51 protein-coding genes, 2 rRNA genes and 2 riboswitches (2 of these 55 cut by a window edge) are annotated in these 57671 nt (G+C 44.7%); of the genes, 7 read left to right on the top strand and 46 right to left on the bottom strand.

Features of this window, described 5'->3' with window-relative positions:
• Window positions 1-785, bottom strand: the 5' portion of a protein-coding gene (locus tag ACF3OH_RS04005; RefSeq protein ID WP_392455908.1) for an NAD(P)/FAD-dependent oxidoreductase. 262 nt of this gene lie to the left of the window's left edge; only the first 785 of its 1047 coding nucleotides appear in the window; it begins with the start codon at window positions 783-785; the stop codon falls past the left edge of the window.
• A gap of 124 nt (window positions 786-909) precedes the next feature.
• Between ACF3OH_RS04005 and ACF3OH_RS04000 the strand changes: the two genes are divergently transcribed.
• The 3 genes from ACF3OH_RS04000 to ACF3OH_RS03990 all read left to right on the top strand — a co-directional run bounded on the left by ACF3OH_RS04000 (window position 910) and on the right by ACF3OH_RS03990 (window position 3363).
• Window positions 910-1746, top strand: coding sequence for a neutral zinc metallopeptidase (locus ACF3OH_RS04000; RefSeq protein ID WP_392455907.1), 837 nt, complete (start codon window positions 910-912; stop codon window positions 1744-1746).
• A 102-nt stretch (window positions 1747-1848) separates the two neighbouring features.
• Window positions 1849-2700: a diaminopimelate epimerase gene (dapF, locus tag ACF3OH_RS03995; RefSeq protein WP_392455906.1), complete on the top strand. Its 852-nt coding sequence runs from the start codon at window positions 1849-1851 to the stop codon at window positions 2698-2700.
• Between the two features lie 117 nt (window positions 2701-2817).
• The gene (locus ACF3OH_RS03990; protein ID WP_204591240.1) at window positions 2818-3363 is read left to right on the top strand and encodes a 3D domain-containing protein; all 546 of its coding nucleotides are present in this window, start codon (window positions 2818-2820) and stop codon (window positions 3361-3363) included.
• A 33-nt stretch (window positions 3364-3396) separates the two neighbouring features.
• Here the strand turns inward: ACF3OH_RS03990 and ACF3OH_RS03985 are convergent, their stop codons facing one another.
• The 5 genes from ACF3OH_RS03985 to ACF3OH_RS03965 form a co-directional block, all read right to left on the bottom strand.
• Entirely contained in the window at window positions 3397-4383 is a 987-nt protein-coding gene (locus ACF3OH_RS03985) for an LLM class flavin-dependent oxidoreductase (protein ID WP_338032478.1), read from the bottom strand.
• A gap of 70 nt (window positions 4384-4453) precedes the next feature.
• Window positions 4454-4807 (bottom strand): rhodanese-like domain-containing protein, encoded by a 354-nt coding sequence (locus tag ACF3OH_RS03980; RefSeq protein WP_204591788.1) that lies wholly within the window; start codon window positions 4805-4807, stop codon window positions 4454-4456.
• Window positions 4808-4819: 12 nt separating this feature from the next.
• The gene (locus tag ACF3OH_RS03975; RefSeq protein WP_392455905.1) at window positions 4820-5083 is read right to left on the bottom strand and encodes a metal-sensitive transcriptional regulator; all 264 of its coding nucleotides are present in this window, start codon (window positions 5081-5083) and stop codon (window positions 4820-4822) included.
• A 12-nt stretch (window positions 5084-5095) separates the two neighbouring features.
• A complete protein-coding gene (locus ACF3OH_RS03970) occupies window positions 5096-5329 on the bottom strand; it encodes a glutaredoxin family protein (RefSeq protein ID WP_392455903.1) in 234 nt (77 codons plus the stop codon).
• 15 nt (window positions 5330-5344) lie between these two features.
• A complete protein-coding gene (locus ACF3OH_RS03965) occupies window positions 5345-6742 on the bottom strand; it encodes a rhodanese-like domain-containing protein (RefSeq protein WP_392456690.1) in 1398 nt (465 codons plus the stop codon).
• Between the two features lie 161 nt (window positions 6743-6903).
• Window positions 6904-6948: riboswitch (PreQ1 riboswitch) on the top strand.
• Window positions 6949-6955: 7 nt separating this feature from the next.
• Here ACF3OH_RS03965 and ACF3OH_RS03960 point away from each other — a divergent pair.
• Together ACF3OH_RS03960 and ACF3OH_RS03955 are read left to right on the top strand one after the other, a co-directional pair.
• Entirely contained in the window at window positions 6956-7441 is a 486-nt protein-coding gene (locus ACF3OH_RS03960) for a QueT transporter family protein (protein ID WP_392455902.1), read from the top strand.
• 96 nt (window positions 7442-7537) lie between these two features.
• Window positions 7538-8986 carry a phospholipase D family protein gene (locus ACF3OH_RS03955; protein WP_392455900.1) on the top strand — a complete coding sequence of 483 codons (1449 nt, stop codon included), beginning with the start codon at window positions 7538-7540 and terminating at the stop codon, window positions 8984-8986.
• A gap of 462 nt (window positions 8987-9448) precedes the next feature.
• Here the strand turns inward: ACF3OH_RS03955 and ACF3OH_RS03950 are convergent, their stop codons facing one another.
• From ACF3OH_RS03950 to ACF3OH_RS03935, 4 genes are all read right to left on the bottom strand, one after another.
• The gene (locus tag ACF3OH_RS03950) at window positions 9449-10501 is read right to left on the bottom strand and encodes a nitric oxide synthase oxygenase (RefSeq protein ID WP_392455898.1); all 1053 of its coding nucleotides are present in this window, start codon (window positions 10499-10501) and stop codon (window positions 9449-9451) included.
• Window positions 10502-10615: 114 nt separating this feature from the next.
• Window positions 10616-12211, bottom strand: a complete 1596-nt coding sequence (locus tag ACF3OH_RS03945) for a diguanylate cyclase domain-containing protein (RefSeq protein ID WP_392455897.1) — start codon at window positions 12209-12211, stop codon at window positions 10616-10618.
• Between the two features lie 99 nt (window positions 12212-12310).
• The gene (locus ACF3OH_RS03940; RefSeq protein ID WP_392455895.1) at window positions 12311-13051 is read right to left on the bottom strand and encodes an SDR family NAD(P)-dependent oxidoreductase; all 741 of its coding nucleotides are present in this window, start codon (window positions 13049-13051) and stop codon (window positions 12311-12313) included.
• A 20-nt stretch (window positions 13052-13071) separates the two neighbouring features.
• On the bottom strand, window positions 13072-14481 hold the full coding sequence (locus ACF3OH_RS03935; RefSeq protein WP_392455894.1) for a YdiU family protein: 1410 nt from the start codon (window positions 14479-14481) through the stop codon (window positions 13072-13074).
• A gap of 193 nt (window positions 14482-14674) precedes the next feature.
• Between ACF3OH_RS03935 and ACF3OH_RS03930 the strand changes: the two genes are divergently transcribed.
• Window positions 14675-15115, top strand: a complete 441-nt coding sequence (locus ACF3OH_RS03930) for a YtoQ family protein (protein WP_392455892.1) — start codon at window positions 14675-14677, stop codon at window positions 15113-15115.
• Between the two features lie 213 nt (window positions 15116-15328).
• Here the strand turns inward: ACF3OH_RS03930 and ACF3OH_RS03925 are convergent, their stop codons facing one another.
• The 34 genes from ACF3OH_RS03925 to nikC all read right to left on the bottom strand — a co-directional run bounded on the left by ACF3OH_RS03925 (window position 15329) and on the right by nikC (window position 52354).
• Window positions 15329-16291, bottom strand: a complete 963-nt coding sequence (locus ACF3OH_RS03925; protein ID WP_392456689.1) for a tRNA dihydrouridine synthase — start codon at window positions 16289-16291, stop codon at window positions 15329-15331.
• A 37-nt stretch (window positions 16292-16328) separates the two neighbouring features.
• Window positions 16329-17681 (bottom strand): 23S rRNA (uracil(1939)-C(5))-methyltransferase RlmD, encoded by a 1353-nt coding sequence (gene rlmD / locus ACF3OH_RS03920; protein ID WP_392455891.1) that lies wholly within the window; start codon window positions 17679-17681, stop codon window positions 16329-16331.
• A gap of 76 nt (window positions 17682-17757) precedes the next feature.
• Window positions 17758-17865: a hypothetical protein gene (locus ACF3OH_RS03915; RefSeq protein ID WP_392455889.1), complete on the bottom strand. Its 108-nt coding sequence runs from the start codon at window positions 17863-17865 to the stop codon at window positions 17758-17760.
• A 12-nt stretch (window positions 17866-17877) separates the two neighbouring features.
• A complete protein-coding gene (locus ACF3OH_RS03910) occupies window positions 17878-18906 on the bottom strand; it encodes a cytochrome d ubiquinol oxidase subunit II (RefSeq protein WP_392455888.1) in 1029 nt (342 codons plus the stop codon).
• Complete coding sequence (locus ACF3OH_RS03905; RefSeq protein ID WP_392455886.1) at window positions 18903-20252, bottom strand: cytochrome ubiquinol oxidase subunit I; 1350 nt, start codon at window positions 20250-20252, stop codon at window positions 18903-18905. The genes ACF3OH_RS03910 and ACF3OH_RS03905 overlap by 4 nt, the downstream gene beginning before the upstream one ends.
• A gap of 224 nt (window positions 20253-20476) precedes the next feature.
• Window positions 20477-21397, bottom strand: a complete 921-nt coding sequence (locus ACF3OH_RS03900; protein ID WP_392455885.1) for a diacylglycerol kinase — start codon at window positions 21395-21397, stop codon at window positions 20477-20479.
• A gap of 64 nt (window positions 21398-21461) precedes the next feature.
• Complete coding sequence (locus ACF3OH_RS03895) at window positions 21462-22025, bottom strand: thioredoxin family protein (protein ID WP_204591698.1); 564 nt, start codon at window positions 22023-22025, stop codon at window positions 21462-21464.
• Window positions 22026-22103: 78 nt separating this feature from the next.
• On the bottom strand, window positions 22104-23534 hold the full coding sequence (gene gatB / locus ACF3OH_RS03890) for an Asp-tRNA(Asn)/Glu-tRNA(Gln) amidotransferase subunit GatB (protein ID WP_392455884.1): 1431 nt from the start codon (window positions 23532-23534) through the stop codon (window positions 22104-22106).
• Window positions 23534-25003: an Asp-tRNA(Asn)/Glu-tRNA(Gln) amidotransferase subunit GatA gene (gene gatA / locus ACF3OH_RS03885; RefSeq protein WP_392455883.1), complete on the bottom strand. Its 1470-nt coding sequence runs from the start codon at window positions 25001-25003 to the stop codon at window positions 23534-23536. The genes gatB and gatA overlap by 1 nt, the downstream gene beginning before the upstream one ends.
• Before the next feature lie 15 nt (window positions 25004-25018).
• Window positions 25019-25309, bottom strand: coding sequence for an Asp-tRNA(Asn)/Glu-tRNA(Gln) amidotransferase subunit GatC (gene gatC / locus ACF3OH_RS03880; RefSeq protein ID WP_204591704.1), 291 nt, complete (start codon window positions 25307-25309; stop codon window positions 25019-25021).
• A 72-nt stretch (window positions 25310-25381) separates the two neighbouring features.
• Complete coding sequence (locus ACF3OH_RS03875) at window positions 25382-26503, bottom strand: CamS family sex pheromone protein (protein WP_392455882.1); 1122 nt, start codon at window positions 26501-26503, stop codon at window positions 25382-25384.
• 16 nt (window positions 26504-26519) lie between these two features.
• Window positions 26520-28520, bottom strand: coding sequence for an NAD-dependent DNA ligase LigA (gene ligA / locus ACF3OH_RS03870; RefSeq protein ID WP_204591708.1), 2001 nt, complete (start codon window positions 28518-28520; stop codon window positions 26520-26522).
• Window positions 28521-28531: 11 nt separating this feature from the next.
• A complete protein-coding gene (gene pcrA / locus ACF3OH_RS03865; protein WP_392455881.1) occupies window positions 28532-30763 on the bottom strand; it encodes a DNA helicase PcrA in 2232 nt (743 codons plus the stop codon).
• Window positions 30760-31455, bottom strand: coding sequence for a heptaprenylglyceryl phosphate synthase (locus tag ACF3OH_RS03860; RefSeq protein WP_392455880.1), 696 nt, complete (start codon window positions 31453-31455; stop codon window positions 30760-30762). Before ACF3OH_RS03860 ends, pcrA begins: the two co-directional genes overlap by 4 nt.
• A 119-nt stretch (window positions 31456-31574) precedes the next feature.
• Entirely contained in the window at window positions 31575-31904 is a 330-nt protein-coding gene (locus ACF3OH_RS03855) for a YerC/YecD family TrpR-related protein (protein WP_204591713.1), read from the bottom strand.
• 13 nt (window positions 31905-31917) lie between these two features.
• Entirely contained in the window at window positions 31918-32955 is a 1038-nt protein-coding gene (locus tag ACF3OH_RS03850; RefSeq protein WP_392455879.1) for a DUF3048 domain-containing protein, read from the bottom strand.
• Between the two features lie 12 nt (window positions 32956-32967).
• Window positions 32968-34698, bottom strand: a complete 1731-nt coding sequence (locus tag ACF3OH_RS03845; RefSeq protein WP_204591717.1) for an adenine deaminase C-terminal domain-containing protein — start codon at window positions 34696-34698, stop codon at window positions 32968-32970.
• 351 nt (window positions 34699-35049) lie between these two features.
• Window positions 35050-36303, bottom strand: coding sequence for a phosphoribosylamine--glycine ligase (gene purD / locus ACF3OH_RS03840; RefSeq protein WP_392455878.1), 1254 nt, complete (start codon window positions 36301-36303; stop codon window positions 35050-35052).
• A gap of 11 nt (window positions 36304-36314) precedes the next feature.
• A complete protein-coding gene (gene purH, locus ACF3OH_RS03835) occupies window positions 36315-37847 on the bottom strand; it encodes a bifunctional phosphoribosylaminoimidazolecarboxamide formyltransferase/IMP cyclohydrolase (protein ID WP_392455877.1) in 1533 nt (510 codons plus the stop codon).
• Window positions 37844-38419: a phosphoribosylglycinamide formyltransferase gene (gene purN, locus ACF3OH_RS03830; RefSeq protein WP_392455875.1), complete on the bottom strand. Its 576-nt coding sequence runs from the start codon at window positions 38417-38419 to the stop codon at window positions 37844-37846. The genes purH and purN overlap by 4 nt, the downstream gene beginning before the upstream one ends.
• Before the next feature lies 1 nt (window position 38420).
• The gene (gene purM, locus ACF3OH_RS03825; RefSeq protein ID WP_392455874.1) at window positions 38421-39467 is read right to left on the bottom strand and encodes a phosphoribosylformylglycinamidine cyclo-ligase; all 1047 of its coding nucleotides are present in this window, start codon (window positions 39465-39467) and stop codon (window positions 38421-38423) included.
• 11 nt (window positions 39468-39478) lie between these two features.
• Entirely contained in the window at window positions 39479-40900 is a 1422-nt protein-coding gene (gene purF / locus ACF3OH_RS03820; RefSeq protein WP_204591727.1) for an amidophosphoribosyltransferase, read from the bottom strand.
• A complete protein-coding gene (purL, locus tag ACF3OH_RS03815; protein WP_392455873.1) occupies window positions 40876-43104 on the bottom strand; it encodes a phosphoribosylformylglycinamidine synthase subunit PurL in 2229 nt (742 codons plus the stop codon). The genes purF and purL overlap by 25 nt, the downstream gene beginning before the upstream one ends.
• On the bottom strand, window positions 43088-43774 hold the full coding sequence (gene purQ / locus ACF3OH_RS03810; RefSeq protein WP_204591731.1) for a phosphoribosylformylglycinamidine synthase subunit PurQ: 687 nt from the start codon (window positions 43772-43774) through the stop codon (window positions 43088-43090). The genes purL and purQ overlap by 17 nt, the downstream gene beginning before the upstream one ends.
• Window positions 43771-44025, bottom strand: coding sequence for a phosphoribosylformylglycinamidine synthase subunit PurS (gene purS, locus ACF3OH_RS03805; protein ID WP_204591733.1), 255 nt, complete (start codon window positions 44023-44025; stop codon window positions 43771-43773). The genes purQ and purS overlap by 4 nt, the downstream gene beginning before the upstream one ends.
• Window positions 44022-44738: a phosphoribosylaminoimidazolesuccinocarboxamide synthase gene (gene purC / locus ACF3OH_RS03800; RefSeq protein WP_392455870.1), complete on the bottom strand. Its 717-nt coding sequence runs from the start codon at window positions 44736-44738 to the stop codon at window positions 44022-44024. The genes purS and purC overlap by 4 nt, the downstream gene beginning before the upstream one ends.
• A gap of 12 nt (window positions 44739-44750) precedes the next feature.
• Window positions 44751-46049, bottom strand: coding sequence for an adenylosuccinate lyase (gene purB / locus ACF3OH_RS03795; protein ID WP_204591737.1), 1299 nt, complete (start codon window positions 46047-46049; stop codon window positions 44751-44753).
• 12 nt (window positions 46050-46061) lie between these two features.
• Entirely contained in the window at window positions 46062-47180 is a 1119-nt protein-coding gene (gene purK / locus ACF3OH_RS03790) for a 5-(carboxyamino)imidazole ribonucleotide synthase (RefSeq protein ID WP_392455869.1), read from the bottom strand.
• Window positions 47177-47665 carry a 5-(carboxyamino)imidazole ribonucleotide mutase gene (purE, locus tag ACF3OH_RS03785; RefSeq protein ID WP_204591741.1) on the bottom strand — a complete coding sequence of 163 codons (489 nt, stop codon included), beginning with the start codon at window positions 47663-47665 and terminating at the stop codon, window positions 47177-47179. The genes purK and purE overlap by 4 nt, the downstream gene beginning before the upstream one ends.
• A gap of 145 nt (window positions 47666-47810) precedes the next feature.
• Window positions 47811-47911: riboswitch (purine riboswitch) on the bottom strand.
• A 68-nt stretch (window positions 47912-47979) separates the two neighbouring features.
• Window positions 47980-48168 (bottom strand): NETI motif-containing protein, encoded by a 189-nt coding sequence (locus ACF3OH_RS03780; RefSeq protein ID WP_204591743.1) that lies wholly within the window; start codon window positions 48166-48168, stop codon window positions 47980-47982.
• Window positions 48169-48455: 287 nt separating this feature from the next.
• Window positions 48456-49469 (bottom strand): ABC transporter ATP-binding protein, encoded by a 1014-nt coding sequence (locus ACF3OH_RS03775; RefSeq protein WP_392455868.1) that lies wholly within the window; start codon window positions 49467-49469, stop codon window positions 48456-48458.
• Window positions 49441-50469, bottom strand: a complete 1029-nt coding sequence (locus ACF3OH_RS03770; protein WP_392456686.1) for an ABC transporter ATP-binding protein — start codon at window positions 50467-50469, stop codon at window positions 49441-49443. The genes ACF3OH_RS03775 and ACF3OH_RS03770 overlap by 29 nt, the downstream gene beginning before the upstream one ends.
• Before the next feature lie 19 nt (window positions 50470-50488).
• On the bottom strand, window positions 50489-51436 hold the full coding sequence (locus ACF3OH_RS03765; protein WP_204592006.1) for an ABC transporter permease: 948 nt from the start codon (window positions 51434-51436) through the stop codon (window positions 50489-50491).
• Window positions 51437-51448: 12 nt separating this feature from the next.
• On the bottom strand, window positions 51449-52354 hold the full coding sequence (gene nikC, locus ACF3OH_RS03760) for a nickel transporter permease (protein WP_204592008.1): 906 nt from the start codon (window positions 52352-52354) through the stop codon (window positions 51449-51451).
• A gap of 421 nt (window positions 52355-52775) precedes the next feature.
• Between nikC and ACF3OH_RS03755 the strand changes: the two genes are divergently transcribed.
• Entirely contained in the window at window positions 52776-54407 is a 1632-nt protein-coding gene (locus tag ACF3OH_RS03755) for a glutathione ABC transporter substrate-binding protein (RefSeq protein ID WP_392455867.1), read from the top strand.
• Between the two features lie 1035 nt (window positions 54408-55442).
• Here ACF3OH_RS03755 and rrf read toward each other — a convergent pair.
• Window positions 55443-55558, bottom strand: a 5S ribosomal RNA gene (gene rrf, locus ACF3OH_RS03750).
• A gap of 303 nt (window positions 55559-55861) precedes the next feature.
• Window positions 55862-57671, bottom strand: a 23S ribosomal RNA gene (locus tag ACF3OH_RS03745) (it continues 1116 nt past the right edge of the window).

Raw genomic sequence — 57671 nt, 5'->3', positions numbered from 1 at the left:
AATTCTTCCTGTGCTTCTTTAGTAGGCGATACATCAAATGAAGTCGTATCTTCATGTGTAGTGCCAAGTGCAAATCGACCATTTCCAAACGATACGATGTAATGCGTTTTGAGTCCCATCACTACAGGAAACGTGTCATCTGATTCAATTGTAAAGTGAAGAAGTTGCGCTTTTTGATGGGACACGGGTATGTTTTGTTGGTACTCGTTCCCCCATGCGCCTGCACAATAAATCGTCAGATCAGCAGAAGGTTCAGGAGGAGATGAAACTTGATTCCACTCCCCACCAAGCTTTTCTACCGCAACTTGTAAAACGTCTCGCAGTTGCTTTCCGTTTACCATAGAGGCCCCGCTTAGATAGAGCGACGGGAATTCAGTCGTCAGCATTGGAAATTTTGCTTGTTGCTGGTCCTTCGTCAAATATGTGAGCTCCCCCATTTCCGGAGCTTCTGCTTGTTTATCAGTGATACGCTTGAATGCTTTTGGTAAAACTTCCTCGTCTTTAAAAAATAAAATAGCTCCTGATTTACGGTGACCCGTACGTTCACCCGTCAATGATTCGAGCTCTTGAATAAACTCTGGGTAATAGGCTGCCCCTAACCTAACAAGTTGATACCATACCTTGTTTCGGCGCTGAGAGACCCAAGGAGAAATAATGCCCGCAGATACGCACGTTGCCTGCCCCTGATCTTCTCGGTCATAAACCGTTACTTCATGACCTTCTTTTAATAGATGATAGGCAATTGAAGCTCCGGCGATTCCGCCTCCAATAACTTGTATTCGCATGAAATCCCTCCTGTTGTCAGTATAAAGCAAAATCCCCTTCAAAAAAACTTTGCCGTCTTTGTCTAAAGTTGCTGTCACGGGGGAATAGTAAAGTACAATTTGATAGTAGAAATGAGGGACACCTATGAAATGGCAAGGGCGTACGAGAAGTACAAATGTTGAAGACAGACGAGGAATGGGCGGAAAAGGTATCGCTGGGATTGGTGGAGGATTAGGATTGATTATTGCCTTAATCTTCGCCTTTGTAAGTGGAGACCCTGGAGTCATTCTTGATCAAGTAAGTAGCAATCAAGCATCTGTTCCAGCACAGACGACAGCCATGGAGGACGAAGCGAAAGAATTTGTATCGGTTGTATTAGCAGATACAGAGCGGATTTGGTCGCAAATTTTTGAAGAAAACGGCATGGAATACGTAGAACCAACACTCGTACTTTATTCGGGAAGCGTGCAATCTGCATGTGGGGCTGCAGGAGCATCTGTTGGGCCCTTCTATTGTCCAGCAGATTACAAACTGTACATCGATTTAAGTTTTTACGAAGAATTGTCTACAAAATATAATGCACCTGGAGACTTTGCGATGGCTTATGTAGTCGCCCATGAAGTTGGTCACCACGTTCAAACGCTCTTAGGCACTACCGATAAAGTGATGCCTCTTCGCCAACGATTATCAGAGGAAGAATTTAATAAATATCTGGTCCGTTTTGAACTTCAAGCCGATTACTTCTCAGGAGTATGGGCGCACCATGCAGATGGGCTAGGATATCTAGAAGATGGCGATATTGAAGAAGCTCTAGCTGCTGCAAGTGCTGTAGGGGATGACACTTTACAAAAACGGGCACAAGGCTATGTAGTAGAAGAAAGCTTCACACATGGAACTTCAGAGCAGCGTATGACTTGGTTTAGAAAAGGCTACGAAACAGGAACGATTCAAGGTGGGGACACATTCAATAGTCGTCCTTAAGGAAATAAAATCCAATCCATACGGGTTGGATTTTTTGGTTTCCTAACCGTATCATTTCGTCTACAATGAGGAAACAGAATGTGGGAATAAGGGGGATCTAAAATGAAACTTGAGTTTACAAAAATGCAGGGTGCAGGCAATGACTACATTTATATTAATGGATTTGAAACTACACTTTCACAAGATACTGCAACACGTCTTGCCCATCAACTTTCCAATCGGAATTTTGGAATTGGTGCAGACGGCTTGGTCATTATCGACCCGGTGGATGGCGCAGACGCTAAAATGCGCATGTACAATGCGGATGGCAGTGAAGGAAAAATGTGTGGAAACGCGATTCGGTGCGTAGCAAAATACATGTATGATCATGGTATTGTGACGAAAGAAAAAGTTGTTATTGATACATTAAGCGGAAAAAAAGCAATTGATTTGGTGATTGAAAATAATTTTGTGTCAGAAGCAACTGTAGACATGGGAGCTGCCAATTTTGTACTTTCGGAAATTCCAGTGAAAAGTGCTGAGGCAGAATGGATTGATTATACTTTCACAACATCGATTGGAGACTATCAAGTAACGGCAGTGAGCATGGGGAATCCTCATCTTGTAACCTTCCTTGATGAAATTCATGATTTGAATCTAACGGTCATTGGACCCGTATTTGAACATCATCCCGCTTTCCCAGAGCGAATCAATACTGAATTTGTAGTGGTCCACTCCCCTACTGAATTATCTATGCGCGTTTGGGAACGCGGATCCGGTGAAACGATGGCATGCGGAACTGGTGCATGTGCTGTAGTGGCAGCTGCTGTTCGAAACGGACATAGCCCCGCTGGAGAATGGATAACAGTCCATCTACTAGGTGGAGATTTAGCGATTTTATACAATGATGAAACAGTTTTGATGAGAGGTCCAGCTGTAGAGGTGTATAAAGGTTCCATTGAATTAGTCGTTTAGAACTACAAATGTCATAAAATGATTTATTTTTGTAAACAAAAAACGTATAAATTGTAATGTGAATGTAATGTTCAATTGCTATGATACTTCTATCTTAATCAGATAGGGGTAGAGAACTTGAAAAAGATTCTTAGCACACTGGTCCTGGTTTTTGTACTATTCATTTCAACTACAGCAGCATCAGCTTCGACTGGCACATATACAGTAAAAAAAGGGGATACGCTTTATCGTATCGCTGTGAATCATAAGACAACAGTTTCTAATTTGAAGTCTTGGAACAATTTAAAATCAGACACAATCAAAATTAATCAAAAGTTACATGTTAAGAAACCAGCAACAAAAAAAGTTTCACGCTCCACTAGCAATGAAGTGGTTAAAGAGTTTTATGTAACATCTACTGCTTACACTGCTTATTGCAAAGGCTGTTCAGGCATAACAAAGACTGGAATCAATCTTCGCAAAAACCCACATTTAAAAGTAATTGCAGTAGATCCTAAAGTAATTCCACTCGGAACTAAAGTTCACGTAGAGGGTTATGGGTATGCAATCGCTGGCGATACAGGAAGTGCAATCAAAGGAAATAAAATTGATGTATTTATGCCTTCTACTTCCCAAGCACTCAACTGGGGACGCAAAACAGTTAAAATTAAAATCATCAAATAAAAATGCATTGGCCGAGTTGGCCAATGCATTTTTTTAATGTGAAGCGCGCATGGTCAGTTCCATAGACCGCAATCGCTTTTCTAGATCATAAATGGGAGTACTGATCATCAGTTCTTTTACTTGTGTTTTTTGTATAAACGCCTGTAGTTGCTCACGAACCGTATTTTCTGACCCGACAATTCGTGCGCTCACTGTGCGCTCTACCATCATCTGTTCCGAACTCGACCAGTCAAGCTCTTCTACTGCAATCGGTGGACGCATTTTATGTTTATGGCCACGCACGATACTCAAAAACTGTTGGATTAAAGTTGTACTCAGTTTTTCCGCTTCCTCATCTGTCTCTGCAGCGACAACATTGACAGCTGCCATCGCATAGGGCTCTTTCAAATACTTCGACGGTTGGAAGTTTTGATGATAAAGCTGCAATGCATGCATCAATTGATCTGGAGCAAAATGACTAGCAAAAGCAAAAGGAAGTCCAAGTTGAGCCGCTAAGCGTGCACTATATGTGCTTGATCCTAATAGCCAGACTGGAACATTTGCTCCTGCGCCGGGTACTGCCATGACGGCAGGAATTCTAGCTTCATCAACTGGCTCTAAATAATGCAACAATTCACTGACTAGTTCCGGGAAATCATCCGCGCCTTGATGGTCACGGCGAAGTGCTCGAGCCGTCATCATATCTGTTCCCGGAGCGCGTCCGAGTCCAAGATCAATCCGACCAGGATACATGGCATCTAAAGTACCGAATTGTTCAGCTATGATATACGGAGCGTGATTTGGCAACATAATGCCTCCTGCTCCAATACGAATGGTAGAGGAATGGCCGGCCAAATAGCCGATTAAAACGGAGGTTGCTGAACTCGCAACTCCTTGCATGTTATGATGTTCTGCTACCCAGTACCGGGTATAGCCTAATTTTTCAGCTTGCTGGACAAGCTGTTTACTTTGTAAAAAGCTCTCTGCTGGCGTTTCGCCTTGTCGAACCGAGGCTAAGTCTAGGAATGATAATTTTGTCACTGCTTTCACGACCTTTCCTTATCTAGTCTAGCCCCATTTTTAACAACTTCAAAATAAAATGCTTACACTATTATCCGTTCCACTGGCTCATACCGCCACGCACATTCGTAACGTTTGTGAATCCAGCTTGTTTTAATACTTGGCAAGCACGAGAACTGCGCATGCCAGATTGACAGATGACTACAGTTTCTTTTTCTTTATCTAACTTTGCCAATTGGTTTGGCAATGTATTTAGTGGCATATTTTTAAACTGTGGGATATGACGTCCCTTATATTCTGCTGGTGTTCGAACATCTATGAACTGTTTCGAGTTATCATTCAAGGCCGCTTTTAAATCGGTCGTATTGATGGATGCCGTTCCTTTCGCACCCATCATTCGCCATGCGATAAAACCAACTACACCAGCAATCACTATCCATTCCATCTTCTAATTCCCCTATCTACTTTTAATTACTAAATTCATTGCATCGTGAACGAGTTTTTCTGCATCAGCTAAACCTGATATAGCACTTTCACGCACACAACGCTCAAGATTAGCGCTTACGACTAGCCCGATTGCTTTATCAACAGCTGCACGAACTGCAGTTAGTTGTGTCACGATATCCGTGCACTCTTTCTGTTCATCCATCATGCGCAGTACACCTGCCAATTGACCATCTGCACGCTTGATACGATTTTTAATTTCGTTTGGATAATCCATATGATCGCCTGCTTATTTTAAAAGTTCCATGACGCGGTTTGGATCAAAACCGAGAACCCATTGACCATTCACATTCGTTTGAGGTACGCCCATTTGTCCTGTTGTTTCAACGAGCCGATTGGCTGCAGCTGGGTCTTTTTGTACATCGACGTTTGTATATGGAATGTTTTGCTGGTCTAAAAAGTTTTTCATCATATCGCAGTAAGGGCAAGTTGTAGTTGAGTAAACTGTTACTGTGTTTGTCATTTTTATCATCCTCTTTTACTTATTTTTTTGTTCACGTAGGTAAGCCCCGTAGCCACCCGCCATATGTTTCACATCTTCATAACCAAGTGATTTCAATACACTGGATGCAATCGCTGAGCGCGCGCCTCCTTGGCAATACACAAGGACTGTCTTGTCTTTTGGAATGTCCGTGTCACGAATTTTCCCGAGGAAATGATGGTTGGCTTGATTTAAATGTCCATCTCCCCACTCCACATCGTTGCGAACATCTACTACATACGTTGACTCTTTTTCCGCTTCCTCTAAAAATTCTTCAACGGACAGCGTCTCATAGGCATCATGTTGATTCCATTCTGCTACAACATCTACCGGAGCATAACCAATGATACGGTCAAAATGAATAGAATGCATCGATTCAATAATCGCTTCCTTATCATAAGGTTCACCAATGATTACTAAATCTTCATCATAGTTCGCTAGCCATCCTGTCCAGTTTGTAAACGATTTATTATACGGAATAGTAATTGAGCCTGGAATAAGTGTTTTTTCAGCTAATGTCGCCGGGCGCGTGTCAATGACTAGTGTGTTGTTATTCTTAAGTGCCTGCTTCACGTCTTCTGCCGAAAGATCAGGCACACGGTCTGTATGTTTTAATACTGTCGGACCTACTTTATTTACCTTTTTCATTTCTGCAAAATAAACAGGCGCCTCTGGTTGATCTTTTAATAGTTCATCTACGAAAGCTTGTTCATCGTCAATTTGCATTGCCCAGTTGAATTGTTTTTCATACCCAACTGTAGAGGATGGAACGGCCCCAAGAGATTTTCCACAAGCAGAACCTGCTCCATGTGCTGGCCAAACCATTAAATAGTCGGGTAGCTCTTTAAATCGTTGTATAGAACGAAACATGTCGCGTGCTCCACTATCTGCAGTGCCTTCTGCGCCAGCTGCTTTTTCTAATAGATCTGGTCGACCAACGTCTCCAACGAATACGAAGTCACCTGAAAAAATTCCCATAGGTTTCGTAGCTCCGCCACCACGGTCAGTAAGGATAAATGAAATGCTCTCTGGGGTATGACCTGGCGTGTGCATCACTTCAAAGTCGATATTTCCAATGGAGAACCTGCTTCCATCTCTCACGAATTCCACATCAAGACCTTCTGTGTACCCGTACTTCCAGTTTTCATCACCTTCGTCCGAAAGATAGAGTTTCACTCCATGGTCTACTGCTAGTTGTCTCGACCCAGAAACAAAGTCTGCGTGAATATGTGTTTCAGTAGCTGCTGTAAGTGTAAGCCCTTCTTTTTTTGCAACTTGAACGATTTCATCAATAGAACGAGATGGATCAATTACGATCGCTTCACCCGTGCGTTGGCAACCAACTAGATACGTGTATTGTGCGAGCTTATCATCAAAGAAAGAACGAAATAGCATAATCATTTCCCTCCGCTTAATTAGTTTTTTGTTTGTACGGAAAATATACCATAGGGGGTATAAATGTTCAAGTAGTTTGTTTATAATTAGTTTTTCACTAAATCTCTCCCTTTAAACTTCAGTTGACGCTTTTCTGTCTTTGTTGTAAAATCAACTCTTGTGACTTCGTGGTTCGAGATCCTCCCACGCAAAAAAACTAAGGAGTTTTGACAAATGAAAATGAAAACACTTGCGGTCAATGCAATTATTGCTGCACTATATGTAGCTGTATCATTGGCGGTCCCTGTACTTGCTTATGGGGCAATTCAATTCCGTTTGGCGGAGATGTTCAATCATTTGATTATCTTTGACAAGCGCTATTTCTTTGGTATTGTAGCTGGTGTATTTATCACGAACATCTTTTCACCTAATGGGATTTATGATGTTTTGTTCGGAGTAGGACATTCCGTGATTTCTCTACTAATCGTTTTAGCTGTAATTCCGTTAGTAAAAAAAGATTCGCATAAAATGATAATTAATACACTCGTTTTTACATTTACAATGTTTATAATTGCTTATCAGCTTGTGTTAGTTCTTGGACTGCCATTCTTCTTGACTTGGTTAACTGTTGCTGGCGGCGAATTAGCAGTACTTTTACTTGGTATTCCAATTTTCATTGCACTGAACAAACGTTTAAACTTTTCACGACTTCTCGACTAACGTGTACACACTGTGTGCACGTTTTTTTTTATACTTGTTTGGGTATCTTTGATAAGAAAGAACTATACATAGAGACTAGGAAAGAGGACTGAAAAAATGGGGAGATTTAAAAGGTGGTCGAAACGAAAAAAAGTTCTATTTATTGTAGTGATAGCTTTGATTGTAATCTATGCAGGAATGATTTTATGGCACACATTCAAGCCATTGCCTGAAGGTATTTCGTATGCAGGTGACTTACAGCCTATTTCTTCAATAGATATGCTCACGGATTTAACATACGCAGTGAATGAAAATAGTGAAGAGCGACAAACAGAAAATGAAATTTTCTCGAGCATTTATCAAATGATTGAAGAAGCTGAAGAATTCGTTGTCGTAGATTTCTTTTTAGTCGATGGTTTTTATGAAGAAGACGAGGGGTTTCCCCCTATTGCAGATGAATTATCCGAAACTCTTGCAACGAAGAAATTAGAAAATCCAGAGATGCCAGTGATTTTTATAACGGATCCTTTAAATCAAGGATACGGTTCATATGAAAACAAGTGGTTCAAAAAAATGCGCGATGCTGGAGTTGAAATCGTCTATACCGATTTAGACCCTTTACGAGATTCAACACCGATTTATTCAGGAATTTATCGAACGTTTTTCCAGTGGTTTGATTTTGGAGGAGAAGGTTGGATTCCAAATGCCATGGCGAGTGAAGCACCAAAAATGACGGTTGCTTCGTACTTAACATTATTAAATGTCAAAGCTAATCACAGGAAATTAGTCATTACTGAAAAAGAGGGCTTAGTTTCTTCAGCAAACCCGCACGATGCGAGTGGACTGCACGGCAATATTGCACTAAAGTTCACCAGTTCTCCTCTTCTCAACGACATGCTTGAAGCAGAAGAAGCGGTTTCTTTGATGTCCGGTGGTCCGAAGCTTCCCCGCGTCCAAGAAGTTGAGGAGGAAGCTGAGTACGAAGGTCAATTATTGACAGAGAAGACGATTTTAGATGCGCTCCTAACAGATATCGCCGCTACAGAAGAAGGTGATTCTATTGATTTGATGATGTTTTTCATCGCAAAAAGAGATATCGTCAATGCACTAATCGATGCAGCCAATCGTGGGGTTGAAGTGCGCATGATTTTAGATCCGAATGAAAATTCTTTTGGGCGTCAAAAATCCGGTCTCCCTAATCGACCTGTTGTTCAGGAAATGGTAGAAGATACCGAGGGTAAGATAGAAGTACGCTGGTACAATACGGTGGTCGGTCAATATCATACAAAAGCCATTCATATTCAAACAGACCGTTCGGTGATTTCAAGTGGTGCAGCCAATTATACGGAGCGGACTTTGGATAATTATAATTTGGAGGCGAACTTACGAGTGGTTGCTGACAGTGATAGTGAGTTGGCAGAAGAATTCTCTAGTTATTTTGAGCGTCTGTGGACGAATGAAGATGCTGCATTTACCGTGGATGTGGAAGAGTACCAGGATAGCTTTACATGGTGGCAGCGTTGGATTTATAGTTTTCAGAAGCTGATTAAAGTGACTACGTATTAGTTTTAGATGTGGAGCCGACTGGTCAGAAATTGTGCGAGAAGACAGCGTGGACTGTGATGCGCTCTTGGCTTCATAGGCCGCGATGGCTTCTTGCGGGATTTCTAGGAGGCGTAACTCGATTTCATTTAGATTAATAGAACGTCTCCCCAGGAACTCACTGCCTTCTCTTGTCGATTGAAAAAAGTAACAACAACTATTTACAGCACTCCCGCAGCAAAATAGGTGACAGGCACCTTATTACTGTCTAAAGCTACTGCACTAAATACTCGACACAAAATCTTTTTATGAAACTGAAGTTGAGTGCAGAGGAGGGGCTGACTCCGGAGGGATTAAAAGCGGAACGTGAGACCCCGGAGGCGTGAACTTGCGCTGAGGAGGCTCACGACGCGCCCTCGGAAAGCAGCCCCGCAACGGAACTCAACGTTTAAACAGCAAGCCTCATTCAGATGGCTTGCTGCTTTTTCAATAGGGATTCTTTTGATAATAAAAATTTGGAGATTTCGTAGTATTGTCGTAAGGTTTATGGAATACATGGGTAGCCGCAGGTGACATCGGCGGAATTAACCAACTCCACATACCCGTTACATCTCGTCCATTTTTCATTTCTTGCTGTTCAAACTGCTTAAACTGCACAGCTGCCGTGTGATGATCCACGATACTCACACCTTGCTGTTTAAAAGAATGGAGAACCGCCAAATTCAACTCCACTAATGCACGGTCTTTCCATAGACTAGAAGCTGACTTTTGGTTCAAATCGAATAACTCTGCGACACGTGGCAACTCATTGTAACGATCTTCATCCGCTAGATTGCGTGCGCCGATTTCCGTTCCCATATACCATCCATTAAACGGTGCAGCCGGGAAGGTAATCCCTCCAATTTCAAGCTTCATCGAGGAAATGATGGGTACAGCATACCACTTTAATTTTAAGGAAGAAAATTCTGGATGTTCCGGGTGAGTAATGGGTACCTCTAGTACAACATCAGACGGAATTTCAAAAAGTTGTGGAGATTTATTACCTACTTGTACGATGAGAGGCAATAAATCAAAGCTCGTTCCCGCACCTTGCCAACCCAGCTGCTCACAGACTTTGGTGTACTCTAGAGAATCTGGATCTCCAATTATTTCTCCTTCTCGCTCGTAACCGGCATAGCGAAGCAATTGATGATTCCAGATGCGAACATTTGGATGGAAAATAGAAATCGTCGGTTTAATTTTCCCATCATTTGTAGCAAACGCAATGTGGTATATAAGAGCGTCGAAGATTTCTTGTTCTGACTCAAGGGTGCGGTGATCATGAACGTGCATCGTCTGCCAAAACAAGCGACCTATGCATTTATTGCTATTACGCCATGCCAACTTCGACCCATATTCTAGCTCTTCGCGTGTCAACGTATACGTTCCAGTAGTGTATATCTCTGTTTCTATTTCATTTCTGCGCGCTTCAAAAAAGTCCGGTGACTTTTCAAGCTCTTGGCAGTATATTTGTAAAAACTCTAATGCTTTGTCTAGCATACGGGCGTCCCTCCACTCTTTTTTAATAGTAAACGTAGAGAGAATAGAAATGCAAAAAATCGACTTGTTGGACTTATGAAAGTATGACAAGTTTATGGCGTAAAAAAAGAAGCTCTAGGTGAGCTCCTCTGAATAAAAATAAATCTGATTTCGTCCCTTTTGTTTCGCTTCATATAAGATGCGATCAATTGTGGCGTACGTTGTCTCAAAATGAGTTTTTACTTGCTCGGTTGTCTCTATACCGCCACCACTTATTGTAAGAACCTGTTGTTTCCCGTTATATTCATACATGATTCCAAGTCGCTTTATCTCCTGTTGAATGGACACGATCAACTTATTTGGGAATTGCTCATCTCCACATGACGCAACAATCAAAAATTCTTCCCCACCCATTCTCGTAACAATTCCATCATTAGTTAACTGAACAACAACAGTCTCAAGGGCAGAAGCTACTTGTTGTAACACATGGTCACCCGCAACATGTCCTTGGCTATCATTGTAGTGCTTAAAATAATCAATATCTAAAAGCAAGAAGACATATGAACCTGGTCGCATTGTGGCTAAATACTGGATCAAGCCCCGACGATTATACACTTTTGTCAGCTCATCTTTATATGTCGTTTCTTTCAATTGAGAATTTGATTGTTTTAATTGCTCAGCAATTTGTCGTTGATGATCAATTTCATACGTCAATTGCTCATTGAGTGTGGCCATCTGCGAGAGATCTGTTGAGTGTTTTACTTCAATGCGGAGTAATTCAAGTTTATTACGAACACTTGTCGATTCGATTGCCTGCTCTGTCTGATGAAAAAGTTTGTAATAGGCAAGTGCGGATTCAAAATCTTCATTCTTCTCATGAAACGAAGATAACTTTTCATAAATCTTTCTTAGTAAGTGGTGCGCATCTAATGATAGTGCTAATTCTTTGGCCTCTATTAAAAGCTCCGTATAACTAAATGAAAAGTCTTGCACAAGCTCTGCCAAATTTAACAAAATCTCAGTTTTATAGAGACGGTTGCCACCAGATTGAATATAAGAATAAGCCATACGCAAATGATTTTCAGCTTGTGTGAAATCACGTTTCCGTATATAGAGGGCACCTAATTTATTTTCTATATCTGCTAATGCGGATATGTCTGTTTGTTGCAGCAACAACTCTTTGCTCTGTTGATAGTAGGAGAACGCAACATCAAGAAGCTCCGATTGAAATGCCAACTGCCCAAGGTTTTCATAAATAATAGCTTGGAAATACAGTTCATCAGATTGGATGGCGAGTTCTAGCGCTTCTTTGTAATGTTTTTCGGATAGTTCAAACTCTCCTGTCTCTCGATACACTTCACCGATGTTGTTATTTGCTCGGCATGCTACTTGAATCGCATTCACCTGATCTGCACTCGTTTTAGCTTGGTAAAAATAGCGCACCGCTTTTTCATAAAACCCATTGTAAAAATAAACAACGCCAATTAAATTCAAGGCTTTAGCAAGTCCCTCGTCGTCATGCAATGTTCTGAAGTGCCTTTCAGATTTATAGGCATGGTCCAGACATTTATCCATAACTGTCAAATACCGATTCCCGAGAGCAATCCAGAAATGGAGAGTCGCACGTTGGTCTACTCGTTCGCAAGATTCAAGCAACTGAAGCGCTTCATTTATTATCCGTTCTGGATGCTTAGTTATGTCTTGTTGCCATTGTTTAACGTATTCTTCCAACTTTGCTCCCCCCTTGCTCTTTATTTGATTGTATGGAATAGCCATCAAAAGGTAAATCATTTTTCAAAAAAAACAAAATAAACCGCAGGTGTCTGCGGTTTATTTGAGGGAGTATCCTCCGTCAACGATAAGGTCTGTTCCATTGATATAACTGGCTTCATCTGAAGCTAAAAATAGTACTGGAGCTGCAATTTCATGGGGTTGGCCGTACTTGCCTCTTGGGTGATGAGAGGAATTTTCATCAAATGCACGCTGGCTGCCATATGCTTTAACAGCTAGCTCGGTTTCAGTGGGGCCTGGTGAAATACTATTTATACGAATACCTTCCCCAGCATGACGAAGTGCAGCACTCTTAGTCATCGCAATGACTGCGGCCTTTGTTCCGCTATAAGCAGGTAACATTGGGTTGATTTTAGCACCACCTAAAATTGCCGCATTGTTAATGATGACACCTGACTTTTGTTTAGACATGACTTGCAACGCGTGTTGCATGTAGAGGAAGATAGCGGTTTGATTGACTGCAATCAACTCATGCCACTTATCTAGTTTCACGCGAGACAGCGGACCGGTCGCAACGGAAAGCACTCCTGCGTTGTTAAATAAAATATCGATGCGGTCTTCATGCTCCAGCACTTTTTTGAAGAACGCTTCGATTTGATCTGGCTCATGATTGTCTACTGCGATGAAATGCGCATGATCTGATTCGATTTGTACAGCTTTTTCTTCACTCCGACCGCTAAAATAGACGACTGCTCCTTCTTTCACAAACTGTTTTACTACTTCTCCACCAATACCCGATGTACCGCCATTTACTACAACTACTTTGTCTGAAAATCTCATTGTCTTCTCTCCTCTCAAAATTAAGTACCGCAATAGGTTACAAAATCTTGTCCTGTTTCAGGTGGACGTTGATCAAAAGCAAGTTGTTCTTGTGAATACATATAGGGTTTTTCTAGGTGTTTTAACAAGGTCATCACGTTCTCCATCGAGCCAGTCTCCGCTTCATCGAGTGCTTGTTGGACTAAATGATTTCGCGGAATGAGGACGGGGTTGGAAGCTTCCATCAATTGTTGTTGTTCAGGTGTTCGTTCCCCTTGTTGCTGTTCGTACTGCTTTAGCCACGCTTGAACATCCGCATGTTTAAAGAATTCATCGGAATAGTTCTGTAGTGTGAGTGCTACGAATGTTCTTGTGAAATCGGCTTTATGTTGCTGCATTAATTGCAAAAATTGGGATGCAAGTTTCAATGTTTGCTCTGTATTAGGAAGACCAATTTTTTTGGATAGGCCCTCGTTATATGCCTGTTGGAAAAGTTCAGGATAGCTATCTAATACTGCCTGTGCCACTTCGATTGCTTTCTCTTGTGTGTCCCCTAGCAGAGGCAGCAAACTTTCTGCGAATCGTGCAAGATTCCAGCCCGCAATGCCAGGTTGATTTCCATATGCATAACGCCCTTGTTGATCAATCGAGCTAAAGACGGTCGCCGGGTCATACGTATCGAGAAATGCGCATGGCCCATAATCAATCGTTTCACCACTTAGTGTCATATTGTCTGTATTCATCACGCCGTGCACAAAACCAACGAGCTGCCACTGTGCAATGAGGGTTGCCTGTCTTTTTATGACTTCTTGTAATAGAGATTTGTATGGATGTTCATTTACCGGAATGGCAAGGTGTTCGATTGTGTAATCCGCTAAACTGCGCAAATCTTCTACACTTCCAAACTGGGCAGCATACTGAAACGTACCTACACGAATATGGCTTTTCGCGACTCGAGTCAATACAGCACCCGGTTTTACTGTTTCTCGCTGGATGCCTTCCCCTGAGTAGACGACGGCAAGACTGCGCGTTGTGGGAATCCCTAAGTGATGCATGGCTTCACTAATTATATACTCCCTTAGCATCGGTCCGAGGGCTGCACGGCCGTCTCCTCCGCGTGAAAACGGTGTTCTGCCTGAACCTTTCAGCTGAAGGTCATAGGTTATGTGATCTTTACCTTGTAGCTCACCTAGTAAAATCGCGCGCCCATCTCCTAACATCGTAAAGTTAGCAAATTGATGGCCGGCATAGGCCTGTGCGATTGGCTGGCTGTTCTCAAACGTCTCGTTGCCGGCTAGGAACTTTGTGTAGTCAGCCGGATTACCAGCAAAGCCTAGTTGCTCCGCGACCGTTTCGTTCCAGATGATGAGTTGCGGATCTGCAACAGGTGTAGGAAGGATTTCTTTATAGAATGTTGCTGGAAGTGTTAGATAGCTTTGCGTGAACTGCATAAATGGTCTTCCTTTCGTGTTGAAACGTTGTACAAACAGTATACAGTTTAGGCACAAGAAATACGAATTATAAGTATGGTCATTCACCAGGCTAGTGACACTCTCCATAAATACGTGAATAGCGTGTTTCTGGCGTTCGCAACTCGATTTCGATACACTTGATAAATCAAGAGCTAAAGGAGGAGTTAATACTATGGAACTTGTAGTGTATTTAGCAGGACAGATTCATGACGATTGGCGTGATGAGGTAAAAGCAAAAGCACAAGAGAAGAACCCCGCGATTACGTTTGTTTCTCCTCAGACTAATCATGATCGATCGGATGCAGTAGGGGAAGATATTTTAGGGAAGCAACCTAGCGCGTATTATAAAGATGATGCCGCTTCAGGTATTAATAATTTACGGACACAAGTTCTCCTAAATAAGGCTGATGTTTGTATTGCGTTGTTTGGGGAGTCCTATAAACAGTGGAATACAGCCATGGACGCGACGGCAGCAATCACACTTGGAAAACCAACTATCATAGTGCGTCCCGAATCTTTGATCCATCCTTTGAAAGAGTTATCGAATAAAGCAAATGTGACTGTGGAAACAGTCGACCAAGCTGTCGACGTTCTTGCGTACATCTTTGAATAGAAAGGGGTTGGGCAGCTAGGGGTTTACGACTTGGTTGCCCGTTTTTGTGACCTGCGGACCGTGTTTTGTGACCCGAGCGAGCGTTTCTGTGCCCTCAAAACTCATTTGTGTGCCCTGAGTCATGTTATGAAAACTAAACACCTGGCTCCACTAAAAAATCAGCACCCTGTCTCAATCTAAGCTTGAGAAAAGATACTGATTTATGCGTGCTAGTTATTCCGGAAGCTCGAAGTTTTCAAGGATTTGTCGCACTTCAGCCGTCGATTTTGTATGCATCAACTGGTTGCGCAACTCTCCTGCACCTCGGAAGCCTTTTACATAAATTTTGAAGAAGCGATGCAATCCCGAAATCGAACGTGGCACTTCCTCTGCGTACTTGTCTTGCAAGTCCAACTGATAACGAAGCAAGTCGAGATACTCTTGACTTGTATGTTCCCGTGGCTCTTTTTCGAACGCAAATGGATTTTTGAAAATCCCGCGCCCGATCATGACACCATCAATCCCATACTTCTCCGCAAGCTCAAGACCTTTTGCACGGTCCGGAATGTCTCCATTGATTGTTAACATCGTATTCGGAGCAATCTCATCGCGTAAAGCTTTGATTTCCGGAATGAGCTCCCAGTGCGCATCGACTTGACTCATCTCTTTCCGCGTACGTAAATGGATCGACAAGTTGGCAATGTCTTGTTTCAAAATATGCGCGAGCCACTCTTTCCACTCCTCAATCTCCGAATACCCAAGACGCGTCTTCACGCTGACTGGAAGACCTCCAGCTTTTGCAGCTTCAATTAGCTCAGCTGCGGTATCTGGACGAAGAATCAAACCGCTTCCTTTTCCACGTGTTGCGACGTTTGGTACCGGGCACCCCATATTAATATCAATCCCTTTGAAGCCCATCTCGGCCATTCCGATGCTCATCTGGCGGAAATAATCCGGATTGTCTCCCCAAATGTGAGCGACCATCGGCTGTTCATCTTCTGTGAACGTCAGACGGCCACGGACACTTTGGATACCATCAGGGTGGCAATAACTATCGGAGTTCGTAAACTCTGTAAAAAACACATCTGGACGGCCTGCTTTCGCGACGACATGGCGAAACACAACATCGGTCACATCTTCCATCGGCGCTAATACAAAAAATGGACGCGGCAACTCCTGCCAAAAATTTTCTTTCAACATGTTGTAAATCCTCCTACAAAATTAAACCAATGTTCTAAATCGTTAAATATGTCACGCACTCGACATGCGTTGTATGTGGGAACATATCCACCGGCTGTACTTCGTGCACTTTGTAACCACCATCTTCTAACAGGCGCAAGTCCCGAGCGAGCGTTGCTGGGTTACACGATACATAGACAATGCGGCGTGGTTTATGCTCTATCAGCGTATCAATCAACTTGCCATCCAACCCTTTTCGAGGTGGATCGACAACGACGACATCTGGAAGTCTTCCGTCTTCATACCACTGTGTAATCACATCTTCTGCTGCTCCGACTTCAAACTCAGCGTTTGTAAAGCCATTCAGTTCTGCATTGCGGCGGGCATCTTCCACTGCTTGTGGTACGATCTCAACACCCAGAACTTGTTTTGCTTGTTGTGCGAGGAACAACGAGATCGTGCCAATTCCGCAATACGCGTCCATCACCGTTTCGTTCCCTGTCAGACCTGCTGCTTCAAGTGCTTTTTGGTAGAGCACGTTTGTCTGAAGCGGATTGATTTGATAGAACGAGCGAGCAGATATTTCAAATTGAATATCTCCGATGGAATCGACGATATGCGATTTTCCCCAGTGAACAAATGTCTCTTCTCCAAAAATCACATTTGTACGCGTTGGATTGATGTTTTGAACGATCGACACTGTTGTCGGCTCCACTTCAAGAATGAAGTGAATCAAACGTTCAGGTTGTGAAATCTTTTTCGTTTTCGTCACGAGCACGACCATCGTCTCGCCACTTGTGCGACCTTTACGAACGACTAGGTGACGGAGTTGGCCGCGACCTGTCTTCTCATCATAAGGCTCTAAACCAAATTCTACTGCCTGTTCTTTTAAAGCGAGCATCAAGCGGTCGGCTTCTTCACTTTGAATCAAACACGTCGGTGTGTTGGCGATATCATGAGAGCCAGATTTATAAAATCCTGCCACTACGCGACCTTCTTCTACGCCAAACGGAATCTGAGACTTGTTGCGGTACCGCCACGGGTTGTCCATGCCAAGAACAGGAAGAACGGTCGTATGCACTTTGCCGATTCTCTCCATTGCACTTCGCACCTGTTTCTCTTTCATCATCAGTTGTCCCTCGTAGCTAAGGTGTTGCAACTGACAACCACCGCACGAGTCAAACACCGGACAAGGAGCAGCTACTCGGAACGGAGACGACTCGACAATCTCAACAAGCTTTGCGAAACCATATTTTTTCAATGCTTTCACCACATGAACTTCAACTTTTTCATCCGGTAATGCGCCTTTAATAAATATAGGGTAGCCATCGACTTTTGCGACGCCCTGGCCATCATGTGTTAAATCTTCTACAAAAACCGTCAAACGGTCATTTTTCTTTACAGTCATTCTTTAAACCCCGTTCTTTTTTGCATGATTTCTTCATTATAGCATGAAAAAACTCCTGCCGCGGCAGGAGCTGATTCTACTTTTCTTTTCGAATGATTCCGTCTTTAGGCGCCCACCAGAAGACCGCTGCGATGGCACCAAACAGTACAATGAACGGAGCGTAAAAGATAAAAAAGTTTGTCATGATGATATCCTCCTAAGCGTGATTGTCTTCTTTTTTGCCAGCGACATAATCTTTGTTGAATAAGAATAGGCGCAGGAGCAAGTACAGTGACGGCAACAATAAACACAGGCCTGCAATGAACGCAATGATCAGTGCAATCGCCATCGTTTCATTTGTGAACCCATCATAAATCGTTAAATACGGATACAACAAGTACGGTCTGTGCGACCAGCCGTATGCGAAAAAGGCGATAAAGAATTGCCCGACGAGCAACAAGAAAGCCCATCCGTAATTTCGTTTTGTCCACAATAGATACACCGTTCCGAAGAACATCAAACCTGAAATCAAGAACGCCCACCAGACATCCAAGATATTCGCGTAATGCTCTGGGTTATGTGCACGAAGTTCTACAATGATTCCTGTTGCTGTAATCATCGTCGGCAATGCCCAGATCAATGCGTATTTACGTAGTAACTTCGTAGCACCAGCGTCCTCTGCTTTACTTGCGTACCATGTTAAAAACACAGCCGAAATATAAAGTGTGGCGGCAATGGCTAATACAACGATACTCCATGTTAACGGACTCAAGAACAGGCGGCTATAATCAAGTACCGGTTGGCCATCCACCATATCGATGAATCCACCTTCAGAAATCGTTAATACAACGGAAAGCGACGCAGGGATTAAAATCCCCGCTGCCCCGTACATAAACGAGTAGCCTTTGTGCCCGCGTGAACCGTATGTCTCAAACGCATAGTACGATCCCCGTATCGCGAGCAAGATGATAGCAATACTCGCTGGAACAAGAAGTGTTGTTCCGTAATAAAAGGCGGTCTTCGGGAAGAACCCGATGATTCCTACGAAGAAAAATACGAGGAATACGTTCGTAACTTCCCAAACGGGCGACAAATACCTTTGAATAATATTCGTTAAAATATGTTGGCGATTGGTCAGCAAACTATAGGCGTTGAAGAACCCCGCGCCAAAGTCGATAGACCCAACGATGACATATCCAAATAGGAAGAACCAAAGGACCGTGATCCCTATGATTTCTAATGTCATTTCGTATCACCTTCCAATCGCTCTTGATCTAGTTTGTCTAGCTCTTTTTCAACTGGATTGTTACGGAACATTCTGCGCAAGACGACGACAGAACCAATTCCTAAAATCAAGTACAAGATTGCAAATGCGACGACCATGATATCCACACTTCCACTGGATGTTGCACCTTGTTCAACAGTCATGATTTGATACAAAATCCACGGTTGTCGGCCGACTTCGGTCATCCACCAACCTGCTTGAATCGCAATCATGGAAAGTGGTCCACCTGCCACGATCAACCAGAGAATAAAGCGCGAGTTCGCAAATTTCCATTTACGCCATTTCGCGACAACATAAAAGGCTGATAACATCACCATGAACATTCCGATTGTAATCATGATGTTAAAGAAGTAGTGGATATAGAGCGGTGGTATCTCATCCTCTGGGAATTGATCTAGTCCAATCACTTCTGCATTGGGATCATTGTGTGCAAGAATACTTAATGCGAATGGAATCTTAATCGCATATTTCACTTCTTCTCCGTCTAAAATACCGTAAAGAATAAGTGGCGCAGCTTCAGATGTTTCAAAATGCCATTCAGCAGCCGCTAATTTTTCCGGCTGGTACTCAGCAAGGTATTTACCTGAGAAGTCTCCAATGATTGCAGTGGCTATGGAGAACACAAGTCCAACTTTGACCATTAAGTACACAGCTTTTTTATGATAAATATGGTTCGAGCCTTTTAACAATCGGAAAGCCCCGATTGATGCTAGTACGAAAGCGCTCGTCATCAAGGCGGTCGAGACAACGTGCGCCACTTTCGTCGGCATGGCCGGATTAAACATTGCAAGGAGTGGACTGATGTTGACCAGTTCACCGTCGACCATGTCAAAACCTTGTGGTGCGTTCATAAAAGCGTTCACCATTGTGATGAATACTGCAGACATCGCGGCACCAAACGCAACTGGAACAAGTAACAATAGGTGTTTCTTTTGGTTTTCAAAACGGTCCCACGTATACAAATAGATTCCTAAGAAAATTGCTTCAAAGAAGAAAGCAAATGTTTCTAAAAACAGTGGCAGGGCAATCACTTGGCCGGCAAGCTCCATAAAGTTTGGCCAAAGTAGTGACAACTGGAGTCCGATGGCGGTCCCCGTTACAACTCCGACAGCTACTGTGATTACGAACCCTCGTGCCCAGCGACGGGCAAGTAAAATATAGTGTTCGTCGTTTTTCTTGATTCCCACGTATTGTGCCAGCATGATCATCAGTGGCACCCCTACACCGATTGTGGCGTAGATAATATGGAACGAGAGTGTCATTTCTGTAAGTAGCCGACTAAAAAATACAGCTTCTTCATTTCCCATTTCGTTCACCTCATATAGAGTATTGGCTAACGGTCATTCAACGAGCTTCATGCCTTTATTCTACCCTAGTTGAAGGGGTTTAATCTAATCAGCCGAACTTGTTTTCAGGCAAGTTGTTACAAGGTTATGACGGGTTGTGAAAAGTTCGAAAATTGAGAACAACAGAGGAGAATGGAAACAAAAAAACTAGCCCCTCTAAAAAGCTAGAGTAGCTAGTTTAGTTATTAGTCTCTTTCAACGAGATCTTGCTCCGGTAATAAATCTACTGGTGCCATGATTTCAATATGGCGTGCCCAGTTCTCAAAAACTGCAGGCAATGTTCCACCGTATTCTCCGTCGAGATTTAAGGAGACAGTCTCTTCCGACAGGACACGAATCTTTGAAGCTTTGCGGTAAATGACGTGTGGATCATTCAAATGCTCCCCACGAATTGCAAGCGTGGCAAGTCGAATAAACTCTGCCATGTTCACTTTTTTCAAGATGAGCAGAGTAAATTGACCATCGTTGATAATAGCGTCTGGAGCAAGCTTCTCGAAGCCACCGACTGAATTCGTCAAGCCAATTAAGAACATCATGGCTTCTTCTTCAAATACTTCATCATCAAATTCGATGCGTAGTTTCGTTGCGCGAATAGACGGTAACATCTCAATTCCCTTTAAATAATACGCAAGTTGGCCAAGCACCGTCTTTAAACGACTTGGGACTTCATATGTAAGTTCCGTGATGCGTCCCCCACCAGCAATATTGATAAAAAATGTATCGTTCACGTGCCCTACGTCTACCGGTACATACTTACCATCTGTAATAATCTTTACAGCTTGTTGAATGTCACGCGGAATGTGCAAGGCACGTGCAAAGTCATTGGTTGTTCCCATTGGAATCAAACCAAGTTTCGGACGCTCATCAAATAGACTGACGCCTGCTACGACTTCGTTTAGTGTACCATCGCCCCCTGCTGCCACAATCAAATCAAAGCCGTTTTCAACAGCTCGCTTTGCAGCTTCTGTTGCATCACCAGCACCTGTTGTCGCGTGACACGATGTTTCGTAGCCTGCTAGTTCCATTGCTTCTAAAACTTCCGGTAAGTGACGCTTAAACAATTCTCGCCCGGAAGTTGGATTATATATAATTCGTGCACGTTGCATGTACAGAACCTTCTTTCTTCACAACTCTCTCTGCTATAGACAGTATAATACTTTAGCAGGTTCCTTATGAAGGCAATTTTGTGAACCATGCTTCGCGGATGCTGCTATATGTTGCCAAATGAAAGTCTTTGTTTGTCTCTAATTGTGTAGTCAATTCTTCAAAAATGGCACGCTGCGCCTCTTCAAAGCCTTCGCTACCGGCTTCTGGAAGTTTTGCTTTTTCACCCATCACGTACTCTTGCACTAAATCTGCACGAGGCCCCCATGTGGCGATCACTTGTCCTTGTGCATCTAGTAAAAGATATTTTGGAATCGAGCGGCCCCCATTTGTGAGATAGCGATCAATTAATTCTGTATCCGCATCACGTAGCACGACACGTACCTCGACTCCTGCTGCTTCAGTAATTTTACGCAAAATAGCATTGTTCATCATCGCATCTCCGCACCAGTCCTCGGTGATTCCTAAAATGTGGACATTGGATTCAGACAAACGTGTGATAAACTCATCGTCCGCAGGAACTGTGAAGCTTTCGTAGACGTGAAAGGATTGCTCTTTTTTTGTTGTCATTTCGTCCATATAGACTGCAAGTGGACGGCCTTCTTCAAAATACTGTTGTTCTGTTTTCATCAAAAAACCCCTCCTTGACACTAGCATAGCATGAATTCCCAAAAGAAGGCTCGCCCCAAGTCAGGGCGAGCCAGTTTGTTAGCGTTTTTGAATTTCTTCGTTTAGTAATTTGTTGACCATCGGCGGGTTTGCTTGACCTTTTGTTGCTTTCATAATTTGACCGACTAAGAACCCAATTGCACGGTCTTTCCCGTTCTTGAAGTCTTCAATCGACTGTGGATTTGCATCCAATGTTTGAGTCACGATGTCACGCAGTGCATCTTCATCTGAAATCTGTACTAAGCCTTTTGCTTTGACGATTTCATCTGCAGTTCCACCGTTTTCCACCATCTCTTTGAATACTTTTTTGGCGATTTTTGAACTGATTGTTCCATCTTCGATCAACTTCACCATACCTGCAAGACCTTGTGGTGTAAGTTTCGTGTCTTTCAATTCTTTTTGCTCCGCATTCAAGTAGGCTGATACATCCCCCATCAACCAGTTCGTTGATAGTTTCGTGTCTGCTCCTAGTGAAATCGTTTCTTCAAAGAAATCGGACATTTCCTTTGTCAATGTCATTACGCGCGCATCGTATTCTGTCAAGCCAAGTTCGTTCACATAACGCGCTTGGCGAGCATCCGGAAGTTCCGGTAATTCGGAACGAACACGGTCCATCCAAGCATCGTCAATCACAATTTTCACAAGATCTGGCTCTGGGAAGTAGCGGTAGTCATCCGCGCCTTCTTTCACACGCATTAAAATCGTCTTACCAGTAGACTCATCATAACGACGCGTCTCTTGAAGGATTTCCCCTCCATTTTTCAACACTTCCGCTTGGCGAATCTGCTCGTGCTCAAGACCTTTTTTCACGTAGCTAAAGGAGTTCAAGTTCTTCAGTTCTGCTTTTGTTCCAAACTTTTCTTGCCCGTAGGGACGAAGTGAGATGTTCGCGTCACAACGAAGAGATCCTTCTTCCATCTTACAGTCCGAAACACCAGTGAACTGAATGATTGATTTCAGTTTCTCTAAATAGGCGTATGCTTCTTCTGGTGTGCGAATGTCTGGTTCCGATACGATTTCAACAAGAGGCGTTCCTTGACGGTTGAAGTCAACAAGCGAGTAGCCTTTGTCTGTATGCGACAGTTTCCCAGCATCTTCTTCTAAGTGAAGACGAGTGATCCCGATACGCTTTGTTTTGCCATCTACTTCAATTTCAATCCAGCCGTTTTCACCAATTGGCTTATCAAATTGCGAGATTTGATACGCTTTTGGATTGTCTGGGTAGAAGTAGTTTTTACGATCAAATTTTGTGACAGGTGCAATATCCATGTTCAGTGCCATTGCAGCACGCATTCCCCATTCAACAGCCGTTTTGTTAACGACTGGAAGAACACCTGGATACCCAAGGTCGATCACGTGTGTATTTGTGTTTGGTTCTGCTCCAAAGTGCGCTGGAGAAGGAGAAAACATTTTCGATTCAGTTTTCAATTCTACGTGGACTTCAAGTCCGATAATTGTTTCAAAGTTCATTATGCCTTTACCTCCCATAAAGCCGGAGTCTGTTTGTGAAACTCAGTTGCCGACTCGTAGGCAGATGCCACTTGATAAATTGTCGCTTCATCGAAATGCTTTCCGATGATTTGAAGACCGAGTGGTAACCCGTCTGCAGCAAAGCCACAAGGAATCGAGATTCCAGGGACGCCTGCAAGGTTGACAGGGATTGTTAAAATATCATTTGCATACATTGTTAATGGATCGTCGACATTTTCGCCTACTTTAAACGCAGGTGTTGGTGTCGTAGGTCCTACAATGACGTCGTAGTTTTCAAATACGTTTTCGAAGTCTTGCTTAATCAATGTGCGGACTTTTTGTGCTTTCAAGTAGTATGCATCATACGAACCGGCACTTAGTGAATACGTACCTAACATAATACGACGCTTCACTTCATCACCAAATCCTTGTGCACGCGTCATTTTATAAAGCTCTAACAAGTTCTTCGCTTCTTCTGCACGGTAGCCGTAACGGATGCCGTCAAAACGCGCTAAGTTTGAGGATGCTTCAGATGAAGACAATAGATAGTAAGTCGCTAACGCATACTCAGAGTGAGGAAGTGATACTTCTTCCCAAACCGCTCCTTGCGCTTCTAGCACTTTCAAGGCTTCTAAGACAGATGCGCGTACTTCTTCACTGACACCTTCGCCCATATATTCTTTAGGCACGCCGATGCGTAATCCTTTGATCGATTTGCCGATTGCTTCTGAGAATTTTGGAACCTCAACGTTTGCAGATGTTGAGTCCATTTCGTCCACACCAGAAATCGCTTCAAGAAGTAGAGCATTGTCTTCAACAGTACGTGTGATGGGTCCGATTTGGTCTAAAGAAGACGCAAACGCAATCAATCCAAAACGAGACACGCGACCGTACGTTGGTTTCATTCCAACAACCCCACAGAATGCTGCCGGTTGACGGATTGAACCACCTGTATCAGATCCTAATGCAAATGGTACTTCGCCTGCTGCTACTGCAGCTGCAGAACCACCCGATGAACCACCCGGAACATGTGCTAAATTCCAAGGGTTTTTCGTTTTCTTGTATGCTGAGTTTTCATTCGATGAACCCATAGCGAATTCATCCATGTTGATTTTCCCAACGGTGATCATACCCGCTTCACGAAGTTTGCGTACTACAGTCGCATCGTAGATTGGATTGAAACCTTCTAGAATTTTACTAGAAGCTGTTGTTTCGATTCCTTCAGTCACGATGTTGTCTTTCACACCGATAGGCAAACCAAACAGTGGCCCACGCTCTTCAAACGGCGTTGTTTCCAGTTCATCTGCTTGCTTCAGTGCGTTTTCTTTATTTAATACAAGGAACGCCTGAACCTCTGCGTCCACTGCTTCAATTTGTTCAAAAGCATGTTCTGTTACTTGACGAACAGAAACTTCTTTTGCTGCAAGTTTTTGTTGCAGCTCTTTTGCTGTATGTGTAAAATAAGCCAATTTCAGTCCGCCTCTCTAGTCCATAATTGCAGGAACTTTCACTTGACCTGCTTCTTGGTCTTTCACATTTTTCATCATGACTTCACGGTCTAACCCTGCAATTGACTTATCCTCACGAAGTACATTTTCAAGCGGTAAGACATGTGTTGTAGGTTCAACATTCGTCGTATCCAACTCATTTAATTTATCCGCAAATTGAACAATCTTTGCCAGTTGTTCTGTAAAGTGTTCAACTTCCTCATCCGTAATCGCCAAACGTGCCAAATGCGCGACGTGACGCACTTCTTCTTTTGTGATTGTTGCCACTATGGACACCTCCAGTAAATTCAATCATACAAGCCATCATATCATTTTTCGCTTTACTTGAACAGAGTACCGTTATTCGTAGATATGTACGAAAGGTGTCTCCTGGTTTGCTTCTCGTTTGATTAGCGCCTGCTCGCCTTCTATTGACGTGATGTTGATCTCAACAGGAAGATCCGCCACAAAATGCGTATTGATCAGGCCTGAAATGTATTGTGTGAAGCCGATGATTTCCGCTTTCCCGAAAAATTGAATCGGGATATCAATTTTCAACTCTTGTAGAAAATCATCTTTATAAAACCCTGTTCCAATGACACTCGTGTAATTCGGGAAGTACGTCTCGACATCTTGTTTGAAATTACGGAATGCCGTATCTGTATCTCGGAACTGTTCACTAGAGTCCGAAGTAGGAAACGTTACGTAGCGCTCATTGAGTGACGTCCAGTCTCCGATTTCATTCCCACTTGAGGAAACGCCGTAACTGAAATACGTACCTGGAACAATGGCGTTCCGGCTATTTTGTTTGAACAGACCGATTGTAATCGGAATGTTTTCGAGACCCGGCATCGCGCGCATCCGACTTACAATTTCTTGCGCAATACGTCGTCCATTTTCCGTGATTTGCTCGTCAGTCAATTGTTGTTCAAACACTGGCCCATAATCCACTTCGGTGTAGTAGTAGATGGAATTCAGAGCAAGTCCAATGGAAATGCCTGCAAGCTTCATCGTATTTTCATCAAGTTCTAAATAGTTCTGCTCTACGATGTGTGTCAAATAAACAGGTGCTTTCTCCGCCTTTTCACGGCCTACTAGCCCCTCGTCATCTGGATTTAACCCTTGCTCTGTTTGATTGCTTCGTGCTAACCATGAACTGATTGTTGAACGGTCCAAGTATTGGCCTTCTTGAAAGAAATAACGGTCAGTCGGAAATTCATTTTGAGACAAGCGCATGAGTCCTTTTTCGACTTCTACGATGTCATATTTTGTAGCCATATTGGACACGACCAAGCCACGGCTTTTGCTCTCTGCGTACGGCAAGATCGTAGAGTAATAGTTATCATCTAAACGAACAGAGGGAAGTACAACCGTCCGTGCTTCCGATTCTGCTGGGTCTTGTACGACTTCAGTTTCTTGGCTTGGCGTACATGCTGAAAGTACAAGCGTTGTCGCGAGCAGTCCTCCAAGTAGTTTTTTCATGTGTTGTTCTTCCTTCCTAGTTTGCCAGGGCATCCATCATCTGTTGCTCTGTCCAAACTTCAATCCCAAGTTCCGTGGCTTTCTCTAACTTCGAACCGGCATCTTCTCCAGCAATGACAAGATCCGTCTTTTTGCTGACACTGCCTGCAACTTTTGCACCTTTTTCAAGGAGCTTTTCTTTCGCCTCGTTTCGGCCCATCTGCTCAAGTTTTCCAGTCAAGACAACGGTCTTCCCGAAAAGAGGATTGTCCGCTAGCGCTTCCTTGTCAATTCTACGACCTAAATACTGGAGTACCAGGCCTGCGTCTTTTAATTTTGTAACTAGTTGCTGAGACTCAGGTTGCTCAAAATACGTGACCAAAGAGTCCGCCATTTTATCCCCTATTTCATGAACGGCAGTCAATTGCTCGCGTGTTGCTAGCATCAGTTGATCAATATCACCAAATTCTTCAGCAAGTAGACGCGCTGCCTTTTCTCCAATATGACGAATCCCAAGACCGAAAAGTACTTTTTCAAGCGAATTTTCTTTTGTCACAGCAATTGCACGCACTAAATTCTCTGCAGATTTCGTTCCCATACGTTCGAGTTCAATTAGTTGCTCTACTGTTAGTGAATATAAGTCCGCTACGTCGTGAATCAACTGGTTTTGGAACAGTTGCTCGACCACTTTTTCCCCTAAGCCATCAATGTTCATCGCATTGCGAGAAGCAAAGTGTCGAATGCCTTCTGTGATTTGAGCAGGGCAGGCCGGGTTCACACAACGAAGTGCCACTTCCTCCTCGATGCGGACTAATTCGCTCTCACACACCGGACAATTTGTTGGCATTTCATACGGCACAGCGGATTCTTTTCGTTCGTTTTCAAGGACTGCGACTACTTCTGGAATAATGTCTCCCGCTTTGCGGACAATCACTTTATCTCCGATACGGACATCTTTTTGCTGAATCAAATCAACGTTATGAAGGGATGCTCGGCGAACTGTCGTCCCTGCCACTTGCACAGCTTGTAAAATAGCAGTGGGTGTTACAACGCCCGTTCGGCCGACTGTCCATTCAATATCCAAAAGTTCCGTGACCACTTCTTCAGCCGGAAACTTATAGGCTGTCGCAAAACGTGGGCTCTTCGCCGTAAATCCTAGTTCTTCTTGTTGGTCATAGCGGTCGACTTTGATGACGATCCCGTCGATTTCATACGGCAAGTCATTTCGTTTTGCTGTCCATTCTTCTATGAACGCCTGAACGTCTTCAATTGTTTCACATACTTTTGTCTCACGGTTCATAGAGAAGCCCAGTTTGTTTAAGTAATCAAGTGCTTCAGAGTGTGATTGAATCCCTAACTCTTCGGGGTTTCCTAACCCATAAATGAATACAGAGAGTTGGCGACTCGCTGCAATTTTTGGGTCAAGCTGACGCAAGCTTCCCGCTGCTGCATTTCGTGGATTTGCGAACAGTTCAAGTTCTTGTTCTTGGCGCAGTCCATTCAATGCTTGGAAAGAAGCTTTTGGCATGTACGCTTCACCACGCACTTCTAGCGTGACAGATTCCTTCAAGCGAAGCGGCACTGCACGAATCGTTCGGATATTAGCAGTAATGTCTTCTCCGGTCGTACCGTCTCCGCGCGTTGCCCCGCGTACAAGTTTTCCATCCTCATATAACAAACTGACAGCCAGCCCATCAATTTTCAGTTCACATACATAGCGGTAGTCGCTATCCACAAGTTCTTTGATGCGTCGGTCAAACTCACGTAAGTCTTGTTCTGAAAAGGCGTTTGAAAGACTAAGCATCGGTGTGCGGTGGCGTACTTTTTGAAATCCTTCTAAAGGTTTGCCGCCAACTCGTTGCGTAGGAGAATCCGGAAGTATAAGAGAAGGATGTTGTTCTTCAAGTTCCATCAACTCGCGCATGTATTGATCATAAATCGCATCGGAAACGAGCGGTTCATCTAACACATAATAGGCATGGCCGTAATCATGCAACAGCTCATGCAGTTCTTTCATTCGCGCTTCAACATGTTCCATAAGTGAGCCTCCTACTGTTTTTCGATTGGAGCAAATTTAGCTAAGAGTCGCTTAATGCCCGTTGGTTTTGGGAATGCGATATCAAGTTCGCGATTTTCGCCTTCTCCACGAACACTGACTACCGTTCCTACTCCCCACTTTTTGTGGGCTGCTTTGTCGCCGATGTTCCACGTCAGTTTGTCCCCGCCTGACTCTGTATAAACCGGCTGACTCGGTGCAACTTTTCGTGGTTTGATGTAGCGATTGCCAGCAACGGACGGATGCACTTGTCTTGCTCGCTCTCCGCCTACTGGTTCAATCACATCTCCAGAAATCTCTCCGATAAAACGAGAGGGTTGATTCATGCTCGTCCGACCGAAAATCATACGTGTCTGGGCGCAACTTAAATAAAGGCGCTGTTCTGCGCGGGTCAAGCCAACGTAAGCCAGACGGCGTTCTTCCTCCATCTCCTCTTCGTCACCGATTGACCGGCTATGTGGAAAGATATTTTCTTCCATCCCGATTAAAAATACGACTGGGAATTCAAGGCCTTTTGCAGCGTGCAACGTCATCAAGGTCACAGTACCTTGGTCTTCATTCGGCACTTGATCCAAAGCATCGATATCAGAGATCAGAGCTAGGTCCGTCAAGAAAGCTACGAGCGTCTTGTCTTCGCTACGCTCTTCAAATGCTTTTGTCACCGTCACAAATTCTCCGATGTTCTCTAGTCGACTTTCTGACTCAATACTGTTTTCACGTTGGAGCATCTCTTTATATCCTGTACGGTCAATAACTTCTTGAACGATTTCACTGACAGATAAATACTCCTGCATAGCAGACAATTGATCAATTAATGTAAAGAATTCAGAAACAGATTTTAAGGCCCGTCCTGTCATACCAGGAATCAACGTAGCATTTTCAAGTGCTTCAAGCACCGTCATATCGTGCATCAAAGCATACGTAACAATTCGTTCAAACGATGTTGCGCCAATATTGCGCTTTGGTTCATTGATAATACGAGCTAGTGAAATATCGTCGTCATTGTTCGCGATAAGTCGCAAGTAAGCAAGTAGATCTTTAATTTCTTTACGGTCATAGAACTTGGTTCCGCCGACGATTTTGTAGTTCATATTGGATTTGACTAATGTCTCCTCCATTGCACGAGACTGCGCATTCGTGCGGTATAAAACAGCAAAGTCTTGGTAGCGAAGCCCATCATCTTGCATCAGTTGTTGAATTTTACCGACTACAAACTGCGCTTCTTCTTGTTCGTTGTACGCACGGTACAGTTGAACCTTTTCACCCTCCGAATTATCAGTTCGAAGTATTTTTGGATAGCGGCTCTTATTGTTCCCGATGATTTCATTGGCCGCCTGTAAAATGCGCTTTGTAGAACGATAATTTTGCTCAAGCATAATCACTTTTGCGTTCGGATAATCTTTTTCAAATGACAAGATATTTCCGATATCCGCCCCACGCCAGCGATAGATCGATTGGTCCGAGTCTCCAACAACACAAATGTTATGGAATTTTTCAGCAAGCATCTCAACCAGTTGATACTGCGCTTTATTTGTATCTTGGTATTCATCTACATGGATGTAGTGAAATTTATTTTGATAAAAGTCGAGCACTTCCGGAACACGTGTAAACAAATCAATCGTGCGCATGATCAAATCATCAAAGTCCATCGACTGATTCTTTTTCAAACGACGCTCATACGACTTGTACACCTGTCCTGCAATTTTCTCGTACGGATTCATCGGATTCATTTCCGCTAAAAAGTCATCCGCTGTCTTCAGCTGATTCTTTGCACTGCTGATGATGCCGAGCAAAGCGCGTGGCTCATACTTTTTCGGGTCGATATTATCTTGCTTTAAAATTCCTTTGATGACACTGAGTTGGTCTGTGCTATCAAGAATCGAAAAGTTTTTTGAGTACCCAATGCGATCGGCATCCCGACGTAAGATTCTTACGCACATTGAGTGGAAAGTGGAGACCCACATCTGGTCGCCAAATCCTTCGCCTAAAATACCATCGATTCGCTGCTTCATTTCTTTGGCTGCTTTATTTGTGAAGGTAATCGCTAAAATCTTTGACGGGTACACTTGTTTTTCTACGATTAAGTAGGCGATGCGGTGCGTCAACACGCGCGTTTTCCCAGATCCTGCTCCCGCCATGATGAGAAGCGGTCCTTCTGTATGTTTAACAGCTTCTTCCTGTTTTGGATTCATGCCGTTTAAAAGTTGGTTTGCAATTCGCTTCATAGTTCCTCCTTAACGGCTTTTACCGTTTTGAGTGCTTGTTTTAAGTCGGTGTAGAGACTGTTGCCGACGACAATTGTGTCTGCATACTGGGCCATTTCTCGGGCTTGTTCAGTTGTCTCGATTCCGCCACCGTAAAATAATCGTGTCGTTGTCAGAACGTCTTTACTTGCTTTTACGACTTCTGGATTTCCATATGTCCCACTGTATTCCAAATAAAAAATCGGCAGATGGAACAAATTTTGTGCAAGTCGGGCGTAGGCTACAACTTCTTCTTCAGTCAGCGCTGTATTCGCTTCTGTCAACTCCGCAACTTTAGCAGCTGGGTTCAATACACAATAGCCTTCTGTAAACACTTCATCCCAGTTCATGAAGTCGCCATGCGCGACAAGGGCTTGATGATGCAAGTCTTTTACCCAAGCAGTGTTCGGGCTGTTTAAAACGGAAGGGATAAAATAATAATCAAAACCTGGTGTGATCATTTCGAGGGTCGACAGTTCGAGGCAGACGGGAAGCGCAAATCGGCGGATTTTCATCAGAAGTTCAAGCACATCATCTAGCTCAACATTGTCAGATCCACCAACAATGATGGCATCTGTGCCAGATTCACAAATGAGTTCAAGATCGTCATCAGATAATGACTTCGCCGGGTCAAGTTTACATACATGTTTCCACTCTCTATAGTCCGTAAGCATTAAGGCACCTTCTTCAATCAGACACACTGAAATCGACCCGGGACGAGTCGATTTCGTGTCTAGTAAGTTATGTAGTGTCAGTATACCAAAAAAACAGGCTTCCCTAAAGGGGAAACCTGTTAGCGACGACCTTTCGTCGTGGGCTTGAAGGAAGGCTCATCTGGATATAGTCTTCCGAGCATTTCATCATACGTATCATTGCCGTAATCAAAGCAGCGACGCACGCGAGAGATTGTCGCTGTACTTGCACCCGTTTGATCTTTAATCGTTTCATACGTTTTTTGTAGGCGTAGCAAGTGGGCTACTTCAAAGCGTTGTGCGAGGGATTGAATCTCGCTAATTGTACATAAGTCATCAAAGAAGGCATAGGCCTCTTCGATATTCTTTAGTTCGAGTACGGCTTTAAACAATTGGTCCGTTTGATGACCACGAATTTTATCGACTTGCATCGAATCACTTCCTTTATTCTGAATAGGTGACCATTTGGTCGAAACCGCGAGCGGTTGGAATCAAAGACATCCATGTTTGACCTGGTGCGAACTCCACTTCGGACGTTCCGTTGTAAAGTCGGAGCATCCCAGAATCCTCGCGCCAAGTTACTTCAAGTACAGTTCCATCTCGGTACAGCCACGCTCTTCCACCAGCTGCGAAGTCTAGTGCTTGACGCCCTTCTGCATCGATTGTTTGATGGGGAACTTCTACGATGACAACATTAGCGAGTTGCAGGGCATCTCCTGACTCCGCATCCGTTGTCTCTATTCCTCCAGATGACCTTGTATAGAAACCAGATGTAGTATCGTACGAATAGCTAGTAACAAAATTTTGGTCCCCACTATAGCTAATGGTGAGGTCTGTGACAGTCTCTCCACTCATTGCTTCCTTTGAAAAAACATAGGTTGGCATTTGAGATTCCGAAAGTGTCATCGAGGCACCTACTTGTTCAGCAGCATCGAGAATTTCAGGACCTGTATTGTACGAGTTATGTGGAGCTTTCCGGTCCGAGGAACGGTGAAAATAAGTTCCGTCGTACATCATACCATTGATATGGTCGATGTCACCGCGGTCGAGCATCGCTTTCGCGTCCGGGCTGTAGCCATGCGCCACATAAAACGCATTGTAGCCATTGGCTAGATCAATGAAGTAGTCACGTGCACTTCGGATCGGTCCAACTCGTTCTGGCATTTCACTTTCGTACACGGCTAAAAAACGCGTGATGTTGCTTTCTGCAATTAATTCAATAATGACATCTGCTTCTGCAAGGCCCGACTGTGGCCGAGCAAGTGGATGATTGTTAATGGTGACGACTACTGGTCGCGCCGTCATTTTTTGAGAGACGGGTTCCCCAGATAGTGGCGTGATAAAGTTTAAGGTTTCGGTTACTTCTTGTTCATTTTCTTCTACTTCATTTACAATCGGCTCTTCCGTGGCTGTCTCTTCTTTATCCTTGCAGCCTGTCAGGATAAGCACTGAACACACTACAACAATTCCCCATTTTTTCATTTTAGTTCCCCCTTAACGCATGACAGACGGGAATAGGACTTGCTTCTTTAAGACATCGACGATTCCTCGTTGTGTCACGCGGACATATGGTAAATGCGTGGCCTGAAGGAACAATAGTGTATAAATAGCATCTCCATGGTGAAACCCGTGAGCAGCCAATTCATCCTTGAGAACTTTCTCTATTTCTATAAGTTCTGAAACAGGATGTGTGGAGAGGCCGCCACCAATCGGCAAATCAATTTTCGCTGTGATTTTTCCGTCTTGGCTGACAGCGATACCTCCGCCTTGGGTTTTGATAGCTTCATACGCTTTTTTCATTTCATTTTTGTCTTTCCCGATCAATAGTATATCGCCCATATTGGAATACGATGACGCAAATCCTTGCAGAGTTGTCGCGAACCCTTTGAGTAGCGTATTGACTTTCCATTTCCCATTCCGGTCAATCAATACTAGAAAACTTTCATCATGATCATCCTTCAAGCGGTCATGTGTTGTATCCACACGTACGCGATAGGGTTTGATGATGACGTCATTGACCATTTCAAGTCCAAATGGCATCGAAAATTGGAAGTCTGTATCGGCAAGCTCCACTTGAAGTGGTCCGTTTGAGAACATGGAAAAATCTGTTCCACTAAACGTCACTTGGCGTTCGCCATCTCGTTTGATCCAAACACCTTTTGATAAGACGCTGATCGGCGTCGGCGAATGGTCGTCCGTTAAGAAATTCAGCGACGCCAAACGACCTGTCGCAATGACTCCGTGAAGGTTCGACAAGTTGTAATACTTCGCTGGGTTGAACGTGGCCATCAAGTACGCATCTACTGGATCTACTCCTGCATCAAGTGCGACTTGAATACATTTGTCCATCACGCCGTCTTTATGGAAGCCTGGTGTACTGCCATCTGTTGTCATCATGAGATGATCAAAAATCTTCCAACCTTTATCGACGATTTCCTTTAACAAATTCGGCAAGTCCGGACGAATCGAAGAATGACGAAGCGTGACCGCGTACCCGTGTAAAATACGTTTTTCGACTTCCTCGATCGTCATGGCCTCATGGTCACCATCTGTTCCGAGCAGACGCATCTTCGTCAATGTTCGCTCCGATGCACCTGGGAAATGCCCTTCTATTTTCATTCCGCTTGCTTTTGCTTTTTGCATCCAGTACAGCATTTGATCGTCGCCATTTAACAGACGTGGCCATCCGGTGAGTTCTCCTCCCATGATGACATCAGGTCGTTCAATCCATTCAGTGATCGCTTTTGTCGTAAACAATTCCTCTTCGTGCTCGAGTTCTGTTTGGGAATCAAAACGTGCCCACCAGTAAAATGAAAACGGCAACTCGCGTAAACTGTCCATAAATGAAAACGCTTTCTTGTTTTCCATTGTCAAAAACAACGGTAAGTTGTCCGACACCAACATCGTTGTTCCGGTTTGTGCAGCATAGTCACTAAATGTTTCCGGGTTATAGAGTTGGAACGGATGACTGTGGGCTTCGATATAACCAGGGACAATTTTTAGTCCTGTTGCATCAATCACTTCAGTTCCTTCAGTGGAGGCAGGAAGTTCTTTACCCGCGTATACGATGCGGTCTCCGACAATCCAGATGTTGCCGTCCACCCACGTTTTAAGGTGACTGTGGAGGTAAGTCGCATTTGTGATCAATTTATCAGGTTCACCCTGTCCATTCACAACTTCGAGTTGATGACGAATCTCTTCAATTTTCCAAATCGGGTATTGCATATGGAAACACCCTCTCTTTACACAATTCTTTTCCAGTTTAGCATAACGCTTTAGTAAAGTGAAGCGTGAAAGTGACAGAATTGTTTCAGGTGATAAGGTTTTCGAGGTAGTAGGAGGGGAAAGTATTCTTCCCTGGGAGTTTCTCATAACAAGACTTAACTTTTTATTGAAATCTTCCCTGGGAAGAAATAATTCAGGGCACAAAGAAAGCCGCCCAGGGAACAAACCCCGAGCGACCTAAGATCTTACTAGAAAGAACTTGAGAAATCCTTCCCAGGGAGTTTCTCATAAAAAGACTTAACTTCTTATTGAAATCTTCCCTGGGAAGAAATAGACCAGTCGGCTCCACATCTAAGATAGTGTTCGCCACCCAATATCCTTTCGGTAATAACAAGATGGCCAGTCGACCGAGTCGAGTGCAGCGTAGACTTTGCTCGCTGCTTCGGCTGGTGTTTCAGCTGCAGCCGATACCAACAGCAGTCGCCCACCTGATCCACGGAAACGGTCTTGTTGCAGCGTGGTTCCGGCGTGGAATACCTGTACGTCCTTTAGCTTGTGAAGCTCTGGCAGCAATTGCCCCTTCACCGGCTCATCCGGGTACCCTTCTGCTGCAACGACAACACCAAGATGCTGTAAATCGTCCCATTCTGCAGTCGGTGCTTGCCTCTCAAGTAAATCAACAAGTAACTTCCCAAAATCGGTTTTAAGCTTCGGCAACACGACTTGTGTTTCTGGGTCGCCAAAACGTGTGTTGAACTCAATCACTTTTGGTCCTTCAGTCGTCGCAATCAATCCCGCATATAAGACGCCTGTAAACGAGCGACCTTCTGCATCCATGGCATCAACCGTTTTGCGAACAATTGTTTCAAGCGCCTGTTCGGCAAGACCTTCTGGCAAATGAGGGACTGGACAATACGCACCCATTCCTCCAGTGTTTGGCCCTCTGTCACCGTCATACGCACGTTTGTGATCTTGTGCAATTGGCATTGGAATAATGTGGCCACCATGGACGAATGCGAGAAGGGAAAATTCTTCCCCTTCCAAAAACTCTTCGATGACAATTCGAGAAGACGCGTCTCCAAAGCGCTGATCATCTAACATTGAGACAACTGCTTGTTCCGCCTCTTCTTCCGTCATCGCCACAACGACACCTTTTCCTGCTGCGAGACCATCTGCTTTGATGACAATCGGCGCACCCTGCTTTTTCACATAGGCAAGAGCCGGCTCGACCTCTTCAAACACTTCATAAAATGCAGTCGGAATTGCATAGCGGTCCATCACATCTTTTGCATACGCCTTACTTCCTTCAAGTTCAGCTGCTGCTTGCGTTGGTCCAAAGATCGTCAACCCTTCCGAATGAAAATAATCTACGATTCCTTCAGACAACGGTTGTTCGGGTCCGACGAATGTCAGCGTGATTTTCTCACGGCGAACGACTTCAGCTATTGCCGGAAAGTCCAGTTGTGAGATGGCTATACACGTTGCTTCGTCTTTCATGCCATCGTTTCCTGGAATGGCAAAGACTTCGGTTACACTGGGTGAAGTTTTAAACTGACGGACGATAGCGTGTTCGCGACCGCCACTTCCAATCACAAGTACTTTCATTCGATTTCCTCCTAGTGTTTGAAGTGACGAATTCCTGTGAAGACCATGGCAATGCCTAACTCGTTTGCTTTATCAATGGAATCTTGGTCTTTGACAGATCCGCCTGGTTGAATAATTGCAGTGATACCAGCAGCTGCTGCAGTCTCGACTGTGTCGGACATCGGGAAGAATGCATCTGATGCTAGTGCTGCTCCGCGTGCTTTGTCTCCTGCTTGTTCAAGTGCAATTTTCGCTGCACCGACACGGTTCATCTGCCCCGCTCCGACACCAAGTGTCATTTGCGCATCTGACACAACGATGGCATTTGATTTCACGTGTTTGACAACATTCCAGCCAAGTTCAAGTGCTGCCCACTCTTCATCTGTTGGAGCGCGGTCTGTTACGATTTCAACGTTTGCATGGGCAAGAGATGCAGTGTCTGGAGACTGGACGAGGAGTCCGCCTTCAATTGACACGACATTGAACGCTTCTTGTGAACCATCTTCAAATGGAATTGTTAACAGACGAATATTCTTCTTTGCCGTCAACATCGCTAAAGCTTGTTCTGAGAATGACGGAGCGATAATAATCTCTAAGAAAATCCCACCAAGCACTTTCGCAGTTGCCGCATCGACTTCGCGATTAAGTGCAATGATGCCACCGAAGATGCTTGTTTCGTCCGACTCATACGCTTTTTGGAACGCTTCTGCAATCGTCTTTCCAACACCAACGCCACAAGGATTCATATGCTTCACTGCAACTGCAGCAGGACCATCGAATTCTTTCACCAGTTGAATCGCAGCGTTTGCATCCTGGATGTTGTTGTACGAAAGTTCTTTGCCGTGTACTTGGGTCGCTGCAGCAATGGAGAAAGCAGAACCCATCTTATTTTGATAGAATGCAGCTAGCTGATGTGGGTTTTCCCCATACCGTAAATCTTGTTTCTTTTCATACGTCAATGTCAGTGACTCTGGGAACTCGTCGCCTGCCATGTCGCTTAAATATGCCGCAATCCAAGCGTCATATGCAGCTGTGTGGCGGAACACTTTTGCAGCAAGTCGTTGACGCGTCGTAAGTTTTGTTTCACCTGACGTGCGCAGTTCATCTAGTACACTTGCATAATCAGCAGGATCTGTGACGACCGTGACATACTGATGATTTTTTGCGGACGCACGAAGCATACTCGGGCCGCCGATATCAATATTTTCAATTGCTAGTTCTGGTGTTACGTCTGGACGCTGAATCGTCGATTGGAACGGGTAGAGATTCACACAAACTACTTGAATAGGCTGAATCGCATGCTCCTCTAGTTGTGCAAGGTGAGCGGGATCATCGTGTTTTGACAACAATCCCCCATGAATTTTAGGGTGCAGCGTTTTGACACGCCCTTCTAAAATTTCCGGGAAACCGGTCACGTCGCCAACAGCGGTTACGGGAATTCCTGCTTCTTGAAGAGCCGCTTTCGTCCCTCCCGTAGATAACAATTCGTACCCAAGTTCCACTAATTGTTGTGCGAAGTCTACGATGCCCACTTTGTCGGACACACTGAGTAATGCTCGTTTCATTTCATTCTCTCCTCATTCCATAGCTGGTCTAGTGCTTCTCTATAAAGTTCATGTTCTACTGCATGAATGCATGCTTCTGTCTGCTCTAGTGTTGCCTGAACTTCCACCGCTCGTTGCGCTAAAATCGGGCCTGTATCCATTCCCGCATCGACTAAATGGACCGTAACACCTGTCACCTGTACACCATACGCGAGTGCTTGACCGATTGCGTCTTTTCCAGGAAACGCAGGAAGAAGAGACGGATGGATATTGACGATTTTATTCGGAAACGCGTTTAGTAAAGTTGGGCCAATTAGCCGCATATATCCGGCAAGTACTAAAAAGTCCACCTGCCAACTGCGCAGCTGGTCAAGAACAGCTTGTTCATAGTCTACTTTAGATGCAAACGCTTTTGGTGACAACTGAGCAGTAGGAACGTCCCACTTTGCTGCACGTTCTAAGACGAATGCCTCTTCTTTGTCACTGAACACACCGACGACTTCGCCGTGCAGATGACCCTCTTTTGTTGCTTGGTAAAGCGCTTCTGCATTCGAGCCGTTGCCCGACGCAAAAATTGCAAAACGAATGGTCATGTTAGAGACTCCCATCCTGGTCGCCAGTAAACGCAACGCCTGCCGTCTCGGTGACAGTTCCAATCACATACGCTGTCTCTCCAGCTTCGTGTAAAGCTTTGAGTGCGCGCTCTTGATCTTTTTCGTCGACTGCGACAACAAATCCAATCCCCATATTGAACACGCCATAAAGGTCCCGGTCTTCTAAAGACCCAAGTTCTTTCAGATGCGTGAAAATTTCTGGAACTGGCCAGTTGCCAAGAGAAATCGATACGCCCAGTGCTTCCGGTAACATCCGTGGTAAATTTTCGAAGAACCCACCACCCGTAACGTGCGCCATCCCTTTGATCGAAACAGCCTTTTTAAGTGCTGCAATTTGTTTTGAATAGATTCTTGTTGGTGCAAGGAGTACGTCTGCATAGGTTTTGTCAGCAAATGGCACCGCATCGGAAAGGTTGATGTCATGCTGCGAGAACAAAATATGACGCACTAAAGAATAGCCATTGGAGTGAATGCCACTAGAAGACAAACCGATCAACACTTGGCCCGCTGCGATCTCTTCACCTGTAATGACGTCCGCTTTTTCACAAGCCCCGACCGCAAAACCTGCTAAGTCATATTCGTCTTCTTCGTAAAGTCCTGGCATTTCAGCTGTTTCACCACCGATAAGTGCTGCTCCAGCTTCCACACAACCGTCTGCTACGCCTTTGACGATTTGCTCGATTTTTTCAGGAACTGCTTTTCCAAGCGCTACATAATCCAGGAAAAATAAAGGTTCTGCACCTTGCGCAACGATGTCATTTACACACATTGCGACACAGTCGATACCGATTGTGTCATGACGGTCTGCCATAAACGCAAGTTTCAGCTTCGTTCCGACACCGTCCGTTCCAGAAATCAAGACCGGTTGTTTCAGTCCAAGTGCGGATAAATCGAACTGGCCACCGAAACCACCAAATGTTCCTTGTACTCCGAGACGTGTCGTGCGTTCGACGTGGCTCTTCATTCGGTTGACCGCTTCATACCCCGTCTCAATATTCACTCCTGCTTGTTCATATGCTTTTGACATTGTACAGCCTCCTAGCGCACCAATTCTTTTTCATGCGGCAATTTTGTATCGGAATAGATCGATGTTGGATACTCTCCTGTAAAACATGCGAGACACTGACCGCAGTTTTTCGCTTCAGGTGAACGACCGATTGCACCTAACAGACCGTCTACTGATAAGAAAGACAACGAGTCTGCTCCAATGATTTCACGCATCTCTTCAACCGAGTTGTTCGCAGCAATCAACTCCGAATCTGAGCTGATATCGATTCCGTAAAAACATGGATTCTTCAGTGGTGGCGAACTAATGACCACATGCACTTCACTTGCTCCTGCTTCTTTTAACATGTTGACGATGCGTCGAGACGTTGTACCGCGCACAATCGAGTCATCCACCATGACGACCCGTTTGCCATTCACTACTTGACGAACCGGAGATAATTTCATTTTCACACCGCGCTCGCGCAGTTCTTGGGACGGTTGAATGAACGTACGCCCTACGTACCTGTTTTTAATCAAGCCCATCTCATAAGGAATTCCGGACTGTTCAGAAAAGCCAATTGCCGCTGAAATACTCGAGTCAGGAACACCTGTCACGATATCCGCTTCAATTTGCACCTCTTTCGCCAGTTGAATTCCAAGGCGTTTACGCGCTGAATGGATGTTTATCCCATCGATGTCTGAGTCGGGACGCGAGAAATAAATGTATTCCATTGAACAGATTGCACGTCCACGGTCTTCTGTGTAATACGAAGAGCGAACCCCTTTGTCATCGATAATCAACATCTCACCAGGCTCTACAGAACGAATGACTTCTGCACCGATCAAGTCAAACGCACTCGTTTCAGAGGCGACGACAAACCCACCGTTCAAACGACCAAGAGAAAGTGGACGCATGCCATTCGGATCTTGTGCAACCATTAAGAAGTCTTCCGTTAATATCAAAAATGCAAATGCACCCTTTAGTAGGCGCAGCGCTTGTTTTGCACGCTCTTCAAACGATTGCAGGTGACTGCGCTTAATTAAATGTGCCAGCACTTCCGTGTCAGAAGTCGTCTGGAAGATGCTTCCCTGACGTTCTAGACTACGTTTCAAGTCCGTTGCGTTGACGATATTTCCGTTATGGGCAATCGCTAGTGCACCAGTCGTAGAGTTAAAAAGGAGCGGCTGAACGTTTGCGAGTCCAGAGCCACCAGCTGTCGCATAGCGAACGTGTGAGATAGCAGCCTTGCCTTGTAGTGCTTTTAACTTTGTCTCATCAAATACGTCGTTGACAAGCCCTTCCCCGCGAACGGCACGTAAGAACTCTCCGTCTGTAGCGACAATTCCAGCTCCTTCTTGGCCACGGTGTTGAAGCGCATGAAGCCCGTAATAGCACATGGGTGCAGGATCATGATGACCCCACACGCCAAATACGCCACACTCTTCATTTAGTCCTCGGATTTCAGTAAGCATGGAATAGCTCCTTTCCAGGCAGCGAATAATTCCGCTACCGGTAACTGGATCCACGTATCACCAGTTGTCGAATGAATTTTGAATTCATCTTGCTCTGTGATTTCACCGATTGCTTGTGCATCCGGTACAGCTTGTTCGAACTTTTCAGCATGTTGTTTTGCAACCGTTACGATAAAGCGAGATTGTGATTCACTATAAAGAGCTGTTACTGCAGATCCTTCAAGTGTTACGTCGACACCAAACTTTGTGCCAAAGACGACTTCTGCTAAAGCTACTGCCACGCCACCTTCTGCTACATCGTGTGCAGATGCGACAAGGCCAGAGCGAATCGCTGTCAATAATGCTTTTTGACGACGCGTCTCAATTTCTAAATCTAGTGCCGGCGCTTTTCCGGAAATTGAACCTTCTACAAGTTTTTGAAGTTCCGAACCTCCGAACTCCGTTGCCGTTTCACCAATCAAATAGACGACATCGCCTGCTGCTTTTGCGTGTTGTGTTGTCACATGCGCAAGGTCATCGATTAATCCGACCATACCGATTGTCGGTGTTGGATACACTGCCGCACCACTGCGCTCGTTGTATAATGAAACATTCCCACCGATAACCGGTGCATCTAGCGCAAGACATGCTGCAGAAATACCGTCTGCAGACTGGTCAAGTTGCCAGAAGATTTCTGGGTTTTCAGGACTGCCGAAGTTCAAGCAATCTGTGATAGCAAGTGGCTTTCCACCCGAACACACAATATTACGAGCTGCTTCTGCAACCGCAATCTTGCCCCCTGTTACAGGATCAAGATAGATATAGCGTGAGTTACAGTCTGTCGTCATTGCGAGCGCTTTATTGGTGCCACGAACGCGAACGACTGCTGCATCCGAACCAGGCGTTACAACAGTAGATGTGCGCACTTGGTAGTCATACTGGTCATACACCCATTCTTTCGAGGCAATCGTCGGTTGTGAAAGGAGCGATACGAGTGTCTTTTGAACATCTTCCACTTGAGGTTCTGTATTTTCTTGTGCTTGGAACTCTCTGAAATAAGCAGGCTCTTGCTTTGGTTTGTTATAAACGGGTGCTTCTTCAGCTAAAGCATCCGCAGGAACTTCTGCGACCACTTCACCGTGATGGATCAAACGAAGCATTTTATCGTCTGTCACTTCTCCGACAGCTACACAGTCGAGGTCGTACTTTTCAAAAATCTCGACGATTTCTTGTTCGCGGCCTTTTTTGACGACCAGAAGCATACGCTCTTGCGACTCGGATAACATCATTTCATACGCTGTCATCCCAGTTTCACGTTGTGGCACGCGGTCAAGGTGCATCTCAATACCGAAACCAGCTTTTGAAGCCATTTCAGCAGACGAGGATGTCAGACCCGCGGCTCCCATATCTTGAATCCCGATCAATGCATCAGATTTAATAACTTCTAAACAGGCTTCAAGTAAAAGTTTTTCCATAAATGGATCGCCAACTTGTACAGCTGGACGTTTTTTCTCTGATTCTTCGTTTAATTCCTCAGAAGCAAATGTTGCTCCGTGAATTCCGTCGCGGCCAGTTTTTGCACCAGCATATAGAACAGTATTGCCGACACCCGCTGCGATTCCGCGCTGGATGTCTTCGTGATTGATGAGTCCCACTGCCATCGCGTTGACGAGTGGATTTCCTTCATAACACGGATCAAACTGGATTTCTCCACCGACCGTTGGAATGCCGATACAGTTTCCGTACCCTGCAATTCCAGCGACGACTTCTTCAAACAAATACTTCACACGTGGTGTCTCAAGTTCTCCAAAGCGAAGGGAGTTTAATAGAGCAATTGGGCGCGCACCCATTGAAAATACATCGCGAATGATTCCACCGACACCCGTTGCAGCGCCTTGATACGGTTCAATAGCAGATGGGTGGTTGTGCGATTCCATTTTGAAAACAACGGCTTGACCGTCTCCAATATCTACAATTCCGGCACCTTCCCCAGGACCTTGTAATACTTGTGGGCCTGTCGTTGGGAACTTGCGAAGAACAGGTTTCGAGTTTTTATACGAACAGTGTTCGGACCACATGACAGAAAACAAGCCGGTTTCCGTGTAGTTCGGCGTACGTCCAAGAATGGAAGTTGCTAGTTCAAACTCTTCATCCGACATCCCCATTTGGGAGTACAACTTCATTTCTTTCACTTGTTCAGCTGTTGGTTCAAGCATGACTGACATGGGATTCCCTCCACTGTTTTAAGATTGATCGGAATAAAGGCAGACCGTCTGTTCCACCCATCACTTCGTGTACAGCACGCTCAGGGTGCGGCATCATGCCCAGTACGTTTCCTTGTTCATTGATGATGCCAGCGATGTTGGATAACGAACCGTTTGGCCCTTCGCCAACGTATTTAAACACAATTTGATTGTTGGCTTCGAGTTGTTTTGCTGTCTCTTCGTCGCAGAAGTAATTTCCTTCGCCGTGTGCGATTGGAATTTGAATCGTTTGGCCTTGTTCGTATTCACCTGTGAATAGCGTGTCCGCATTGACGACTTCTAATGCCACTGTGCGGCAAATGAATTTCAAGTTTTTGTTGCGGAGGAGTGCCCCAGGAAGCAAACGCGCTTCTGTTAGTACTTGGAATCCATTACAAACTCCTAAAATTGGTTTACCTTGTTCTGCTGCTTTTTTCACTTCACTCATGATGTTGGAGAACTGAGCGATAGCGCCGCAACGAAGGTAATCTCCGTATGAGAAGCCACCTGGCAATAAAATGGCGTCGTAGCCACTGAGATCGGCTTTGTCATGCCAGACGTACTCGACATCTTGTCCGAGTTCATCTTGAATGGCATGAAACATATCCAAATCACAGTTCGAGCCAGGAAACTGGATCACTGCGAATTTCATTGCGAGACCGCCTCCTCAATCTCGTAGCGGTAATCTTCAATGACTGTATTTGTCAAAAGACGTTCACACATCTCTTTAATGACCGTGTCTAAATCACGTGTCCCTTCTTCGATTTGAAGTTCGAGAAATTTCCCGATACGGACATCTTGCACTTCTTTATAATCCATAGCATGAAGCGCACCTTTGACTGCAGAACCTTGTGGATCTAAAACACTTTCACGTAACGTGACATAGACATTTACTTTTTTCATTGAGATTTGCCTCCTAAGCGAGAAAGAATAATGGAATAGCCATCTGTAAGATTTCCTAAGTTGCGTCTGAATACATCTTTATCTAGTTTTTGCTTTGTCTCTTTGTCCCAGAGACGGCACGTATCAGGTGAAATCTCATCTGCCAACAAAATTTCACCGTCTGCTGTGCGTCCAAATTCAACCTTGAAATCAACTAGTGTTACGCCGATTTCATCGAAAATGGAAAGAAGCGCTGTATTGATTTCACGTCCAAGGTGCTCGAGTGTTTGTTTTTCACTGTCTGTCACAAGCTCAAGTAACGCAATATGTGCATCTGTCAGAAGTGGATCACCTAGCGCATCGTCTTTGTAGTAGAATTCTACAAGCGGCCGCTTTAGTGGAGTTCCTTCTTCAAAGCCAAGGCGTTTTGCCAAGCTCCCAGCTGCGATGTTGCGAACGACAACTTCTAGTGGAATGATGTCGACTTTTTTCACAAGTTGCTCCGTTTCCGAGAGCTGTTCGATAAAGTGAGAGGGAATGCCTTTCGCATGAAGTTTTTCAAAAAGGACGGCGGTGATCTGATTGTTTAAACGCGCTTTGCCGTCGATTTCTTCCTTCTTCTCTCCATTGAAAGCCGTTGCGCTGTTTTTATACTGCACATACAACACGTCCAGTTGGTCCGTTGTAAACAGTTGTTTCGCTTTCCCTTCATACACAAGAGCACCTTTTTGCACGTAAAACGCCTCCTAGTTGTTTAAGCCAACACGATCAAAAATCGCATCTACTTGCTGGATGTGGTAGTTGTAATCGAAACATTCTTCAATTTCCGCTGCTGAAAGCTTCTCTGAAACCGTCTTGTCTGCTTCTACAAGTGGCTTGAAGTGAGACTGTGTCTCCCAAGCGTTCATGGCAAGTGGTTGTACTGTGTCATAGGCCGCTTCACGAGACATACCTTTGTCGATCAACGCAAGAAGTACACGTTGTGAATAAATAAGACCTAATGTCGAGTCCATGTTGCGCTTCATGTTTTCTGGGAATACCGTCAAGTTTTTCACGATGTTGCCGAAACGGTTCAACATGTAGTTCAACGTGATTGTCGCATCCGGCAAGATCACACGTTCTGCTGACGAGTGCGAGATATCACGTTCATGCCACAGTGCAACGTTTTCCATCGCCGTCACCATATGTCCACGAAGTAATCGTGCAAGACCTGTCATGTTCTCAGAACCAATTGGATTACGTTTGTGTGGCATTGCAGAAGATCCTTTTTGGCCTTTTGCAAAGAACTCTTCCACTTCACGTGTCTCTGATTTTTGAAGACCACGAATTTCTGTAGCAAACTTTTCAATCGAAGCACCTATCAAAGCAATTGTGCTGATGTACTGAGCGTGACGGTCACGTTGCAGTGTTTGTGTAGAGATTGGCGCTGCCGCAAGACCAAGATTGTCACATACATACTTTTCAACAAACGGATCGATATTTGCGTATGTTCCAACGGCACCCGAAAGCTTACCAGTCTCAATCACTTTCGCAGCTGCTTCAAAACGCTCAAGGTTTCGTTTCATTTCCTCGCGCCATAATGCTAGCTTAAGACCAAACGTTGTCGGTTCTGCGTGCACACCGTGTGTGCGTCCCATCATGACCGTGTATTTGTGTTCTTTCGCTTTGACACCTAAGATTTCAATGAAGTTTTCAATATCACGGCGTAAAATAACGTTTGCTTGTTTGATTAAATACGAAAGCGCCGTATCGACAACATCCGTAGACGTCAGGCCGTAATGCACCCACTTCTTCTCTTCACCAAGTGTTTCGGAGACAGCACGTGTGAATGCCACCACGTCATGACGTGTCTCTTCTTCAATTTCTAAAATACGGTCAACAGAAAACGTTGCGTTTTCACGTAATACTTTCACGTCTTCTTTTGGAATCTCGCCAAGCTCAGCCCATGCTTCACACGCTAAGATTTCGACTTCCAACCATGCTTCGTATTTGTTTTGTTCTGTCCAGATAGCGCCCATTTCGGGACGTGTATAACGTTCAATCATTGCTAGTTCCTCCTATGACCAAATGCCGGTCTCTTCTAATTCAAACAATGTTCGTTCCAAGTCATCGGTCATCACTGTGATATGCCCCATTTTGCGGTCATGCTTTGCCTCTTTTTTTCCGTATAAGTGAAGTGACCATTCCGGGTGCTTCGTCAATTGGTTGGCAGCAGGTGCAACATGTTGACCTAGTAAGTTCACCATGATAGAAGACTCCCACAGAATCGGCTTTCGTAATGGCCATCCACAAACAGCGCGAATGTGTTGATGAAACTGGGAGACGTTACAGGCTTCAATAGAATAGTGACCTGAGTTATGCGGCCGTGGTGCCAATTCGTTGATAATCAAGTCGTCTTCGATGACGAACATCTCGACAGCGAGTGTTCCGACAAGAGAAAGGTGCTCTGCAATTTGCTTTGCAGCTTGCTCTGCTTTTTTTTCAATCGTATGTGTGACACGTGCTGGAACGATACTTTGATGCAAAATATGATTGACATGAATATTTTCAGCGATTGGCAGGATGTGACACTCTCCTGCTGCATTTCGGTGAATGATGGTTGAAATTTCTTTCGTGAATGGGATCACTTTTTCAAGTACACATGGTGTGTTGCGAATCAGTTCGGCCGCTTCAGAAAGATCTTCAGGTGATGTGAGCTTTACTTGACCTTTGCCGTCATATCCTCCGCGTGCAGTTTTCAGAATGGAAGGGTAGCCGATTTTCCCGACCTGCTCTTCCAAGTCCTCTACAGACTCGATAATGACAAACGGTGCAACTGGCACGCCTGCTTTTTCAAGTTCCATCTTCTCTATGCGACGGTCTTGCGTGATGCGAATCAGCTCTGCCCCTTGAGGAACGTATGCATAATCCATCACTTTTTTCAGGCCTTCGTAATCAATGTTTTCAAACTCATACGTGATGACGTCACTTGCTTCTGCAAGCTCTGCAAGCGCCTGTTGGTCATCATAAGCTGCGACAATGCGTATATCTGCCACCTGCCCGCATGGGGAATCCATAGCAGGATCAAGTACAGCGACGCGAAAGCCTGCTTCTTTAGCAGCAAGAGCCATCATTCGTCCTAATTGCCCGCCACCAATGATGCCAATCGTTTGACCCGGATAAATCACTTTCGTCATACAAGGTCACCTGAACTTTCTTCAACAGCCTGACGTGTCTTTTCGCGTCTCGCTTCTAAACGTTCTGCAACTGCAGCATCTGTCATACCGAGCATTTGCGCTGCTAGTAAACCCGCATTCGTTGCGCCAGCTTTTCCGATTGCAACAGTTGCTACCGGAACACCGCCTGGCATCTGTACGATAGAAAGTAGCGAATCTAAACCGTTCAGTGCTTTTGATTGCACAGGGACACCGATTACTGGAAGCGTCGTTTTCGCTGCTACCATTCCCGGAAGGTGCGCAGCCCCTCCAGCACCTGCGATGATCACTTGGATGCCACGGCCACGTGCTTGCTCCGCATAAGTAAACATAGCATCTGGTGTTCGGTGTGCTGATACGACTTTCTTTTCATAAGCTATCTCAAGTTCCTCTAAGACCTCACAGGCATGTTGCATCGTTTCCCAATCACTTGTGCTGCCCATGATGACGCCAACTTTTGCTGTCATAGTGAAATCCCGCCTTTATCCGTTTATAAAACAAAAATCCCCCAAATAATCTGCTTCGGACATACGCACGAAAGCAGACTATTTGAGGAATTCATGAGGAGCCACGCATTTACCCATTCGTAAACACACCTTTCCTGCCGAAACATCAAAAGCCGCTTTCCCGCATAGTCCTGTCATTTACGGTGACATGGTAGAAACACTTAAGCCAATCCTTAAGCATATATGGGGAAATCTATTCATCAATCTATCGCTAGTTTAGCAGGCTATCAAGGCAACGTCAACCCAATAACCGAACATTAAATTTTTCTGACAATTCATCGTTCGTCTTTTAGAGGGGTGACACAAAATTCAATTTGCTGTCGTATGGGTACGGGTTGTCCGTCTTTTTCTTCGAATATGGGCACTTCACGTCTCCCAATGATTTGATAGCCTTGCTGCTGCAAGCGATCATACGCGCTTGCTACGGTTTCATTTTCGTCAATTGCGACCCACTGTTTTTTCATTCAACCACCTCACTTGTCGAGTATACCAAAATTGGGTGGTATGTGTGGGTGCAGAATCACCTTGTGCTCTAGAGCTACTTATACTCTCTGCAATTAGTTTCCATAACATGACTTCGGTAGAATAAATTTCGATTTGGGTAGAATAAATTTCGATTTGGGTAGAATAAAATCCGATTTCGGTAGAATAAAATCCGATTTCAGTAGAAGAACGTTCGCTCACCCAAGCGGCTCGACCTTCTCCCCATCTCAAACAAAAAACCCCACCAGCATTGGTGGGGTTCAGACACTTAGTAATTCGGTTGCATTGTGCCTGCAGTGATTTCTTCCATGTAGTGACACGCAGCTTCGTGCTTGTCCTTCATCAAATCAGAAGTACGCAGCTTTGGCTCTTCCGTGCGACATTTGTCTGTTGCAAACGGACAACGCGTATGGAAACGGCATCCTTCTGGTGGGTCGATCGGTGACGGCACATCACCTTTCAACACGATACGCTCTTTCTTCTTGTCTGGGTCCGGAACCGGAATCGCAGACAATAAGGCTTTCGTATACGGATGTTGAGGATTTTCAAACAGGCTTATCTTGTCAGCAATCTCTACAATCTTCCCAAGATACATAACAATAATCCGGTCCGAGATGTGACGAACGACACCTAGGTCATGGGAAATGAAGAGATACGTCAAGTTGAACTCTTCTTGCAAATCTTCAAGCAAATTCAGAACCTGCGCTTGAATCGATACATCAAGTGCCGATACTGCTTCATCACAGATAATCAGTTTCGGATCCACTGACAACGCACGGGCAATCCCGATACGCTGACGCTGACCACCTGAGAACTCGTGCGGGAAACGATCGGCTTGATAAGGAAGAAGCCCAACTGTTTCAAGAAGTTCTTCGATTCGTGCACGACGCTTGTTTGCAGGTAAGACCTTTTGAATTTCCATCGCTTCATTTAAAACAGATGCGACCGTTTGACGAGGATTGATCGACGCATACGGATCTTGGAAAATGATCTGCAAATCTTTGCGGTAATCACGCATCTGACGTTTACTAATATCAGCAAGGTTGACGCCTTGGAATTCAACTTTCCCTTCCGTTGGCTCTTCAAGTCGAAGAATAGAACGACCTGTTGTGGATTTCCCACAACCCGATTCCCCTACGATACTGACTGTTTCACCTTCATAGATTGTGAAACTGATATCATCAACAGCTTTTACGTGGTTGACTGTACGCCCTAAAAATCCACCTTTAATCGGGAAGTATTGTTTGAGGCCTTCAACCTTTAGCAATTCTTTTTTCGCCATAAACAGTTACCTCCTTCTCGCCTGGCCATTCGTCCGAATAGATCCAACAACGGATTTGATTTCCTGCTTCGTCTTCCATAAGCTCCGGCAACTTCGCACGACAAAGATCAGTAGCAGCTGGGCAACGTGGTGCAAAACGACATCCTGTTGGCATTTCATGTGGACTTGGTACATTTCCTTTAATAGGAACTAACTTCTCCTGGTCAATATCATGACGCGGTAGCGAGTTTAAAAGACCGATGGAATACGGATGTTTCGGTTGCTTAAACAGTGTTCGAATATCCGAATACTCTACTACTTGTCCAGCATACATAACTGCAACGTAATCACATGTCTCTGCCACAACACCAAGGTCGTGTGTAATGAAAATAACAGACATACCCAGGCGGTCTTGCAAGTCTTTAATCAACTCTAGGATTTGTGCTTGAATTGTTACGTCAAGTGCGGTAGTTGGCTCATCAGCAATCAAAATTTCTGGATCACACGCTAGTGACATGGCAATCATGACACGCTGACGCATACCACCCGAAAGCTCAAATGGATAGGCTTTCACGCGTTTTTCAGGCGACGGGATTCCAACAAGTTTTAAAAGTTCGACTGAGCGAACCATCGCTTGCTTTTTGTTCATCCCTTTGTGCGCTATTAAACTCTCACTAATTTGCTGCCCCACTGTGTAGACAGGGTTTAACGATGTCATTGGCTCTTGGAAGATCATGGAGATATCATTCCCACGCAATTCACGCATGCGCTTCTCCGTTACCTTTGTTAAATCTTCACCTTTGTAGCGGATTTCTCCACCTTTAATTTTACCGTTCTCAGCAAGCAGTCGTAGAATCGATAGAGACGTGATACTCTTCCCTGAACCTGACTCTCCAACGATTCCAATTGTCTTTCCTTTAGGAACATCAAAGCTTACGCCATCTACTGCGCGTACTTCACCTTTATCCGTAGAGAAGGACGTCTGCAGGTTTCTCACTTCAAGAACATTATCTTTTGAAATCAAGTTGAGACACTCCTTCCTAGTTTAGATCAATACGTTTATTTAAGTAGCGATATGAAATATCAACAAGTAAGTTTACAAGTACGAACAAGACTGAAATGACAAGTACAGTTCCTTGAACGATCGGGAAGTCACGTGTACGAATCGCATCAATCGTCAAACGTCCCATTCCGTTAATCGCAAAAATTGTCTCCGTCAGTACAGCTCCACCTAGGAAACCACCAAATTCAAGTCCGACAACGGTTACTACCGGGATAAGCGCATTCTTTAATGCATGACGGTAAACTACGATACGTTCTGTTAAACCTTTCGCACGGGCTGTACGGATATAGTCTTGACCAATTACCTCAAGCATAGACGAACGTGTCATTCGGGCAATGATGGCAGCTCCACCGGTTCCAAGAGTCACTACTGGTAAGACAATCTGTCTCCAGTCGTCTCCCCAACCAGATGGCCGCATTTTCAAGAACTCTAAAGACTCCGGCATCCAGTTTCCGATAGCGAACCACTGAATCAGAAGTAACCCGAACCAGAAGTTTGGCATTGAAAGACCGAATAACGCAATAATCATAACCGTAACATCGGTTAGCGTGTAATGGCGAACTGCAGAAATGATTCCCGCAATTAGCCCCAAGAATACTGCGAGTATGGTCGAATAAAAGGCGAGCTCGAAGGTCACCCAGAACCGCGCGGAGATTTCATCCATAACAGGTCGTCCTGAACGAATAGATGAACCAAGGTCTCCTTGTAATGCATTTCCTAAAAATGTTCCGTATTGAACAGGAATTGGATCATTTAAGCCAAGACGTTCACGGATGTTATCAACAGTTTGTTCAGACGCTCCCTCACCAGCAATGATTTTTGCTGGATCACCAGGTACGAGGTGCATTAACGAGAATACTAATATCGTTACCCCGAGCAGTACTGGAATGGTCTGAAGAAGTCTTCGGATAATATACTTAGTCAACGTTAGTCACCCCTATTTTTTCATTTTTGGATCTAATGCGTCACGAACTCCATCACCAAAGATATTGAACGCTAGTACTACAAGTACAATCATAAGTCCTGGGAATAATGCCACGTGGCCCGCTTCATACATGTATTGGCGACCTTCGTTTAGCATAGCTCCCCACTCTGGAGCTGGAGGCTGTGCACCAAGTCCTAAGAAGGCAAGTCCTGCACCTGTTAAAATTGCAGTTGCAATACGCAGGGATGCTTGAACAATAATTGGCGACATAACGTTCGGCAAAATATGCTTAAAGATAATCCGCAAATCGGATGCCCCTAATGCTCGCACAGCATCAATGTATTCTAATTTTTTCACAGACAAAGTAGATCCACGAACGATACGCGCAAAGGCTGGAACTGAGAAAATACCTACTGCGATAATTACATTTGTTAAACTTCCACCTAGTACAGCTACGATTGCTAAAGCTAGTAGGATACCAGGGAATGCAAGAAGGACATCCATCAAACGCATGATGATCGTATCAACTTTCCCTCCGTAATACCCTGAAACAATTCCTAAAACGACTCCAATTACTCCCCCAACAAATACTGATAAGAATCCTACATATAATGTAAGTTTCATACCAAATACGATTCGTGTGAAAATATCTCGTCCATAACTATCCGTGCCAAACCAGTGTTCAGCAGATGGGCCTTGAAGTTTGTTGGCAACACTTGTTTTGTTAGGTTGCATATCCGTGAAGGTTGAAATGATCCACGGACCGACAAATGCCATGACAATAAAAAATAGAATCATAATGCCCCCAATTAGAGCAGCTCTGTTTTTGGCAAGTCGACGCCAAAATTGCTTGAAGCTCTCAAGTTGCGGATTCACTTTTTTGGCTGTCACAGGATGATTCACTGTTTCCTCACTCATGAAGTTTACACCCTTTCTTATTTAACAATTCTGTCAAAAACGTAGACTAGCTTATTTTACAAGATTCACGCTTATATGACTAGTTTAGATTTATTGAAAAAAATGTACAAATCTCTATTATCAGAATATACAGAACAAAAATTTATTATATTAGGGAAAGCTTATTCTAAAAAGAAAGCGCATACATTCGTTTTTCTAACTATTTTAATATAATTTAATCGCAATATATATGTATGATATTGGCAAGGAAATCATAAAAACATTATTTTTTTCATTTAACTAGAGCTATAAATCTACCCTTTTGATTGTCAAATTGGAATAAACTACCTTGTACCACAATTCAGAGTATGGTATATTATTTTTTGAATATTATGTTCACTTTAATATTCAAAACATTTAATGTATAGGGGGCAATTCACGTATGGCTATTAACAAAAAGTCACTTTTGTTCCTTCTGCTGACGCTTATGCTTGCACTAGTTCTTGCAGCTTGCGCAGGTGGTAGTAATAACGAAAACACTACTGAAGATCCAGCAGAAGAAACAGAAGGCACAGAAGGTACTGAAAATGCTGGAGCAGAAGGCGGCGACTTAATCCTTGCTGTATTATCAGATGCTTCTTCACTTGATCCTGCTGGTTCAAATGATGTTCCATCTTCAGTCGTTCAGGCAAACATCTATGAAACACTAGTTAACCGTGATGAGAACAACGAAATCGTACCAGGTCTTGCTGAGTCTTGGGAGCAAGTAGATGAAACTACTTGGTCATTCAAATTACGTGAAGGCGTTACTTTCCACGATGGTGAAGAGTTCAACGCTGAAGTTGTAAAAGCAAACTTGGATCGTATCCTTGATCCAGCTGTAGCTTCTCCACGTCTTTTCTTATTCGAAATGATTACAAATGTTGAAGTTGTGAGTGACTACGAAGTAAACATCACTACTGAGTATCCATTCGCACCATTATTAGCTCACCTTTCACACAACGGTGGTGGTATGGTATCTCCAGCTTCTATCGAAGCAGATTACGAAGCATTAAATGGTGGTTCTGACCCAGGTTCTGTTATTTCAGAAAACCCAGTTGGAACTGGATTCTTCCAATTTGATTCTTGGACTCCTGGCTCAGAAATCAAACTTGTGAAGAATGAAAACTATTGGGGTGAAGATGGCGCGAAAGTAGATTCTGTAACATTCCGCGTTGTTCCAGATTCTCAAGTACGTGCAGCTGACCTTGAAACTGGAAACGTACACATTATCGATCCAGTTCAACCAAACGAAGTTGAGCGTATCAACAACTCTGGCGTTGCAACTGTAAATCAAAAAGCTTCTTCAAGCTTAGCTTACCTTGGATTCAATACAGAAAAAGAACCATTCAATGATCCATTAGTTCGTCAAGCAATCTCTAAAGCAATCGACCGCGAAGCAATCATCAGCGGTATCTATGATAACTACGGAATTCCAGCTATCGGGCCTCTAGCTCCTGGAATCTTTGGTTACACTGAAGACATCGATGCTGTTGAGTACAACATGGATGAAGCACGTGCTCTTCTAGAAGAAGCAGGCATGGCTGATGGCTTCTCTACAACAATCTGGACGAACGATAACCCACAACGTCAAGCAATCGCTGTACTTGTTCAAGAAGCTCTAGCTGAATTGAATATCACAGCTGAAATTGAAGTTATGGAATTCGGTACGTACCTAGAGCAAACTGCTGCTGGTCAACACGATATGTTCATCCTAGGTTGGTCTAACCCAACTGGTGACGCTGACTACGGTATGTATGCATTGTTCCACTCTTCACAAAAAGGTAACCCAGGTAACCGTTCATTCTACGAGAACGCTGAAGTAGATGCGTTACTTGACCAAGGTCGCCAAGAACCAGATCCAGCAGCTCGTGAAGCGATCTATGCTGAAGTGGCTCAGCTCTTAACTGATGACGCTCCAATGGCATTCTTACTTCACACTGAGTATTTGACTGGTGTTTCTGATAACGTACAAGGTTTCGATATCGGTACTGATGGTATCTACCAATTACGTAACGTTACAATCAACGAGTAATCTAATTACTTGAAGAACCTCTTTCCACTTTGGTGGGAAGAGGTTTTTTTGTGTGACACTGAATATTTTTGAAAAAGCCCAGATCCACCTTACGATGCTTGCTCTAAAGATCAAAGGAAGATGGCATCGGTATGGTGGATGGTTTTTGAGAGAGCCAGATCCATCTTATGATGCTTGCTTTTCAAGATCAAAGGAAGATGGCATCGGTACGGGGGAGGGTTCTTGAAAGAACCAGATCCATTTTACGATGCTTGTTCTAAAGGTCAAAATAAGATGGCATCGGTATGGCGGAGGGTTCTTTAAAGAGCCAGATCCATCTTACGATGCTTGTTCTAAAGATCAAATTAAAAAGGAAGAGGACAGGGGCCGCTCAATTCGAGCGGCCCCTGCGCGGTTCTTCTTAGTTTAACCTCCCACAATCATCTCCAGTTGGACCTGGCTGGTTCAAGTGCTTTCTTGCAGGAAAGGTGTGCCCTGCATCTTCTTCGAGTCGGCTCCGCCTCTAGTCTGTCTTTTACTAGAATTAGTGCGCACCACTTCAGAGTCGAGACTCGCTGCGCTAACGCGAGGCTCTAGTCATTTTCACAAGAAGCACTGTGTAGGACAGCGGGCATTCGATCACTGACAGACCAGATCTTATCAGAAATGCACTTGGAGATCTAAGGTCTTCCTAGAAACGCATTTTGTAATCAAGCATTTGCTAGAAAGAGGTCTTTGACATTTCAGGTCTTACTAGCAAGGGTTTTGTGACTGAGCGGGCGTTCTGGAGCAAATAATGTGTTTTCTAAGGCAAGTAACTTGATTTCTGCAACAAGTGACCCTTTTTCTGCAGCAAGTAAATCGATTTCTACACCCGAAGTCGTTTCATGGAAACTATTTTAGATGGAGAGTTAGTTGGATGCAGTCATTCCTGCAAGAAGGTCTTGTCTTGGACGGATGGGTCGTACTGGAGAGGGTCGGCGCGGGAAAAGATTATGTCTACTTTTTTGCACACAAAAAAGGCCACCCCTTGACGGGATGACCTTCTTCTCTGTTGCCCAGCGACGTCCTACTCTCACAGGGGGAGACCCCCAACTACCATCGGCGCTGAAGAGCTTAACTTCCGTGTTCGGTATGGGAACGGGTGTGACCTCTTCGCCATCATCACTAGACCTTGAGCCTGTTCGCTCAAAACTGGATAGAATGACAATTGATTGTGTTCAGATATGGAATCGAGTTCTGGCTCCTAGAAATACACTCCACAAGCTGTCAGCCCCATCGAGGTAGAACCTCGCTGTGTCTGCCATCTTATCTCGGCATTTCTGGACAGTCGCCGCCACATCTAAATGTTGTCGAGTTCCGTGACCTAGAAACACGCTCCCAGACCGGCCGCACCCGATAAGACGAAGACCGTCTTCTCGTGCACGTCCGATCTACTCGGAGTTTCTTGCGCAGGTCACTTCACATCTCGTTTTTTGGTTAAGTCCTCGATCGATTAGTATTCGTCAGCTCCACGTGTCGCCACGCTTCCACCCCGAACCTATCTACCTCATCGTCTTTGAGGGATCTTACTTACTTGCGTAATGGGAAATCTCATCTTGAGGGGGGCTTCATGCTTAGATGCTTTCAGCACTTATCCCGTCCACACATAGCTACCCAGCGATGCCTTTGGCAAGACAACTGGTACACCAGCGGTGTGTCCATCCCGGTCCTCTCGTACTAAGGACAGCTCCTCTCAAATTTCCTACGCCCACGACGGATAGGGACCGAACTGTCTCACGACGTTCTGAACCCAGCTCGCGTACCGCTTTAATGGGCGAACAGCCCAACCCTTGGGACCGACTACAGCCCCAGGATGCGATGAGCCGACATCGAGGTGCCAAACCTCCCCGTCGATGTGGACTCTTGGGGGAGATAAGCCTGTTATCCCCGGGGTAGCTTTTATCCGTTGAGCGATGGCCCTTCCATGCGGAACCACCGGATCACTAAGCCCGTCTTTCGACCCTGCTCGACTTGTAGGTCTCGCAGTCAAGCTCCCTTCTGCCTTTACACTCTTCGAATGATTTCCAACCATTCTGAGGGAACCTTTGGGCGCCTCCGTTACACTTTAGGAGGCGACCGCCCCAGTCAAACTGTCCGCCTGACACTGTCTCCTGCCCGGGTCACGGGCATGGGTTAGAACTTCAATACAACCAGGGTAGTATCCCACCGACGCCTCCTCCGAAGCTGGCGCTCCGGGCTCTTAGGCTCCTACCTATCCTGTACAAGTTGCACCAAAGTTCAATATCAGGCTACAGTAAAGCTCCACGGGGTCTTTCCGTCCTGTCGCGGGTAACCTGCATCTTCACAGGTACTATAATTTCACCGAGTCTCTCGTTGAGACAGTGCCCAGATCGTTACGCCTTTCGTGCGGGTCGGAACTTACCCGACAAGGAATTTCGCTACCTTAGGACCGTTATAGTTACGGCCGCCGTTTACTGGGGCTTCAATTCGCACCTTCGCTTGCGCTAAGCACTCCTCTTAACCTTCCAGCACCGGGCAGGCGTCAGCCCCTATACGTCACCTTACGGTTTTGCAGAGACCTGTGTTTTTGCTAAACAGTCGCCTGGGCCTATTCACTGCGGCTCTCTCGGGCTTTCACCCTGTCAGAGCACCCCTTCTCCCGAAGTTACGGGGTCATTTTGCCGAGTTCCTTAACGAGAGTTCACTCGCTCACCTTAGGATTCTCTCCTCGACCACCTGTGTCGGTTTGCGGTACGGGCACCTCCCGCCTCGCTAGAGGCTTTTCTTGGCAGCGTGAAATCAGAAACTTCGGACTACGTCCTCCTCATCACAGCCTGGTGTTATAGATGCGGGATTTGCCTCACATCACACCTCACTGCTTGAACGTGCACATCCAACGGCACGCTTCCCTATCCTACTGCGTCCCCCCATCACTCAAATGGCGGGGAGGTGGTACAGGAATATCAACCTGTTGTCCATCGTCTACGCCTATCGGCCTCGACTTAGGTCCCGACTGACCCTGAGCGGACGAGCCTTCCTCAGGAAACCTTGGTCATACGGTGGATGGGATTCTCACCCATCTTTCGCTACTCATACCGGCATTCTCACTTCTAAGCGCTCCACCTGTCCTTCCGGTCAGACTTCGACGCCCTTAGAACGCTCTCCTACCACGCATACCCTAGGTATGCATCCACAGCTTCGGTGAACCGTTTAGCCCCGATACATTTTCGGCGCAGCGTCACTCGACCAGTGAGCTATTACGCACTCTTTAAATGATGGCTG

The sequence above is a fragment of the Chryseomicrobium aureum genome, assembly GCF_043182735.1.
GTDB lineage: Bacteria > Bacillota > Bacilli > Bacillales_A > Planococcaceae > Chryseomicrobium > Chryseomicrobium aureum.
The sequence above is the reverse complement of the archived record's forward strand: the minus strand, read 5'-3'. Positions and strand labels throughout refer to the sequence as shown.

Coding starts and splice junctions, on each gene's coding strand:
- ACF3OH_RS03955 (WP_392455900.1), top strand. CDS start 7,538: ATGGGGAGATTTAAAAGGTGGTCGAAACGAAAAAAAGTTCTATTTATT.
- purL (WP_392455873.1), bottom strand. CDS start 43,104: ATGTCAGTCATGCTTGAACCAACAGCTGAACAAGTGAAAGAAATGAAG.
- pcrA (WP_392455881.1), bottom strand. CDS start 30,763: ATGAAGCGAATTGCAAACCAACTTTTAAACGGCATGAATCCAAAACAG.
- ACF3OH_RS03755 (WP_392455867.1), top strand. CDS start 52,776: ATGGCTATTAACAAAAAGTCACTTTTGTTCCTTCTGCTGACGCTTATG.
- purS (WP_204591733.1), bottom strand. CDS start 44,025: ATGAAAAAAGTAAATGTCTATGTCACGTTACGTGAAAGTGTTTTAGAT.
- purM (WP_392455874.1), bottom strand. CDS start 39,467: ATGTCAAAAGCATATGAACAAGCAGGAGTGAATATTGAGACGGGGTAT.
- purQ (WP_204591731.1), bottom strand. CDS start 43,774: ATGAAATTCGCAGTGATCCAGTTTCCTGGCTCGAACTGTGATTTGGAT.
- gatB (WP_392455884.1), bottom strand. CDS start 23,534: ATGAACTTTGAAACAATTATCGGACTTGAAGTCCACGTAGAATTGAAA.
- ACF3OH_RS03975 (WP_392455905.1), bottom strand. CDS start 5,083: ATGGATTATCCAAACGAAATTAAAAATCGTATCAAGCGTGCAGATGGT.
- purB (WP_204591737.1), bottom strand. CDS start 46,049: ATGATTGAACGTTATACACGTCCCGAAATGGGCGCTATCTGGACAGAA.
- ACF3OH_RS03900 (WP_392455885.1), bottom strand. CDS start 21,397: ATGCAACGTGCACGAATTATATATAATCCAACTTCCGGGCGAGAATTG.
- ACF3OH_RS03960 (WP_392455902.1), top strand. CDS start 6,956: ATGAAAATGAAAACACTTGCGGTCAATGCAATTATTGCTGCACTATAT.
- ACF3OH_RS03915 (WP_392455889.1), bottom strand. CDS start 17,865: ATGACAAACTTTTTTATCTTTTACGCTCCGTTCATTGTACTGTTTGGT.
- ACF3OH_RS04000 (WP_392455907.1), top strand. CDS start 910: ATGAAATGGCAAGGGCGTACGAGAAGTACAAATGTTGAAGACAGACGA.
- purE (WP_204591741.1), bottom strand. CDS start 47,665: ATGACAGCAAAAGTTGGCGTCATCATGGGCAGCACAAGTGATTGGGAA.
- ACF3OH_RS03875 (WP_392455882.1), bottom strand. CDS start 26,503: ATGAAAAAACTACTTGGAGGACTGCTCGCGACAACGCTTGTACTTTCA.
- ligA (WP_204591708.1), bottom strand. CDS start 28,520: ATGGAACATGTTGAAGCGCGAATGAAAGAACTGCATGAGCTGTTGCAT.
- ACF3OH_RS03775 (WP_392455868.1), bottom strand. CDS start 49,469: ATGGCGAAAAAAGAATTGCTAAAGGTTGAAGGCCTCAAACAATACTTC.
- purK (WP_392455869.1), bottom strand. CDS start 47,180: ATGACGAAAGTGATTTATCCGGGTCAAACGATTGGCATCATTGGTGGC.
- rlmD (WP_392455891.1), bottom strand. CDS start 17,681: ATGACTGTAAAGAAAAATGACCGTTTGACGGTTTTTGTAGAAGATTTA.
- purF (WP_204591727.1), bottom strand. CDS start 40,900: ATGCTTACTGAAATCCGAGGACTAAATGAAGAGTGTGGCGTATTTGGC.
- ACF3OH_RS03845 (WP_204591717.1), bottom strand. CDS start 34,698: ATGCAATACCCGATTTGGAAAATTGAAGAGATTCGTCATCAACTCGAA.
- purD (WP_392455878.1), bottom strand. CDS start 36,303: ATGAAAGTACTTGTGATTGGAAGTGGCGGTCGCGAACACGCTATCGTC.
- ACF3OH_RS03905 (WP_392455886.1), bottom strand. CDS start 20,252: ATGGGAAATGAAGAAGCTGTATTTTTTAGTCGGCTACTTACAGAAATG.
- ACF3OH_RS03895 (WP_204591698.1), bottom strand. CDS start 22,025: ATGAAAACAGAACAACAGTATTTTGAAGAAGGCCGTCCACTTGCAGTC.
- ACF3OH_RS03940 (WP_392455895.1), bottom strand. CDS start 13,051: ATGAGATTTTCAGACAAAGTAGTTGTAGTAAATGGCGGTACATCGGGT.
- nikC (WP_204592008.1), bottom strand. CDS start 52,354: ATGAGTGAGGAAACAGTGAATCATCCTGTGACAGCCAAAAAAGTGAAT.
- ACF3OH_RS03780 (WP_204591743.1), bottom strand. CDS start 48,168: ATGAAAAAACAGTGGGTCGCAATTGACGAAAATGAAACCGTAGCAAGC.
- ACF3OH_RS03970 (WP_392455903.1), bottom strand. CDS start 5,329: ATGACAAACACAGTAACAGTTTACTCAACTACAACTTGCCCTTACTGC.
- ACF3OH_RS03860 (WP_392455880.1), bottom strand. CDS start 31,455: ATGCTTACGGACTATAGAGAGTGGAAACATGTATGTAAACTTGACCCG.
- ACF3OH_RS03980 (WP_204591788.1), bottom strand. CDS start 4,807: ATGGAATGGATAGTGATTGCTGGTGTAGTTGGTTTTATCGCATGGCGA.
- ACF3OH_RS03950 (WP_392455898.1), bottom strand. CDS start 10,501: ATGCTAGACAAAGCATTAGAGTTTTTACAAATATACTGCCAAGAGCTT.
- ACF3OH_RS03910 (WP_392455888.1), bottom strand. CDS start 18,906: ATGACATTAGAAATCATAGGGATCACGGTCCTTTGGTTCTTCCTATTT.
- purN (WP_392455875.1), bottom strand. CDS start 38,419: ATGACCATTCGTTTTGCAATTTTTGCGTCGGGCAACGGCTCGAATGCA.
- ACF3OH_RS03850 (WP_392455879.1), bottom strand. CDS start 32,955: ATGAAAAAATGGGGAATTGTTGTAGTGTGTTCAGTGCTTATCCTGACA.
- ACF3OH_RS03930 (WP_392455892.1), top strand. CDS start 14,675: ATGGAACTTGTAGTGTATTTAGCAGGACAGATTCATGACGATTGGCGT.
- dapF (WP_392455906.1), top strand. CDS start 1,849: ATGAAACTTGAGTTTACAAAAATGCAGGGTGCAGGCAATGACTACATT.
- ACF3OH_RS03935 (WP_392455894.1), bottom strand. CDS start 14,481: ATGCAGTTCACGCAAAGCTATCTAACACTTCCAGCAACATTCTATAAA.
- ACF3OH_RS03855 (WP_204591713.1), bottom strand. CDS start 31,904: ATGCAAGTCGATAAAATTCGTGGTCATCAAACGGACCAATTGTTTAAA.
- ACF3OH_RS03965 (WP_392456690.1), bottom strand. CDS start 6,742: ATGCTATTTCGTTCTTTCTTTGATGATAAGCTCGCACAATACACGTAT.
- purH (WP_392455877.1), bottom strand. CDS start 37,847: ATGAAACGAGCATTACTCAGTGTGTCCGACAAAGTGGGCATCGTAGAC.